The organism is Vibrio paucivorans (assembly GCF_054053395.1).
Genome location: NZ_CM133231.1, coordinates 1,151,922 through 1,209,592, shown reverse-complemented (window position 1 = coordinate 1,209,592; position 57,671 = coordinate 1,151,922). Strand labels below are relative to the sequence as shown.

Below are 57,671 nucleotides of genomic sequence, written 5' to 3'. Positions count from 1 at the left end.
TCGCTCGACGAACCTGTTATCGGACTTCGTGATTTGATGGCGCAAAGCGAGCAGCGAATTCGCTCGGGAATGCAAGCCTATGGGTTACTGGAAGAGCTTCGTTCAGGAAACGATAGTGCCGATAACATCGCAAAATTCGATTCAGTGAAGCAAGATCTTGGTTACGGCTTGCTACTCAAGAAGTACACCGACAAGGTGACGGATGCGAGCGAAAGCCAAATCAAGCAAGCTGCCCAAGATACCATTCCTCAAGTGGCGCCTTTGTTCTGGAGTTTCCGCATTATGGTGGCCTGTGGGGTATTGATGTTCACAATCATCGGCCTGTCATTCGTTCAGGTTTGTCGCAGAAAGCTGGGTTCAAATCGTTGGTTGCTGAAAGCATCGCTGTGGGCGATTCCATTACCATTCATTGCCTGTGAAGCGGGTTGGTTTGTGGCTGAATACGGGCGTCAGCCGTGGGCAATCGGTGAAGTTCTGCCAGTGAACATGGCGGCTTCTAACCTAGCGCCAAGTGAGATTTGGTTGTCACTCGCGTTTGTATATCTGTTCTATACCGCATTTTTAATCGTTGAAATGTATTTGATGGTGAAGTTTGCCAAGCGTGGCCCGAGCGTACTCAAAACTGGCCGTTATCACTACGAAAATACGCCTAGTGATGACAAAAGAAATGACTCACTTGCGCTGATCGACCAGCACTAAGGAAAGACTATGTTTGACTATGAAACCTTACGTCTGTTTACCTGGGCGGTCATCGGGGTACTGCTTATTGGTTTTACCATAACCGATGGCTTTGATATGGGTGTCGCCGCGTTATTACCTGTGATGGGCAAAGACAACCTAGATCGCCGCGTGATGCTCAATTCGATTGCACCTCACTGGGATGGCAACCAAGTTTGGCTGATAACGGCTGGCGGAGCCATCTTCGCTATTTGGCCACTGGTGTATGCGGCTGCATTTTCTAGCTTTTATATTGCGATGCTTCTGGTACTTGCCTCATTGTGGCTGCGCCCAATCGGCATGGATTATCGCGCCAAAATTGATAACCCTAAATGGCGCAAAGCGTGTGATGTTGCTCTGTTTGTCAGTGGTATCGTACCTCCAATAATCTTTGGTGTCGGCTTTGGTAACCTGCTGGTGGGAGTACCGTTTGAACTCAACAACTTACTGATGCTCGATTATCAAGGTGGGTTCTTTGACTTACTGACTCCGTTCCCAATTCTTTGTGGGTTAGTGAGCTTAGCAATGGTGATGACACAAGGTGCCACCTTCCTACAAATGAAGACCAAGGATGAACTGCGTAGCCGAGCTCAAACCATGACGCTGTATGGCGCAAGTGCGACCATGTTGCTGTTTATGTTTGGTGGATTGTTTGCAGCCGCTCATGCGGGTTACCTGATTGATGGCTCTATCGCGGCGGATGCGGTGTCGAATCCACTCAATAAGCAGGTAGTGGCCGTGGCTGGGAACCTGCTGCATAACTTTAGCGATGTGCCATCACTCTGGCTGGTTCCATTCACTGCGGTGTTCAGTTTATTGCTTTGTTTGTGGGCGACCGTTAGCCGCCGTGCTGGCTTAGCCTTTACCATGTCGAGCGTAGCGATTGCATGCATCATATTAACGGCAGGTGTGGCGCTGTTCCCAATGATCATGCCATCCAGCATTAACCCGTCGCACAGCCTGACCATTTGGGATGCGACGTCGAGTGAGAAAACGCTCGGTATCATTTCTATCGTCGCGATTATCGTGGTGCCGATGATTCTGGGTTACACCGCTTGGTGTTATTACAAAATGTTCGGTCGGTTAGATAACGACTATATCCGCGACAACAGTTCGTCACTCTATTAAGGAGATTGGTATGTGGTATTTGTGCTGGGTTCTTGGCATTCTTCTCGCTTGCTCATTTGGTATCATCAATGGCTTATGGAATGAACATACGGGTCGATTCGATGGTGAAGAGTTCTAACAGGCCGATAAGCTAAAGATAAACGCCCTCAAAATTAGAGGGCGTTTTAGTGTTTGATTCGATGGTTTAAAAGAGGAGGCTCTTTCCTGCTTACTTAGCGAAGTCGACAGGATCGAGCTCAGTGCCTTTCGCCTTTTTTGCAGAGGGTTTGTTTGCCTGTTTTAGCTCAACCAGTGCCGCGTCGGACTTGTTGGTATGAATGGCTTGGCTTCGGCCATTATTCTTAGCTTGGTAAAGTGCAGTGTCAGCCGCTTTGATTAGCTCGGTAGTGGATGCATTGAGATCAGGGTAGGTGGTAACACCAATAGATACACCAAGTTGACCAAGCGATAACCCTTTCATGTCTAGATGCAGCTCTCGCACCTCTCTGACTATTTCGTCTGCAAGGGCAAGGGATTCATCTATGGTGCAATTTGGGCTGATGACAGCCAGTTCTTCTCCACCTAGGCGGCACGCCACATGCTCTTCTCCAATGACTCTTTTAAGCAGATTAGAAACTTCTTTTAGCACGTAATCACCTGCATCGTGACCGAAGTTGTCGTTAAATCGCTTGAAGTGGTCGAGATCAAGCATTAACAGTGACAGAGGCGTTTGGTCTGCACTCGATTTAGACCACTCGTTGTCGAACACTTCTTCAAAGTAACGACGGTTGAATAGACCCGTAAGTGGATCGCTGAGTGCTTGAGAGCGGAGTTTCTCTTGCAGGCTTAAGTTCGCCAGTGCTAAGCCTAAGTGCTCGGCAATGGTAAATGCGAGCTGCTTAGTTTCTTCGGAGACGGTTTTCACTTCCTGACCAAAATAAAGGTGGTACATACCTACGGTATTACCGTGTGCAGTTAAAGGGATACAAAGGGTGAGGCCTTGGTCTTCGCATTGGCTCATGTGGCTACAAGGCAGGTGATGATGTTCATCCGCTGATAAATGGTATTTACCCTTGCGAAGTGCCCAACAATCATGGGGAGCGTAGATCTTATTGGCTGGCCAATCGCCACCCCAATCGAGCTTCACTTCCAATTGGTTACGCGATTCACGCATGATGGATACACAGCCATTAATGTCACCTAAGATGCGAGGGATGATATCGGCTACAACGGTTTGTGCTTCTTTGATGTTGTTACATGCAGCTAGCATGTTGGCTAGGCGATGGAGTAGCTCGATTTCTTGGGTGCTGCGGCGAATCCGTTCTTCTTGTTGGTCGCGCTCATTATTGATCAGAAACAGCAGGCGGCGGTTAGAAACCCAAGATGAGAACACCAGGATCACTAGTGAGCCAGCTAAAAGCGCAAAAACGATCAGCTGTAACTCTTTCGCCATCGAAGTCAGTGTGGTCATCGGCATGGCTAATCTGAGCACGTAGGTTGAGTCGTGACCATGCTCATCCGGTGGCAGTTCTAGCTTCTTGGCGACATATAACATTTCTTGGTTAACGGTAGAGCTGTAATGTTTAGCTATCCCATGAACGCCAGCCAATGCTGCGATCACCTCTGGGCGTGAACTGTGGTCGTCAGTATTGGCAATTTCGCGCCCGTTGAGCTGTGAATCCCCTAATACTTTGCCACTGCTGTGAATGATGGTGAATCTACGCCCGACACCAGCTTGAGAAAGGGTATCCAAGAATTGGTCAATTTCTGTGGTGCTCATGTCGTACAAGTCGAGGTTTTTTTCCTGCACTTGATGGGAAACATCATCGACTAAATTGAGCATATAACCGCTAACTATTTGGGTTAACCAATCGTCTAACGTTTTATTATAAAAGTAGCCCCCAGCCAGCATAGAAAGTGCAAGGGTGATGATCGGAAAATATTGAAATTTAGCGAACGATTTTTTTTTCATAACAGCCCCGCAGATCACCTAGCATTTGCTTGTTTATTTTCACCTTACTTATGGTATGGTTTTTCTTTATAAACAAGCCTTTATATAAACATTTAATTCTTTAGTTTAGACGGAATATTTGGGTTTGCATTATCGAGTTGATATAAAACTCATTTATTATGGTGCAAGGTCAAAAATTGGAGGCGCAGACCCTAATTTTTTACAGCTTGAATCACGTTTCAAGGTTATTAGAGGCTGTTGAACTTTCGAGCTGATTTTTGCAGCACTTACTCTTTTTCTTATTCATATTTTGCTTTATAACGAATACACCAACACTGAGTATTTTGAGGGCGTGTAGAGCAACACGCTCTAACCAAGGAGAGCCTCGATGGGCGTAGAAATCGTCAAAATATCACCACAACACGACAGTGATGTCTGCCAAATCATCAAACAAGTTGGCCGAGAGTATGGTGCTGTCGGTGACGGCTTTGGGCCATCGGATGCAGAAGTGGAGTGCATGAGTCAGTACTATACCGAAGAGCATCGCAGCTTATATTTAGTCGCGTTGGTAAACGGTGAAGTAGTCGGGGGCTGTGGAGTGGCCCCATTTGGCGATGTAGAGGCGACCTGTGAGTTGAAAAAGCTCTTCTTGCTCGAGCAAAGCAGAGGCTTGGGCTTAGGTAAAAAGCTCACATTGGCGTGTTTAGAATATGCCAAACAGCAAGGTTTTGAACGTTGCTACTTAGATACTTTGTCTAACATGGATTCGGCCATTCGACTCTACGAACACCTTGGCTTTGAACATCTAGAACAGCCTTTGGAAGGCACGCTTCATAACGGTTGTGATGTGTGGATGATTAAATCGCTGTAACGAGTACCACTGTGATTTCCATCAATGAACAAGCTCCGCAACTAGTGCGGGGCTTGTTCTTTAAGTGGCTATATTACAAATCATTAAAGCTGATGCATTGAATCTTCTCGACTTCCAACCAGTGCTTTAGTTCTGGTGAAGTGAGTATTTGCAACTCTTCTAGCCTTTTATCTGTATAGCCTGTGAGTGAGCATAGCTCTTCGGTTACTTGATTTGCTGGGTGACACATAAGCTCCACGCTACCGCTCGGTATTTGCGATTTGTAAGCCGATAGAATGGCTTTCAGGTGCTCCATGGTTGCGCCATTGTTGAAGAATCCGAGCTCAAACACGTCAGGTGTTTTTACGTTGAGAGGATCTTGCCCTGCCACAATGGAATCAACGCGTCTTACCGGAATTTGTACGGTGTTTGCAAACTGAATGAACGCCTGTTTGAGTGCTGGGTAGATACCACCAAAGTGATGAGTGTCAATATGAGTCAGCTTAAAGCCTGCTTTCAATGCAGCATCGTATTGGGCTTGGAGCTCATTGTAGACTTCTTTAGGGCATACATCGGTTTTTTTCAGCAAGACGGACTTGGCTAAGAAGTCACCATTTTCATCAACCAAGCTTGCGACTTGCTCTGCTGGCAGTAACGGTTTCCCTGCCGTGACGGTAAAGTGCAACCCGACGTTGGTGACTTTACCTGCTCGGTATAGCTCGGCAGCATGCTGCGTGCCGGGCTGGTTCATCATTACTGTGGTCGACTGAACAATGCCAGCTTTGAAGCAATCAACAATGGCATTATTAACACTTTCCGTTAAACCGAAGTCATCGGCGTTCATTATCAGTTTCATGGAGACTCCTCGGCTTATTGCTCCAATATATGTGCGAATGCTGGCATAAATTCGATGTTCTCTCGAACGGTTTCTCTCAGCGCATCGTCGATGTGTGTACCAGCGTCGACAATTGGGTTAAGAATCAATGCTCGTTTGGCTGCATTAATGTCGCCAGTCATCGCCGCCTGAACCGTTAAGGTCTCGAACTCTTTCATCAATTGAATCAGCCTTAGAGTATCTGTAGGGAACGGTTCAACGTTGAGCGGCAGAATTTCACTGCTGGTAATAACCGCGCTGACTTCAACCGCACAATCGTCTGGTAGACCTTGGATTGCGCCGTTGTTGCGAGTGTTGACGTGCATGATAGTACGTTTGTTGTTGTAAATACTGCTCATTAGCTCACAGGCTGCTTCAGAGTAGTAAGCACCGCCACGCTCTTCTAAGATTTTTGGTTTAGTGTCTAAGTTTGGATCGCGGTAGATTTCCAGCAGTTGTGCTTCGACTTTCGCAACCAAATCAGCGTGGTTTGATTTCGACTCTGAGGCTTCAAACTCTTTATTAATGATGTCGCGTGATTGGTAGTAATAACGCAGGTACGCACAAGGCACCATGCCCATGTCGCGTAGCAAGTCAGCATCCCAATTGAATGGAGGGATGTTTTTCGGCGTCATTTGATCATTGCCTTGCAGCAGCTCTTCAAGAACTTGCTCAAGTTTATCTTCACCTTTATGCAACACTTTTCTTGCCCAAACCAAATGGTTTAATCCAGCGATTTGCATGGTGATGTCTTTTCGTTCGACATCGAGCATCTTCGCTGCGCCACGTTCCATATTGACGGGCACATTACACAAACCGACTGTTTTGATGTTTGAGTAGCGAGTGAGTGCTTCGGTCACCATGCCTGATGGATTGGTGAAGTTCAGTAACCATGCGTTCGGGCACAATTCTTCCATTTCTTTGGCAATTTCAAGTGCGATTGGAATGGTACGGCAGGCATTCGAAAAGCCGCCTAGGCCATTGGTTTCTTGGCCAATCATTTTGTATTTTAGCGCGATTCGCTCATCACGAAGGCGGGCTTCCATACGCCCTGCACGAAACTGAGAACAAACAAAATCCGCATCTTCGAGCGCGGCTTTTCTATCGGTCGTAAGGTGAACGCGGATCTGGCAACCTGCTTTGGCAATCATACGTTCAGTTAGGCTGGCGATGATGGCTGCCTTTTCCATTCCTTCTTCGATATCGACTAACCAAAGATCCGAAATTGGTAGTTCATGAGAACGAGTCAGCAAGCCTTCAACTAATTCTGGTGTATAGCTAGAGCCACCACCGATAACGACAACTTTTAAGTTTTTTTGTTTTGCCATGCTATTCACCTTATTGATATTGGATTACATGGCTTAATTTATATCGGTGTTATACTAGTCGACAAACGAGTTATCCCTTTTATAAATTAGCTGAGTTAATGCATGAGTATTCTTTCCAATCGACAGCAACTTTTGTCATTGCTGCATACTTTTAGTGTTGCCGCGAAGCACTTGAGCTTTACCCTTGCAGCCAATGAGCTGTTTTTGACTCAAGGGGGCGTGAGCCACCGAATCAAAAAACTCGAGCAGCAACTGAAGTTCCACTTGTTTGTGCGCAAAACTCGTCGTTTGGAACTGACTCCTGAAGGGGAGCGCGTACTGGCGATGCTAAACACGTCGTTCGAGCTGATTTTTTCAGAGTTGGAAGATATTCAAAGCGGTGAGTTAAGTGGTGAACTTTATATCGGTACGTCTGGCTATTTTGCCTCTGCTTGGTTGCTGCCGAGGTTAAGCTCCTTTCGTAAGCTATACCCAAACTTGAGCCTGAAATTGCAGACTAAACAGAACCGTTCGGATTTTCAGTTTGATCCCTACGATGTGGCCATTTTCTATAGCGAAGGCCGTTATCCCAACCATCACAGCGAGCGCCTGTTTGCTGGCATTCGTACGCCCGTTTGTTCGCCTCAGTATGCGAAAGACCACGGTCTGTTAGACAGTATCGACAATCTGCGTAATGCGAATTTTATTCATAGTGGATCGCGTAATGCGTGGCCACATTGGTTGCAAGAAGTTGGGCTCGATATCGACAGTGTGTCGGGAAGCGATCTGTACAGCTTTAACGAGCAGGCCATTGATGCGGCTCGCTACTCCATGGGGGTCGCACTTGGCAGAATGGAGTTTGTGCAACCGATGCTCGATAGCGGGCAGCTGGTTGCGCCATTTGACTCAATTGATTCAGGCAAAGGCTACGATCTAGTGTGCCCACAAGGAATGCAGCACCGAACCAAATTTCAGGTATTTTCTAAATGGATTCATCAGCAAGTTGCATGTGATACGCTGCCTGACTAACCGCTTGTCGTATTCAGATAACCAGCGTTTGGGGCGTTAATCTACCCATTGCAATACAAGCTTTTAATTGTATCTCTGAGCCACTGAATCTTGGGGTTTTGATTATTGCGTTTGTGCCAAATCATCGTAAACGGAATATTGAGTTTGTGCTGCTGCTCTTCATTAATCGGAATAGGCAGAGCGACGAGGTTTGGGTGCAGTTGTTTACAATACCGTTGGCAGTACTTTGGTGCGGTAGTGATCATATTGTGCCCCGGCTTTTCTGCGACAAACAGTGCTTGCTCAAAACTCGCCATGGTGAGGTTCACGTTACGGTGCTGGCCAAGCTCTATCAAAATATCATCCAATGCCCAGCTTTCGCTTTTTTCCCACGTTACGTTGATATGCGGATAGCTCAGAAAGGTTTCCAAGCTCCATTCTTGCTGTAATACAGGGTGGTCGTTTCGTACGTAAACCAAAGGTAAGTCGGTAAAGAGCACCTCAAAATCAATGAAGTAGGGCAGTAAATCGAGTGACTCTTTAGAGCGCGGGTGGCTTTCTCGGCCAGTGAAGCCGATATCGACTTCGCCTCGAGTGATGGCATCGAGTGAGTCGTAGTCCCAGTTGTGGAATTTCACTTTAGAGTCAGGGTAGGTGTGGTGAATTCGCGATGTGAGTTCATCAACCATGATCAGCGAGAGGGGCGACTCTACCCCTAAGTTAAAGCGCACTCCGCTTGGTGCTTCGTCGCCTCGGCGTGACACTATCTCGCTGCCGATTTGTAGCCAATCAGATAGGCTGGCTTCCATGCTGCTGGCCAGTGGTGTTGGACGCAGCCCCTGCGGGGTATTCACAAACAGTGGGTCATCAAACCAATCACGCAGTTTCGCCAAAGACTTACTCACCGTAGAAGGCGTCACACTGAGCTTTTTAGCGGCTTTGGTGACACTCTGCTCTTGCAACAGCAATTGCAGAGTGAACAACAGGTTTAGGTCAAGGCGTGCAAGAGATCGTTTCATGGCCATCGCTACGTGGTTGATTTGACACTAATACTATTAGAGTCAAGCCGATAGCGCCACCGGCAGCCAGTGCAATCACTAACATCGCAATAGCCGACACGCCTAACATGCCCATCAACCATATATACACAGCTGAAAAACACACCTGAGAGATGCCTAATGTAGAGCTCGCCAAACCAGCGCGCTGGGCAAATGGGCTTAGCGCTTGGCTCATTGCAACGCCAAAGCCAATCGAGAACCCCATGCAGAGGATCGCAAATCCAGCTAAATAGAGGGTCGAGCTATCGCCATTCAAGTGAGCCGCAAGAATGACGATAGCCGACGCGATAACTAGGCTCTGCGACACAAGCAGAATGGAGCGTTGCTTGAAGTACGACAATGCGAACGGCGCTGAGAATGATGTCAGCATGCTGACAAGTGCAGTGAGTGCCATCGTGGCGGAGTATTCACCGCGTGAAAAACCAAGTATTTCCATCAAAATCATCGGTGAGGTGTTCACGTAAGTCAGAATCGCGGTAACGCCAAGTGAGGTAACAAGTACGCGAGACATGAACATAGGATCCGTAAGAGATTCATTGCTCTTCGAATCTAGCTTTGTTGCCAAGCCGTTTTCCTCGGCTGCTTGCAAAGACGGTTTGCGGGCTTTACTTGGCAACGTTTCTTTGAGAACGAACGTCGCAATGAGGCCAACCAGAACCCCCATCGACGCCATGGCAGTAAACAACACTGGCCAAGGGAATTTAAGCATAATCAGGTGGCCAATCACTGGTGCAATCACAGGGATCACACAGGTAATGCCGTTGAGCATCGACAGCACCTTAGCGCGCTTTTGATCGTCTAGCGTGTCGCGCAATATGGCGAACGCTACGACATAACAGCAGCCCGCTCCCACACCTTGGAAGAAGCGCATCATTAGGAAGCTTTCGCTCGACGTAGTAGCCCCTCCAAACCAAGATGCAACCGCAAATACCAATGCACCAAACATGGCAACCGGCTTACGTCCAAACCGGTCAGCGATGCGTCCAACAACTAACATGGTTGCTGCCATTCCCGCTAAATAAATTGAGAAAGCAATATGCAGTTGCGACTCTGTGGCCGATAGGTCGGCCGCAATTTGTGGCAAACCCACTAAATAGAGGTCGATGGCCGTTGGATAAAGCAATACAAGTGCAAAGCTGCACAAAAGAAATCGGGACATACCCACCTCACTGAAATCAATTGAATGTGAGGATAATAGGTGAAATCACGGCAATAGGCGTGTTGCCATTATGACAACAGGTATTTCCATTTACGACATGGCCGAGCCGAACGCTAATCCTGTATTTTTGTGTCAGTTACAATCAATTGTGATACAGTCCGCGGCTATATTTACAAGTTCTCCTGCCTCCACGCTAAGGGCCAACTCCATGTCATTTTCCACTCTCTCATTGAGTTCTGATGTTATTCACGCTCTACCAAAAGAGTTCAAATCACCGACAGACATTCAGTGTTTGGCGATTCCAGAGCTAATGAGCGGGGCAGACGTCTTGGCGCTGGCCAATACTGGTAGTGGAAAAACTTTAGCGTATGGATTGCCTTTACTAGAAAAGCTTAAGGTAAACGCCGAGCAGCAAGGGTTGGTATTGGTGCCGACGCGTGAACTCGCCACTCAAGTGACAGAAGCGATTAACCAAGTTGGTAAATCGCTTAAACTCAATGCGGTGTCTTTGTGTGGCGGCGTCGACAAAGCGCTGCAACAACAAGCGCTTGCTGAAAAACCGAGTATTTTGGTTGCAACCATGGGGCGCTTGGTGGATTTGGCAAACAGTGGCCTGAGTCTGAGTCAGGTGCAGTACCTTATTTTAGATGAAGCCGACCGTTTGCTCGATATGGGCTTTTGGCCAGAGGTACAAAGCATCGCGCTGCAAACCTCTACAAAACGTCAAACTGCGATGTTCTCGGCCACGTTTTCTGATGAGTTAAAGCAAAAAGCGAAGCAATTGATGCATGCGCCAAAGCAACTCGCTGCCCACCAAGAATACAGCACCAATCAGGATATTGCCGAGACACTGTATCTTGTCAACAAAGGCAGTAAAACCAAGGCGCTGATTGAGCTCATCAAGCAAAATGAATGGGCTCAGGTGTTGGTATTTATTGGTGCCAAAGAGAATGCTGATGGCTTGGCCAAGAAACTTAATAAGGCCGGAATAGCGGCCAATGCGCTGCACGGTAATAAGAGCCAAACAGAGCGAGAGGAAGCGTTGCTTCAGTTTAAATCTGGAAAGACACAGGTATTGATTGCAACCGACCTTCTCGCTCGTGGTATTCATATTGAGCAGTTGCCCGTAGTGGTGAACTTTGAGCTGCCAATGCATGCAGAAACATACGTTCACCGCGTGGGGCGTACTGCCCGAGCAGGCCAACTGGGCGTTGCGATGTCGTTGGTATGTCATGGTGAAATGGAGGCATTAACAGCGATTCAAAGCCTCACTCAACGTGAACTGCGTCTGCAAGCGTTGGACGGTTTTCCTGTGACCGACAAACCGTCGACGGGCGAGAGTAAGCGTGCCCCGCGCGATAAAAAAGCCAACCGCCGAACCAACAGCAAAAAAAGCATCAAGCAGTTTCAAGGTAAGTCCAAGCGTTTGGCACCAAAGAAGTCTTAATAGAATCGCTTAAATTTACATTGTAAAGCGAGCCGTATGACACCCGATTTGGTATCTTGCAGGTAGGGAAGATGAGGCCATCAAGTGGGCTAATTGAGCAAAAACACTTGATGAAACCCTCTAGATTAGCTTTGCACAATATCTGTTACTGCTCTGCGCGGCGATGATGGTGTGTTCCCGAGAAATTTGGCTCACCGACTACCGAGCTTGCAACTAACTGCTGCATAATTTTGATCACCGGTAGTTGCTCTAACTCTTTAAGATGAATCAAATACGACTTCGACATGGTTTCTAGGTCGGAAATTTTTACCATGGCAATGTTCGGGTGAGGCTGAAACTCATGCAACCCGACATAGCTAATACCTAGCCCATAAATACTGGCTTCTCTTACCCCTTCTCGGCTGTCGATTTCGAGTTCACTGTGGGTGACAATGCTTTTTCGCACCAACTCATCTTCTATGATCTTGCGGGTGGTAGAGCCGGACTCTCGATGAATAAGTTTTACTCCCTCTAGCTCGGCCAGTGTTATTGAATCACGCTCAGCCAATTTGTGAGTGTTCGGAACAACCAACACGACAGGCTGCTCTGCCACTTTGGTTGAAACAAGCTTGGGGTTAGGGTCGCGATACGCCAGCATGCCGATTTCTAGCTCCCCGCTTAACACGCCATTACGAATTTGATACGAGCCTCCGGTGCGAATCTTTACGTCGATATCGGGGTAATAACGTTTGAATCGTTCAATCAGTGGCAGTACCGCCGCTGGGCTCACTGCCCCAACATTAAATTGCCCCACTTTGAGTGAACCGCTGGCTTCCAGTAGCTTTTTGGCGCGCTCTTGTAGTGAGAAGAGCAGCCGAGTCTGTTCATACAGCTCTTTGCCTGTGTCGGTGAGGCGGTTGTTGTTGCGTTGCCTGTGAAGCAGCACCACATTGTATTGCTCTTCAAGGTCACGAACTTGCGCGGTAATCGTAGGCTGAGAAATGTTGAGCGCCTCTGCCGCTTTAGCGAAGCTGCCCAGTTTCGCCACGGTGTGAAAAGAGCGTAATTGCGTGTGCTTCATTGCGTTTCCTAACTGACGTTGCTGTCCATATTTCGGTATTTAGCGGCTTATCGCCATGCCATATACCGTTAAAAACGAGCTTCGATTTTTTCTATGTTAGGAGTGATTAAATAGTATTTTCATTAAACATTAGTGTCATTTTCATAAATTAAAGTTTGCACATCGAAACGAACAAGACACGAGAAACACAACGATGTGGCAATTTCACAACCCAGTCAGTATTAGCTTTGGACAAGACGCGCTACCTGCTTTGGAAGCGGCGTTACATGGGCGTAAGTACGCAATCGTCACTTACGATCATCCTTATTTTGATGAGTTAGCGGGGAAGATTCTAAGCTCTGTCGCGGGTGGCCAATCCGTATTCAATCAAGTCTCTGAAAATCCAGATATCGCCGACTTACCTGTGATCTGCGACGCCTTTTCAGCGCACCAATCCGACGTGGAAGTGTTAGTCGCCATTGGTGGCGGCTCGGTGATTGATACCACTAAGGCATTGGCGGTCGCTAAGTCGAACGCAGGGGTAATTCGTAACGTTCTGGTGGAAGGTGAAGTTGTTGCCAACCCGTTACCTATGATCGTATTGCCGACAACCACGGGTACTGGTAGCGAAGTAACCTGCTGGGCAACTATTTGGGATAAGGCGTCAAACAAGAAGTTTTCTCTGAGTGACCCAAGCTTGTATCCAGAAGCGGCGATTTGCGACCCGAAATTAACTCTAGAACTGCCTGTTTCGCTAACGGTGCAAACTGGGTTAGATGCCCTTTCCCATGCAATGGAGAGTATCTGGAATCGTAATTGTAACCCTGTGTCACTGATGTTTGCACAGCAAGCGATCACTACGATTCTTTCAACGCTCCCTGAGCTGGTTAAGGCACCAAGCAACCTGCAATTACGTAGCCTGATGATGCAAGGCTCACTCAATGCTGGTTTAGCGTTCTCGAATACCAAAACATCCATATCTCACAACCTTTCTTATGCGGTCACACTAAGCAAAGGGCTACCTCATGGCATTGCATGCTCATTTACTTTGCCTGCGGTTCTGGCTTCGTTCTCTCATTCAGATTGTGAAACTTCGGTGCACCTGCGCACGGTGTTTGGCGCAGATCTGAACGCGGCGGCGCAAGAGCTCGAAACATGGATTCACGCATTAAACGTACAAACTCAACCAGAAGATTATGGTTTTACCCGCTCTGAGTGGAAGCAAGTGGTTGAAGACGCCCTGCAAGGTGAGCGCGGTAAAAACTTTTCTGGTTGTTCCAACCAACTGATGAATATTTTCTTTTAAAGGTAACGGATTATGAACACGAAAAAATCACTGCTGAAATGGTCTATTGCGGCCAGTGCTGTACTCGCTTCTTTGTCGGTACAGGCATTAGATGATCTCAAAATCGCGCTGATTCCTTCAGAGGATTCACGCGCGATGATCAAACAAAGTGAAGTGCTGATTAATGGCTTGAGCGAGCAATTGGGCGTTGAAGTGGAAGGCTTTGTCGCAACCGACTACAACGGTGTGATTGAAGCATTGCGAGCTGGCCACGTCGACATTGCTTACCTTGGTCCATTTTCGTATGTGAAAGCCGCGGAAGTTGCCGATGTTGAAGCGTTTGTGGTGGCAGAAACCGCCAAAGCGGGTGATGTGGCGTACCACAGCCAAATCATTGCACCTGCGAACGCCGACGACATCAACCAGCTGTCGGATCTAAAAGGTAAGAACTTTGCGTTTGTTTCACCGACTTCGACTTCTGGCTACGTGTTCCCTTATGTTGGGCTACGTAGTGAAGGGATTGAGCCTCGCCAGTTCTTCGCCAACGTGGTGTACACCGGCGCACACGATGCCAACATTCTTGCTGTGAAACATGGCCGAGTGGACGCCGCTACCGTTGCCGACCGTATTCTTAACTCTGCGGTAGAGAAGGGCATTATTGGCAAAGATGAGTACAAAGTGATTTGGCGTTCTGAATCGATTCCAGAGTCGCCAATGGTGTGGCGTAACGATATTCCAGAAGCCGATAAAGCGCGTATTAAACAGGCGTTCTTATCAATGAAATCAGTGCAATTTGGTGACCAAGGCATTGTGAATCGTTATGTCGAAACTAATGATGCAGCGTACGATCCAGTGCGCGAAGCGGCCAAATTTAAGTAGCTGCGGAGCTAAGGAATCATCATGTTAAAGATAAATAACTTACACAAGTCCTACGGCGACAATCAGGTACTACGAGGCATCGACCTAACGATCAACGAAGGCGAATTTGTGGTGATTTTGGGCCCATCGGGCGCGGGTAAATCCACACTGCTACGTTGCATTAACCGACTCACCGAAGCGACAGACGGCGAAATTGAACTGAACGGCCACAATATCGCTCATGTAAAAGGCAAAGAGCTGATCAAAATTCGCCAGTCAGTCGGAATGATTTTCCAGCACCACAACCTCACTAAGCGATTGTCGGTACTGAAAAATGTGTTAGTTGGCCGTATGTCTAACTTACCGTTTTGGAGCTGCGCATTGCAGCTGTTTCCTAAACAAGACATCGACATTGCCAAAGAGTGTTTAGACCAAGTTGGCCTTGCCGATAAGCAAAACGCTCGTGCCGATAGCCTAAGTGGCGGCCAGCAGCAGCGCGTCGGTATCGCGCGAGCACTGGCGCAAAATCCAGAGCTAATGTTAGCCGATGAGCCAGTCGCGAGCCTCGACCCTAAATCATCACGCAAGGTGCTGACTTACATCCAAAACAGCTGTAAGCAGCGCAACATCGCTGTGCTGTGTAACTTGCACCAAATCGATTATGCGATGGAGTTTGGCGAGCGCATTGTGGGCCTATCGGAAGGCAAAGTCATTTTTGATGGGCTGCCAGAAGACCTAACGCCAGACATCGTGAGCCAAATTTACTCCGGTTTAGAAGACGACAGCATCAGCCAGCTTGTATTGCGCATGGCTGAAAAGCGCCGTCAGCAACGTATCCAAGCAGAAAAGGTGGCTTGAAATGAAATCTAGCAACTTACAGTTTATTGCCAACCCACCTAAGAAAGGCTGGTGGATTCTGATCCCAATCGTTGTAGCTACTTATGCGCTGCTGCATTGGTCGGCCATCGGTGCCCGCATGGATGTCTCTTCGTTGGTGAAAGGCTTGCCTTGGATTTGGGATTTCCTATCTCGCATGTTGCCACCAAACCTAGGTTACATCAGCGAAAGCCTAATTGGCCCTGCGATTCAAACTCTGCAAATCGCTTTGTGGGGAACGGTACTTGCGGTTGTGCTGGCGCTGCCAGCTAGCTTTCTTGCGGCCAAAAACGTCACACCTAATATGGCGGTATACCATTTCTCGCGCCAAGTTCTGAATGTTCTGCGTGGTATTAACGAGCTGATTTTGGCACTTATCTTTGTGGCTGCGGTAGGGCTAGGGCCTTTTGCTGGTGTGCTAGCGCTATCTCTGCACGGCGCGGGCATGGTGGGTAAATTCTTTGCGGAAGCAATCGAAGAAATGGACCAAGGCCCAATTGAAGCCATGAAAGCATCGGGCTGTTCTAAGCTGCAAATTATTTTATTTGCTGTGCTGCCACAAGTGTTTCCGAACTGGATCAGCGTCATCTTGTATCGCCTTGAAGCCAACATCCGAATTTCGGCGGTACTGGGCATGATTGGCGCAGGCGGAATAGGCTTTGAGCTGATGACCTCAATGAAGATGTTCGAATACGGCGATACAGCGGCTTGTGTACTGGTGATTCTGGCGTTGGTGTTCTCGACTGACATTATGTCGGCAAAGTTACGCCAAATGATTCGATAAGCCCTAAAAACTGAAATAACAAAGACATTAAGAGTAAAGACAATGAACAAACAGATTGAAGCGGTTATCTTTGATTGGGCAGGAACAGTTGTAGACTTTGGTTCTTTCGCACCCACGCAAATTTTTGTTGATGCATTCCAATTGGCCTACGATTTTGAAATCTCGCTGGCAGAGGCTCGCGGCCCAATGGGGATGGGAAAAATCGACCATATTCGTACGCTGCTAAACGATGAGATCATTAGCGAACGTTGGGTTGCTCAATTTGGTGAACGCCCAACCGAGCTGCATGCTCAAGATATCTACCACACCTTTATGCCACTGCAGATAAAGCAAGTAGTGAAGTTTGCCGAGCCGATTGACGGCGCACTAGAGTCGGTGGCTTTCTTGCGTGAGAAGTCGATCAAAATCGGCTCATGTTCTGGTTACCCTAAGCCAGTAATGGATGCGTTAGTTCCGGCAGCCCGCGAGCACGGCTACGCGCCAGATTGTGTGGTTGCGAGCGATGAGATTGCCGCAGGCTCTCGCCCAGGCCCATGGATGGCACTCAAGAACGTTATTGATTTGGGTGTAACACGCGTAAGCAATTGTGTGAAGGTAGATGATGCCGTAGCGGGTATTCACGAAGGCTTGAATGCAGGTATGTGGACGATTGGCCTATCAGTATCGGGTAATGAATTTGGTGCAACGCCAGAAGCGTTCCAAGCAATGACGGCCAGTGACATTGAACTAAGAAAACAAGCAGCAGAAAAAGTGCTGTACGCCGCTGGCGCGCACTACGTAATCGAAACCATTGCTGAGCTACCTAAGGTCATCGAGCACATAGAAGCGCGAATCAAAGCAGGGGAAACTCCATTGATGTAAGCGCTAGATCGACTTGTTATTAGCGAATACAAACAAACCCAGCTTAAGGCTGGGTTTGTTGTTATGGAGGTGGGCTAGCAACTAAGTTTCTTTCGTCAGGTATAGTTTGGGTGATACGATGTTTTCCGATAAACGGACTTCGATGTAATAGTTTGATAGTAGGCGATATTTCATGTTGAAACACAGCATCAAAGATTACCCAAATGGGCAGGGTTTTGGTCTCCATAAGCATCAAGTCGATCAGCTAGTTTATGTTCATCACGGCTGTGGAGTCGTTCACTCACCTGACGCTGCTTTAGCTATCGTGAGTGGCCAATTGCTCTGGATACCTTCTCAGTGCTTACATGAACTACGAATCGTCCGTAAGAGCAAGATGAGCATAATGCATTGTGATGCGAATCTGCTTCCCACCTATTCGGACTCAATATCTCTATTGTCAGTCACGCCTCTGTGGGTCCAACTGATGGACAACTTCTCTCATCGCGAAAAAATGGTGGAAGACTCGGTTGCCAACGCATACTCCGGCGTGTTTTTTGATCAGTTAGCCCAACAGGTAGCGGTGAACCAAGGCAAATCTCAATCTGGTTCTATCGTTAAACGCTTGTTACCTATCATTGAGCACGTAAGTACCGAGCCGAATATAAAGGCATCACTTTCACACTACAGCGTGCGATGTGGAGCATCTGAGCGAACGTTAAACAGGCTCTTCAATACCACATTTGGAATGCCTTTTAGTGCGTGGCGCCGAAGTGTTGTGATGGAAAAAGCTCTACAACAATATAGGCAAGGCCAAAAAATGACAGATATCGCGTTTGACCTTGGCTATAGCAGCGTATCCGCTTTTTCAGCTGCATTTAACCAGTACAAGTGTGAAGTGGCTAAATAGTACATCCTTTTCACTAATATCGTGATCCCATGTCTTTATCCTCGGAGTTCCCTTCAATGATGTAAGTGAGCTCATCGACTTTAGCGACTTTGCTTCCTCTAAGGTAAAAGAATGCAATAACCTTTGCTTTGACAGCTGAGCCATCTTTCTTTATCGCATCTATGATGTGGATGTCTGCGATGGTATTTCCCGATGCAATCACGCTTTCAAGCGTCGCGCTAATAGATTCAACCGAATCCAACAGTGCCTCTAAGTGTTGTTTAAACTGGCTCTTATTCAGTGTTTTACCATCGACCAATTGTACGTAGTCTTCGGTCATGTACTCATCGACTACTATGGAAAGTTCATCTTGAGGGTTAAATAAATCGGTAAATAACTTCTGTAGAAAATGGGCTGCTTTCTCATCAGAAAAAGTGTTTAACTGGTTCATAATTGATGCTTCCTTGTGGCTTGGGTTGGCTAAGCGAATAACCATGTTGATTCGCTGTCGGCATCAGAATACGGCTTGTAGATAAGTTGAGTTAGCGAGTTTGCGCCACGAAGTTGCGTAAGTTGGACAAGTTTAGCTCGCGAGGTTGTCTCACGATTTACTAATACGAATATGCTCAGTTTAAGGGGGCGGTTGTCGTTTTATATAGGAACTTAGAATCACTTCTTTCTTGAAGTGATGTTAGACAGAAACTTTCCGCATTTTGTCGATGGACTACGCGGATTTTTCAATAAGCCCTTGTTCTAATGAAGGAAAATAGGAACTATAAAGTACGGTTAGATACTAGACAGAAAAATTCTATATTTAAATGCAGAATTTTTCTGTCTAATAACTGTTAGGCAAATAATAAATTATGAGAACAATGGACAGTATATTCAGTTTTATCCTTAAGTTAATCGAAGCTTTGAAGCCAAAATTTTACAACAAGATCACTTGGCTCATTGTGGTTTCTGGGCTTTCTTTAATGAGCACTCCTTTGTGGATTACAGTTGTAAATGCCGTATTCGAACGAGCCTTTGAACTATCCTTAACTAACGGTTCAGATGCGGCTTGGGGCTTTGCTCTGTGTTGCTTGGGTCTCATTTATCATCTTGTAAATTCAGGGCTCTACGAAATGGCTTTGTCCGTGGATACGAAGGCTAAAGTTGAAAAACGAGATAAGCATGATCTTGAGGTGTTCAAAGGGCTGAATGAGGCTCTGAGTGAAGACTATTTAAACAACCTTATTTCTTGGGTTAGAACAGGTGACTCTCTTCATTGGGACGACTATGGGAAATTAAAAGGCTTTATAGACCAAGCATCTTCGTCTACAAATTCATTTCTCAACTCAGAGCTTAGTGGTACTACTCTTCAACTCAGTCAGTCTTTATCAAACTTCACCTCATTCGTAGATGAGCATTTTGATGAGTATCCATATGGTCAAACAGTCACTAACTTTAAAATGTGTCTTGCTCCTCAGCTTAATTGTGATCGTGCAGGGAGTTGGGAAGACTCGGCAGCATATGGTGAATTAGCTCGCGAGATGGTTGATATCACAGAGGCTATTGTTCAATCCTATCGTGGTTGGCGAAAGTCTATAAAGAAGAATCTGTACATTTAAATCAACATTTGCCTAACAAAGCATTTAAGAGTGATTCGCAACGCTTGGCAGTTTCGCTTCGCTCAAGTATAGCCAAGCGCCGCTCACACCTTAATGCGGCTTTAAATTCTAGAGGTTAGTATGTTTGAAGTTGCAAATAGTTCCCCCTTTTTTGAAGTGATGAATAGTGAAAACCCTTTACTTGTGCAAAACATTGAAGTTGTAAACGACAACAAAATAAGCATGGATGCAAGCTACCATAATCCAAAGAAGTTTATACTAGAGCTAAACAACCTACTTAAAAGTACTATATTTTTCGTTGAAACCGCTACTAAGAACAGCCCTGAGTGGCTACGAGAATCTGTAAAAAAGTTTCGAGAATCGAACACTAAACAGTTTGAAATATTAAAACACCTCAGAAATACGAGTGCTCATCAATCTTTGGTTTTTCCCAAAGAATCTCTATCTATGGGTTTATATCGAATTCAGTCAGATATTGCGTATAAACAAAAGATTGGAATAGGTGACCATCAAAAACCTGGAGAATACTCTTGGGACTTAGCTTTCAAAAATACCAGTGACTTGTTCCACGATGTTTTGGTATTTCAAAGTATCGCATTTATGGATTTGGAGCATAGTGCTTTATATGAATGTTTGGGTATTACGAGGCGATGGTTTTTCCATGTAAAGTTTAAAAATAGGGACACTAAATTTAATGAAGTAATAGATGTTTACAAACTTGCGTGTGAGTTTTCAACCAAGCTACTTGATCACGTTTGCAATGACTATGCAAAAGTTAAAGGGGTTAGTTTTTCGCAGAAATTCCACTCAGAATTGTCCGAATGTAATTTTGTTAATACTTTGTTAGAAGTTGACCTATATCCTTCACTATTTCGTAAGTGGTGGGATATGGATATTGAGCCATTAAATTTTGGCGTGTTAGTCGCCTTAAACGATTATCGCCAGTATACTTGGTCAGACTCATTTCACACTAGCGTTTATGAAAACTTGACATCAAGCCCTGAGGAGTACGTGTCACGCTTGACCGAGATATTGGACTTAGAGCCAGATGATATTTATACGGAAGCGAATGCTTTTAAAGTATTCTCTTTTATCAAAGTTAACCATTGGCATGTGAAGTCAGCCTTCAATGCCACGCTAATGGATACTCCAGTAGACATAGGTGACATCATGAACATTCAGCGCCTGGGAAAAATTTTCATGGATGAATACGCTAAGAAAAAGCCATGTACTATTACTTCTAGTTTTGAAGGTTTCACGAATCATCTTCGTACCGTGCATAAGAATTTAACAAACGCTTAAAGACGGATTCGCAATGCGTGGCATTTTTACTATGCGTTGATTCTAGTGATTAAAGTGGCGTGCGGAAACATCGTATTGCGCTGCTCACCACTTAAGCGGGCGTTAGTAGTAGGAAAGTGATATGGAAATTATCGTATCTATTTTTGCAGCAGTAGTAGCGGTTTTGAGTTTATTTGTATCACTTTATGTGGTGTGGAAGGACAATGGGCGTTTAAAGATTGGTATTTGTTCGAGGAAACATTATGAATCCGATGAATATTCTTACGTACATGTCGAAGTTGTGAACTGTGGGCAAAGAAGCCTAAGCTTAAAATTTATTGTTGGGGAGTACTTGGATGGTTCTACCACTAAGTTCTATCTAAACCCTGCTTGTGAAATAGTGACTTTAGCGGAGAGCGAAAGCTATGAGTATAAGCTGGGGAAGTTTGACGGTCCGATGGCAAAGTTTAGGGATGAAGATAACGACAATGATAGTGAGCTTAAATCTCTAGCATTAGAAGATACTAAAGGAAAAACTTGGAAGGTTAAAGGCTCTGAAAGCGCCATAGCTAAAGTACGGGCAAGTAAACATCCATTTGGTGTCAGAACTCACTACTAACAATCTGTTTAAGAGTGATTCGCAACGCTTGGCATTTTTGCTATGCGTTGCGTTTAGTGTTTAAGGTGGGTGGTATGCGGCGGCTTCGGCATTGCGTTGCTCACACCTTAGCAGGGCGTTAGGTGTTCGTCATTATGTCAGCGTATTCAGAATTGCATCGAATAATTCCATCATGCCCCGTGACCTCTCCCAAATAATGAAATGAGATGACGCAGTTATATTCCTTGGACTTTAGAATGCGTTCTAATTGCACAGATAGTTCATCTTTAAATGTAATTCCTAAAATCCTTTCATTGCAAGAATCTACTGTTAGCGAAAGTGCATTTCGTCCATTGTCTACATCGATGATTTGTAACCAACCGTCGACATCTATGCCGTTGCTTTTTGATATAGACTTAAATTGTACTCCTCCAATAATAAGCGGTTCGCTCCCTAAGTTTTTTATCGAGAATGTTCTCGCCCATTTAATATCACGCGGCCCTTTTTGTCGCACTGGCATAGGCTCGGTGAGTTCGGTTATTTGGGCTATTGCCGGAGAAAATGGAACATAGCCGCAAGATGGCATTAGTTTTATGAACTGTATTAATGTAAGAGTAGCGGCTACAAATGCTGCGATTTTGTAGTAACGTCTGAAAAAGAGGAACATATTAGGCTCTAACTATTTATGGTGCCAATAGTATAGAACACCTAACAAACTGTTTAAGAGTGATTCACAACACGTGGCACTTTCACTATGCGTTGGTTTTAGTGTTTAATGTGGTAGGGTTACGTGACAGGCTGCCTCACATTTTAATTAGACGTTAACCGCAATCAAGGATGGTGGATTATCAAACTAGATATATATGATGTGTTTGTTGGAGAAGCGGCATCCGGTAATCCTTGTGGTGTATTAGAGCTTGATAGTTGGCTTTCTGATCAAGAGTTACAGAGAATTACCTGTGAAGCGGGGCTGCCAGTTACCTCTTTTGTCATTAAAGTGAATGGACAATTCCACATTCGCTGGTTTGCAAAAGATGGAGAAATTAACCTGTGCGGGCATGGTAGCTTAGGCGCTGGTGCTGCCATTATCTCTAAGTACAAACTCGAAAATGTACTTTTTAGTAGCAAATACGGTGACGTCTCGATAGCTAAAAGTAATGGTGTATATACTCTTGCGTTGCCTAGTTGGAAAGGTAAACCATGTGTCCTTCCAACCGAAATATCGGACTTGGCGGTTGACGCTATTGAGGCGTTTTCAACTCGAGACTTGGTTTTAGTCCTACCTTCTGTCGACTCTGTTATGAGTTTCCAACCTGATGATGCGCGATTCAAACAGCTCAGCAATTACCATGCTGTGATTGTGACAGCGGCTAATGGTGATAATGGGTATGTATTAAGATACTTTGCACCCAAAATTGGGATATCTGAAGATCTGGCGACAGGCTCTGCTCCGATTCACTTCAGGTACATCAGCTTTCGTCGTCAGGTGGCTATTTTGGCGTAAAGCGTATTTCAGATGATTCAATTGTGCTGCTAGCAAATGCAAAGCTACGAGAAGTGGCTGCTGAATAAAATGTTTAAGAGAGATAGCTAACCTTTGTCGTTTCCGGTTTGGTTAGCTGCACCTTAGTGAGGTGATAGGTGATAAGGAGGTCACATTGAATATTGAGTACAAAGTTAATCGGCAGATTTCAGCTGACGAGTTCATTGATTTACTTAAGCGTTCTACTTTGGGAGAGCGGAGGCCGATAGAAAATATCAAATGTATCAACGGTATGTTGAACAACAGCAATCTGATAGTCACAGCCTGGGACGGTACTAAGCTTGTGGGTATTGCTCGTTCAGTTACCGATTTCCACTATTGTTGTTATCTGTCCGACCTAGCGGTTGATGAAGAATACCAAAGGTTAGGTATAGGCAAGCAGTTACAAGTTCAGACTCAAGCTCAAATAGAGCCTACTTGTAAACTATTTCTAATCGCAGCCCCATCTGCTAATGACTATTATGGTCAAATTGGTTATACCAAAAATGAGCGTTGCTGGGTGCTGGAACGAGGCCGTGAGATTATCACATAAAAGTCTGATTAAGAGTGGTTTGCAACGCTCGGTATGTTCGGTTTGAACCTACTCTAGTGTTTACGTTTTATGTTGTGTTGTCAGCCACTTGGTAAGGCGTTAGTTTCCCTGTAGACATAATCAGTCCGCTGGGAATTTTTGTTTTTGGTGCAGTACACGCATGATGCGAATGATATCGCCTTCAGCCCAGTAGGAAACTATTATCGAAATCTCCGGAATAATCAGCAACCGCCCTCTAATTCCGTCTCGTTGGACTCCCATATGAGGTTGATCCAGGAGGTTCTCAACTTTTTCTTCAATAATTTCGTCGGTTTTGTCAGCTGCTTCGGGGTTGAAGTCGTAAAGAAACTCAAAGATCTTTTCGCGATCATTAAGTGACTCCTCTTCCCATAAAATCATTGCTTACCTCGATTACGGATTCTGGCTTTGCGATCTTCCATTTGAGATTTAGCAGTTTGGTGCTCAACGAAAACGGATTCTCCTGAGTCAAACTGCTCGAATGCAAGGTTTACTTGTTCAGTTAGCCACGCATCGTGAGATAATGTTTTTCTTTGTTGTTCCGCGAGTTGCTCAGTAAGCTCACGGCATGCGTCACTAAGAGTGCGACCTTGGCTCTCAGCCATTTGTTGAGCTAGGCGTTTTGTTTCTTCATCAACACGAAATTGAATTCTAGTGTCCATGATGTGCTCCATACATTGTGTGTGTACAAATGTTAGCACTAGGTTTGTGGTTGGGCAACTTACAATCAATTTATCGGGTGAAGGTCACTAACAAACGCTTGGAACTTTATAGCCAAGTGCACATCACCTTAATGCAAATATTTGAACTGAACCCATCATAAATTGGTGGGTTATGTACTTTTAGTTAAAGCGGTATTTAACGCCTAGGCTAACGCTATCTTCTTCCAAGTTTATTTCGCCAGATTTCATCCCAAATAAATGGTTGTAGTTACTCTGTACTTGAAACTGTTCATTGATGTTGTATCCAATGGACATGCCCACCTCGGGGCCGAAATCTGCTTTGTGATATGAGTTATCAGAGTAATCCGCGTAAGTCATTCCAGCTTCAGGGGACACGTAGAAATTAGACGCTTGGATTGGTATTGGCTTTTCTATAGCTAGGGTGTAGTAGCGATAGTCGATCGAGTTATCTGACAACGTTGCAGCAGCACCTTTGATATTTCCCCAAGGTAATTCGGAAGAAGCTTGAAACCGTGGTCCATTAACGTGCGCGGTAGTGTTACCAACCTTTACATTACTGAATTCGTAACTTAGCCCAACGGTGCTTGATACCGGTTGAGCATAAGATAGAGTCGGTAGCAGACAGGTTATCGCAAGTGAAAGTAGAGTAAGTTTTTTCATATTTGTGGCCCCTTTACAATGGATTTAGCCTATAAAAAAACACTGTTCATATTAAGTTGTATTTTTACAACTTTAGTTGTCAGAATTGTCTGATGGTTTAGGTAAAGTGGTTGCGTCACTCAATATTTAACAGAGCTTAGGCTCCAAGGAGTAAATAATGATTAGTCATATCGATCACCTTGTTCTTACAGTCTCCGACATAGAAAAATCAGTGGATTTTTATAAAAGGGTGCTGTGTATGGAAGAGGTCACTTTTGCAAATGGCCGTAAGGCGGTGAGGTTCGGAAATCAAAAGATTAACTTCCAGCTTCTGGGGCAAGAGCCGCGAAATATTGCCAATGTTGGCTCGGGTGATGTTTGCCTAATCTCTAACTGGCCGCTGGAATCTGTAATAGAGCATTTGAGCAAAGAGAATGTTCAAATCATTGAGGGGCCAGTAGAAAAGTCGGGGGCTATTGGCCCGATTCAATCGGTTTACTTTTTGGATCTCGATAAAAATTTAATCGAAGTCAGCGTATATCAATGAGCTTTACGCTCTAATACTGTTCAAGATTGAAGCCCAACGCTTGGTATGGTTCATTCCATCGTTGGGTTTCGAGTTTATGGTGGTATGGTTTAGATTAAATGGTAGTGTAGCCTCTCCCTTTTAGTGCTGTGTTAACTTTTGTTGGAGTGATTTATGAATCAATGGTTTAGTTGGGTTAAAAGGCTTCAGGCTATCAGTCAAACGGGTCAAGCATATTCGAAAGATAAGTTCGACCTAGAGCGGTTTGATGAACTGGCGAGTATATCTCATCAAATGTTAGCGGCATTAGCCGATGCTCCGGTGTCTAAAGTCGAGAATTTGTTCATTCCTGAATCTGGCTACCCAACGCCAAAAGTGGACTTGCGAGCGGGTGTAATTAAAGACAACAAAATCTTGCTCGTTCGTGAGCGAGAAGACAATTGTTGGACGCTGCCTGGTGGCTGGGCAGATGTGTGCGAAACGCCTTCTCAAGGTATTATTCGAGAGGTGTATGAGGAATCTGGCTTTAACGTAAGTAATCCGAAATTAGTTGCGATTAAAGATCGGGATTCTCACCCCTATGTTCCTAAGTATCCTCAGCATATCTATAAGATGTTTTTCCTTTGTACTTTCGAGTCCGGCGTTCCTACTAGCAACATTGAAATCTCCGATATAGATTTTTTCGATCTCGATAACCTACCTGAGCTTTCGAAAAGTCGTGTTTTACGTGATGACATTGAGTTAATGTTTAAACACTTTAACAACCCATCCAGTGATGTGTTGGTAGATTAATAGGACAGATTGTTTAACCAATACTGGAGACGGGCATCACTATTTCTACGGGATAGGTAATGATTATTTGGCCATGCATTTTTAAATTGGACGGTGATTCTGAGCTTATGTTTTTAGGTTCAGAACGTCAGCTCAGCATCGAATTGGACGACTTGATTTGGGATGGCTCAGATCGACTTATCGACAGCGATGGACACTGTTACAGGGTGAGTGAAGAAGGAGGCAGCTACGTGTTTGAACCTGCGGGTGTGCAGCTATCTTTGCAAGCTGTTACTCAGCTGATTCAAGAGCATGAATTCGCAAAAGCGGAAATGTGTCTGACCAAAATACAGTTCTCATCCATACAAGAAGCTATACAGTCGATATCGTAAAACTTAAGCATCTAGCGGCTTACTTGAAACGCCTTTTTAAACCTAACTATTAAAGAACCCTTTACCCTAATGCTGCCCGAGTCGTTAGGGGGGGAAATCTGTTAACTGGAGACTATCAACTTGGTTCAAACATACGGTTCTGAAAAGACAAAGGCGTTCTGCTGTAATTGCAAGCAGGTGACGCTGCACAAGTATGAAAGCTTCTCTAAACCTAAAGAATCCAATGAGACTGAAGTTAAGGGCTTCTTTTCTGGTTTGTTGGCCGGAATAGCAAGTGCGTTAATGGAAGGCGAGCCTACGGGTGATTACAAATGTACCGTTTGTGGAACGAACCTGCATACACCAGATTATCTTGATTAAGGCCAGAACGGATTCGAGAGGCGTGTGCGGTTACTTTCGTCTAGGCAGGGAATTGACAACAACTTCGATTTATATGAAAGTGGCTGTATGAAATTTAATCTATCGCAACTAAACAACCGAATTATCATCATTCCATAGGAATGGTGGGATTTTTTGTATGCGCTAGATAAATCGAACCCACCCTAAAAGGTGGGTTTTCTGTTTCTACCTTTTAGGATTTTATCTCTAGGAGGGATTTAAATGAAAAAGGTAGCCGTTTTTGGAAAGCCGGGCAGTGGAAAATCGACGGTAAGCAAAGCATTAGCGCAAGCAAGTGGCTTGCCGCTGCATCAACTCGATTCCATCGTTTATAAGCCCAATGGTGAGTTTGTCTCACGGGAAGAATTTGATGCTGCGCACAAGGGGATTCTTCAATCCGAGTCATGGATCGTTGATGGTTTTGGTGGCCCTATCAGCTCCTTTAACGAGCGTTTAGAAGCTGCCGATACGCTTGTTTATATCGATTTGCCTTACTCAGTGAGTTACTGGTTTGTCACTAAACGCTTTCTGAAGGGGCTGTTTGTGAAACCAGAAGGCTGGCCAGACGGAAGCTCAATCTTGAAAGGCACACTGAACAGTTATAAGACGCTCAAATTGTGTCCTAAATTCTGGAATGATGACTTTTCATCTCGATTGCGGGAATACTCGAGTAGTAAACAAGTCCACATAATCAAAACTGTGTCGGAGTTGAATGATTTCGCCTTGTCTCAAACTCAATAAGGCAGAACAGATATCAGGAGGATCAATCATGAAACTGAATACATTAAGGATCCCGTGTGCAGACTTAAAGGAGTCTGAAGTTTTTTATACAGAGAAGCTTGGGCTGACAAAGGCTTTTGGGGCTGTCGCTGATGGGTTTATTGGCTATCAGCTTGAAAATGTACAAGTGATTATAGAGCCAGAGGAAAGTGGCGAGTTCGAGAGCGGTCGTTACCTTGGTTTCAGTATTGAGGTAGAAAACCTAGCGGACTTTTATGCTCGGTTAAGTGAGTGTGGTGTTGAATTTACTGGTGAACCAGAGCCTCAGTTTTGGGGCGGTTTAATGACACATGTTATCGACCCAAGTAAGAACACATTTTCAGTTGTGCAAATGACACCTGATGACTGACAAACCATTTGTTGAACTAGGAACCTGATCTGACGTACAAATTTTGCATATGCGTTTGATGCTGCTGAGGTTTTTAGTAAGTATGTCAGTAATCTTAATTCCTTTTTTCTGGGGGCTGAAATGAGTACAAGGTTTTGCGAAAGGTGCGAAAAAGAAACCGAGCATCGCGAGGCTATGAAGCAAAAGCCATCAAAATACGGAAAGAGTAAGAAGGAACAGTTTAAAGCTTTTCTAGACGGTTTTTTTAGTGGGCCTGCCGCTGCTTTGCCCGGAGGTGCTTCTTTAGAAGTCACAGACCGATATGTAATTTGCTCAGTCTGTGGCAAAGAAACCTTAGAGAATCATGGAGAAGAATTTCAATAACCAGCTCAGCATATTGCTGGCGCAGTACTCGTTGAGGCATAGCGCTCAGCGATAAGTGTAATCAAAGATTGGAATGGGAAATGGAAAACCTAAACACGGTAGAAATAAAGTCATTCGTGCCTGCTAAGAACTTTGAAGTGTCTAAGCGTTTTTATCAGTTCATCGGTTTTGAAATGGCCTCTGAATTTGAGGGCGTAGCGTACTTTAAATCTGGCTCTTGCTCATTTTTACTTCAAGACTTTTACGAACCCGTGCACAGTAACAACTTCATGATGCATCTGTTAGTTGAAGATGCTCAAAGTTGGTACACGCATATTTGTAAGCTTAAGTTAGCTGAAGAGTTTAGTGTGCAAGTGACTGAGCTCGTCGAGCAGCCATGGGGCATGCTTGAGTTCTGTATCACCGACCCAAGCGGGGTGTTATGGCGCATTGGTGAAAATAAATAGCGGTGTAACGTTTCGTTCGCCAATAATTCTTTCTCCAACAGCTATTTGCCCTACATAAAAGGCCTGAATCGCTCAGGCCTTTTCTCTATTTATTGAAGTGGAACTACTGCCTATTGAAGCGGAATTACTGCAATTGCTCGCGAGTGGATTCAGCAGCGTCGTTACTTAGGTCGGACAGAGTTTGCTGCTCTAAATCGATAAGGAATCGGTCGCTCGGTTCACCAGTAGAGAACTTCTTCATGATATTGCATAAAGCACTAAAGCGAGTTTTGAACAGCTCTGATACTTTGATGTCATTGAGCTGATCATCTTGCGCACTGACTACCACCTCAATTTGAGACAGCTGCTCGGTAAGCACCGCGTAGGATTCTAACCGCACCTCATCGATATCGCGTAGTGCTAGGCCATCGGCATTGCGTAAGCGGAAGAAATCTACAGCCAGTTCTTCAGCAGTCCAGCTCGCGAAATCATCGAGGGTTAGCCCTGCCTCTTGTGCTACTAGCTCAGCTTGCGCCTTGGCTGCTTCCCAATCTTCTTCAAATGTCGATGAGTAATTAGCTGGGTTACATTGCCCTAGTGGGTAACCCAAGTAGTCCGCCAGTTCACACAAGGTTGTGTCGGTTTGCAGCTGAGATAAGATCAACATGTCGTCACCCGTCATCATTTTGATCATCAGCTGCATGTCGAGCGGCCACTCATTGGGTACAAAGTTCAAACGAGTTAGCTCTTTAAGGTGCCAATCGGTGAACTCGTGGTAGTTTGCTGAAGAAAGCACATCAATGTTCCAGATACTGTCGCGCTCTTCTGGTGTGCTTGCATTGTCAGTCAGATATTGGTGTTCCATGGTGTAGTAATCGAATAACTCATCGAAGCGAGGTACCTCATCAACGACCACAGTTTCGACTTCAATCTGACTTTGCGGTGAAATGGTTAAGATCTTGTAGGCTGGGATGTACGCCCCAAGCGACGGTGCTTGAATATTGAATAAGGTGTATTGTTGGCCATCAATTTGGTAGCTCTTTTTGCCAGTGTCGTTAAAGTGCATGTGACCGCCAACGTGCACTGCCACACCAGTTTCGGCGAGAGCTCGGCTTACGTCATCTTCGGGCACGCGTGCTAATTGGTTAGACCCTTCACCGAACAAATCTTCCAAATCCTCTGATGCACCTTCATAAAAATCGGTCATCGGGAAATGGCTAAACGAGATAAGGATTTTGCCTTCTTCTTTGGCTCGCGTTGCAACGCTGGTCATCCAGTCAATGATGCGCTTTTTATGCGTGACCATTTTGTTGTAGCCAGCACTGCTCGCCGATCCAAAGGTCATTTGGCCATCTTGCTCACCTTCAGGAATATAAACGTTGGCATCTATCGCCAATACCCATATTCCCTTAATTGGTTCAACTAAGTATGACGTGTCGGCAATGTCGGTACAGTTGGTATAAGAAGATTCTTTATAAATACCACCACTGCCTTCACTGCAAATCTCGATTTGCCTGTTGTTGAATCTCGATTCAATCAATGCGCGATCATAAGAGTAATCAGTGCGGCTTTCCTGTGAGGAAAAAGGGGTTTCGTAATATAAGTAATCCGGTTGCGGGTAGAAGCCATCGTCTGCAAGTGCTTCCATGATCCCTTCATAACCGTAGCCGCGAATGTCATCGGTACACACTGTTGGTAGCCCGTCGGGTTGATCAACGTAACGAGGTTGGTCTTTGCTTCCATCGCTTTGGGCACATTCGTCTTTTGCTAAGCTTTTGATTTGTTGCTCTTGCCCATTTTCGCCTAGGTAGACGTCTCCAGCTGCTTCTTCGATTGGGTTAATTGGGTCGTGGTTGCCCGGCGCGGCATAAAACCTAAGACCGTGCTTTTCTTTATAGTGATTGATGATCTCTACAAAGCCGCGCATATGTACAGGTTGACCATCGTCGCTGAAGTCACCAGGTAGAGCCACGTGTTTGATACCACGCTCTACAACATCGTCTAGCGCGGCGATCAAAGCAAAGTAGTTTTCATTAAAGAGTCGAGTGGATCCTAGCTGTTCGGCCATTGAACGAATGTAAGCTGGACGTTCGGTACTGCCCGTTAGGCCAGGGTGCTCTGGGAAATCTTCAAAATCACCGTAGACGTCATGGAAGTGAATGTCTGGCATAAATGCAATTTGCACATCGCTTTCTAAGCTTGGATTTTCTGTGTCGTCGTCACAGCCCATTAATGTCAAAGCAATGCTTGCAGTAAGCAACAATTTTTTCACTGGTTTTCTCTTCCCTAAAATATGGATTAACGAAGCAGAGTATTAGAGGCTCGTAATATTTCAGAATGAAGAAGGATTTATTAACTTGTAAGTTTAAGTAACTGAAAGTAAAGAGTTAATTATCATGGTGAATGTTTTTATCGGTGGAAAGCATTGCAGGCTATATACAATAGATAACAATGATAAATCTACCTTGATTCATGCTTTGCTTTGGTTCTGTCGGACTATTCATGGAAAAGCGACGTGAAGGCTCGTACATAAATTGTTTTCTGCGCTGAGATACCGCATGTGACCCTGTTCAAACTTCTATCAATTGGTTCATTTCTATCTGACTTGTTACCATTCCTTATTGTGAGTTTGTTTTGTTTTAATATATGTAACACTTATTGTAACAGCGTGATTTTGTTTCTGACTTACATTTGTAATTTTAATGTGTTTGGCTTTGATATTGATAATTTGGTGTGACTACACACATGGGGTTGTTAGCTATCTTATTGATATTTAGTGCTTGTTGCACATTTCGTGGTCTGATTAGTCATTTCTTATATTGTTCTTCTATATGTTTTAGTTTGATTGATATTGTAATTATTATGTCTGTAAACGTTTACAGTGGCGTGAGTTGGATCACGGCCTGATAGAGCGCTAATCGTTAAGATCCTTTCCAGACGATTAAATGTTAGGTCATACCATGTACACAACGAATACCCGTATCTGGGAAACACCAGAAATCACTTCTTTTAATAGGCTAAATGCCCACACGCCTTTATCTAGTTGGCGTGACGAAGCAAGCGCACTTGCAGACCAGCCGAGTTCTTCAGTCAAGAGCTTAGATGGAGAGTGGGATTTTTCTTTATTTGCATCGCCTGAAGCGGTACCGGAAAACTGGGTAGTGGATGGGTTGTCGGATGCGAAGCCAATTACGGTACCGGGCAACTGGCAGTTACAGGGTTTTGATTACCCAATCTACACCAACGTAAAGTACCCATTCCCATGCAACCCTCCGTTTGTGCCACAAGACAACCCAACCGGTTGCTACCAAACCACATTTGAGCTGCCAGAGCAGTGGCAAACCGAATCTCAAACCCGCATTGTGTTCGATGGCGTGAATAGTGCGTTTTACGTGTGGTGTAATGGCGCATTAGTTGGTTACTCACAAGATAGCCGTTTGGCCGCGGAGTTCGACCTTTCCCCGTACCTGAAAGCGGGTGAAAACACTTTATCGGTGAAAGTGCTGCGCTGGTGTGATGGTAGCTACATGGAAGGCCAAGACATGTGGTGGATGAGCGGTATTTTCCGTTCAGTTCAATTGCTGAATAAGCCTGTTCAACACATTAAAGATGTAAGAGTTACCCCAGAACTGGACGCTGATTACCGTAACGGTGAGCTGCGCATCGATGTTGATACCGCAAACGGTGAAGGGCTAAAGATCAAAACGGCTTTATTTGAAGGCGACAGGCTAGTCGCTAGCCAGACACAAGCAGTTGGTACTGCTCCTGTTGATGAAAAAGGTGGCTACAGTGAGCGCTGCTTTACCACGCTTGAGGTATCGAACCCGAGCAAGTGGAGCGCTGAAGCGCCGAATTTGTACCGCCTAGTGGTCACTCTAATGACAGAAGCGGATGAAGCTCTTGAAAGCGAAGCGTATGACGTAGGCTTTAGAAAGATTGAAGTGCTTAAAGGCCAGTTATGCATTAACGGCAAAGCGTTGATGATCCGTGGTGTGAATAAGCATGAACACGATCCAACAACAGGCCATGCAGAGAGCTTAGCGCGCGTTGAGCAAGATCTTAAGCTGATGAAGCAGCACAACTTCAATGCAGTCCGCTGCTCGCATTACCCTAACCAACCAGGTTTTTACAAACTGTGTGACCGCTTAGGGTTATATGTAGTGGATGAAGCAAACATCGAAACGCACGGTATGACGCCAATGGGGCGTATCGCTGATGACCCACAGTGGGGTAGTGCATTTCTAGAGCGCATGACTCGAATGGTTTCTCGCGATTTTAACCACCCAAGTATCATTATTTGGTCGCTAGGTAATGAATCGGGCTATGGCAGCAACCACGATGCAATGTATCAGTGGACTAAGCGTGTCGACCCATCTCGTGTAGTGCAGTATGAAGGTGGCGGCTCAGATACTGCCGCAACCGACATCATCTGCCCAATGTATGCTCGTACTGATGCAGACCAAGAGCAGGGCCACACTGATGAGCCTAAACTTGCGCTGAAAAAGTGGGTAGGTAAAGGCGACGAAAATCGTCCAATCATTCTATGTGAATACGCTCATGCCATGGGTAACAGCCTAGGAGGCTTTGCTGAATACTGGGATGCATTCCGCGCTCACCCTCGCTTACAAGGCGGCTTTATTTGGGATTGGGTAGACCAAGGGTTAGATAAATACTCAGACGACGGCGTTCACTACTGGGCGTACGGCGGTGACTTCGGTGATGAAATCAATGACCGTCAGTTCTGTATTAACGGATTGGTATTCCCAGATAGAACACCGCATCCAACGCTCTTTGAAGCGAAACGTGCACAGCAGCCATTCGGCATCGAACTGATTTCTTCAACGCCGCTGACAATTAAAGTCACCAGTGAGCACCTGTTTACGGACACACAAGGTCACAGCCTAGATTGGACCGTTATCGATGACCAAGGTCTAGCGCTCACAACCGGTGAACTTAACCTCAACCTGCAACCATCTCAGAGCGCAGTGATTGAGTTAGATGGCGAGTTCGAACTGGCTAACGTCGACAGCTTCCTGAACATAGAAATTCGTCTGCAGCAACAAACAGCTTGGTCCGATGCGGGGCATGTTGTCGCGCAGCAACAGATGACACTAGGCAAGCGACTGGCATTGAGTGATATCTCGAACCAAACATTTGTTCCAGCGACATTTGAGCAAGTTGATAGCGGGCTCGTTGTGCGTGGCGGAGATAACCAATGGTTTATCAATGCGACCACTGGTGAAATCGAAAGCTGGAAGAAAGCCAACCAAGAACTGCTGCTTTCACCGATTCGTGACAACTTCTTCCGAGCGCCACTCGACAATGATATCGGTGTGAGTGAAGTCGACCGTCAAGATCCAAATGCTTGGATGGTTCGTTGGCAAAATGCAGGACTGTTCGATTTACAGCACCGTTGTAAAGGCGTTGAAGTGAATGCGGCGATAGGCGAAGTCAGCGTGAAGCACGCGTATTTCTCTCAAGATAAGTTAGTGCTCACTTTTATCTGGAATTACCGTTTTAACAATAACGGTGAAGCAAGCGTCTCCGTTCAAGTTGATGTTGATGATGCAATGCCACCAATGCCAAGAATTGGCGCGATGCTGCAGTTAGTGGATTGCCCAGATAGTGTTGCTTGGCTTGGCCGTGGTCCACACGAAAACTACCCAGATCGTAAGCTGAGTGCTGATTTTGGTCGCTGGGCTCAAACGATATCGGCCATGCACACGCCGTACATTTTCCCATCGGATAATGGTTTGCGTTGCGATACTCAACAGCTTCAAGTCGGAGAAGTGGAGCTTGAAGGTCACTTCTACTTCAGCGTGAGTCAGTACGGTCAACAGCAGCTTGCTGCGGCGAAACATACTCATGAACTGACGCTTCAAGATGGCTTGTTCGTCTACTTCGATGGCTTCCATATGGGAGTGGGCGGCGACGATTCATGGACGCCAAGCGTACGACCTGAATACCGTTTGGTGCGCAATCAGTACCAATGGAATTTCAAACTTAAATAACAAAATGAGCTCACCTCCAATGAGGGGTGAGCCACTTTCTGTATCCCAATTTCGTTGAACACTAAAGGCTAAGGAGCCTTATATGTCTGAAGGTAGTATATCGATAAAAACGAAGTTTTCTTATGGCCTAGGCGCTTTAGGTAAAGACTTTGCGTGCTCCATTATTTACATCTTTCTCATGTTCTATTACACCGACGTAGTGGGTATTTCGGCCGCTTTCGTAGGTACTTTGTTCCTTGTTGCTCGCTTTGTGGGTGCGGTGACTGACCCAATCATGGGTATGGTGGTGGATAACACTCGCAGCCGCTTTGGTAAGTTCCGCCCATGGATTGTGATTGGTACGCTGATTAACTCTGTGTTCCTGCTGCTTGTTTTCAATACGCACAACATTGAAGGCAATATGGTGTATGTCTATGCGACGGTAACGTACATCCTGTGGGGCGTGACGTACACCATCATGGATATCCCATACTGGTCGATGATTCCATCGATGTCTTCTAAGCGTGTTGAGCGTGAAAAGCTGGTGGTTTGGCCACGACTATTCGCTAGCTGTGCGTGGACCATCATGGGGACATACGGCTTGTATTTAGTTGGCTTCTTCGGTGGTGAAGATAAAGGTTCGGGCTTTATCTACCTGAGTTTAGCGATCATCGTTGCCTTTATTGCTAGTGCGTTAATTACGTTCTTCAACGTGAAAGAGCGCATCAAAAACAAACGCGTGTCTACCGAGAAATTCTCGCTGAAAGACGTCATGGAAATCATCGGCAAGAACGACCAGCTTAAATCTCTGATTGGTGTGGTATTAACGTTCAATATTGCTATTCAGTTAGTCGGTGGCTTTGCGATTTACTACTTCAGCTACGCCATTGGCCGCGAAGACCTATTCCCAATGTTCGCATTGGTGTCGGGTATGGCGGAAATTGCCGGCGTATTCCTATTCCCGAAACTGTGTAACTTAATCAACCGCAAATTCATGTGGCTGGTGGCGTGTGCATTCCCACTACTGTGTAGCTTGATCTTGGCACTAACGGGCATCTTTGCGCCAGAAAACGGCATTTTGGTGGGTATTGCAGGGGCGGCATTGAAGTTTGGCGGTGGTTTATCGAATGGTCTATCGACCGTTATGTTGGCGGATGTTGTGGATTACGGCGAATACAAAACGGGTCATCGCAGTGAAAGCATCATCTTCTCTATTCAAACCATGCTGGTGAAATTTGCTGGCGCATTGTCTGGCTTCTTTGTGGGTATCGGATTGACCGCAGTGGGCTACGTGCCAAATATCGAGCAAAGCGAAGAAACCATATTAGGCCTGCGAGCGCTAATGATCGGTATTCCAACATTATTAGTTCTACTCAGTGCATATATCTATAAGAAAACGTATCGCCTAAACGGTGAATACCAAAATATGGTTTTAAAAGAAATTTCTTCTACATAATTACATCCAATAATAAAGGTCTAAAATGAAATTAAATAATAAGGCATCCTATTTGGCATGTGCAGCGTTAGCATTCTCGTCATCTACCCTTGCGGGATATATCGATTTACGCAACAAAGCCCCTTTGTACCTTTCCAGATTTATTTCAGAATCGGCCTGTGTTGGTAGTTCGTTTCCAAGCATCAAGTGGATTGTAGGGACATCCACACCATGACGTTTAAGCCTTACCGCAAACGTGCGCCTACCGCTTAGAATACTAGGCTGCTCGATACCAGAATCAGCTAACAGACGTTTTATGTGATTATTTAGAGCATTACAGTGATAGGTCGTGTTGCCTTTTTCTGTGACTCTATGTTTGATTTTAAAGTGGTCGCCATTCCTACGTTTAAAGAATGGTTCATCAGCATCAAAAGCATTGTATTGGTCAGGGTGATCACCATCTTTTGGCCGCTTTTCGATATAGCTCTTAATTAGGTTTTGTAGCTTAATGTTGGACAGATAGAAATCTCGCACCACATCACCTTTAACGGCAAAGCTCTTTGTTAACTGTCCGTTCTTCTTAACAATGTCTCGAACTTGGATACGGCTTATCTCTAGTGTTGTCATTCCACTGCCCAAGAAGAATCCAATTAGACAAGCATTAAGTTCTGGTTCTGCTGTCTGTGTAATGACTTTAAAGAGCCAAGATTTTTCCTTGTCCTCGATGAGCGTTGGTAGTGCCATGTATGTAATTTCCTGTTTTACATAAATAAACATACACGCTAACAGTCAAAAAATGACAGTTTTAATCCCTCTTAATATTTTGTTACAACGCAACTAAACCTTCTTTCTTTGAAACTAATACAAGCATTAGACGTTAATAAGAGGCTAATTTTTGGTCAAAAAACATTCAAATTTGAATGGCCTCTCAATTATTTATCTTTATATGCATTTGGATATGCACTCCTATGCTTAAAAAATAAATAAGGAAGCTATCATGACCATTAACGTCACCGTATTCGAAACCTACTTTGTTCATAATTCTGGCAGTATTTCTGACTGGCTGTACGCAAATGAGCGCCACCAAATCCAAGTGGGCGTGAACATTACTAAACAAGTTCAAGTGGATGGGTTTTTCGAAGACGTCCCTCTAACCGATGAGGAAATTGCTTCCATTACTATTGTGGATAAAAACACATTAGAAGTGCCGGAAGGATGGCATTCAGATAGTGAAAAAAATGAGTACTCGATTGGAGTACGCGGGGCAGCGCTTGATATTCCAGCCTCTCGACTCGAAACACATTATCGTTATGTACGTACTAATGAGCCATTGACTAAGGAATTAGTGGCGCGAGTAACGCTATCCGACCCTGACGGCGGGGACATCACCTATCAAACGGGCGACATTCAATTCAATAGCATTCTAACGCTGACACCTCGAGAGCCCTACGTTATCGACAGTAATGAGATGCCTCTAGACGTTCAACAAGTATACAACGAAGTCCCCAATGGCGACGACCCGATTACAGTCGACATTTACCGATGGACATTGCCTGATAATCTCGAAATGTTCGAGGTATCGGTTGAATGTGACAATGTGTGTACCACCGACCACGGTATTGTCTATGGGGTGGATTTATCGGCTGAAGACCAAGACCCACTCAGACAAGTTGGCGCGCTTGAGCCTGGAGATACAAATTTTATTCTCAGTGATTTTTTTCGTTGTGACCCAAACATCCCTAATGATGACGATGTTATTGAAGTACTGAATAATACTTATTCTATCCGAGCATCAGTGGGTGTCATTAACGGCACATGGTGGACTGATTCGCCTTCGCTTGACCAGTGCTTTGTAATGCTGACAGATAATTTTGGCTGTGATTCACGATTCCAAATTGTTGGGCAGGAGAATGCGTCAGTGGCAGAGATCATTAATGCTAATACCAAAGCCAAAGGTCAATTTTGCCGAAACAACACATGCACCCAAACCCACTCTTGCACGCTAGAAACGGTTTAATGTACTCCTCACACAGGCCTTTCTAGGCCTGTATCGTCTCCCCTCTGCTCCATAAGGTATCGCCCATGTATTCTAATGCGTTTAATTTTGCCTCTTTTCTTCAGACCGGTGTCGATCTTAGAACTGGCCAATATTCGGCCTCTTTTCCCTTAGTGTCGCTTCGCTCTTTTCATGAGCAAGGGAGTGAACATACCTTAACTCTGGGGTTTTCGATGATGAACCCTCTTGATGTTGGGTTTGGAATTGGGTGGGGACTGAGTGGGTTAAGCTCCTATACTGACAGCGACATTGCCACTCAACCGACCTTATCCTTATCAACAGGAGAGACCTACCTTGTTGAGCCTTTACCGTCTGAGTCAGGCGAAGTGACACTACGCGATAAAAAACTCAATGATGTGTACGTGTATAAGCAAGATGCAAATACCTTGTTGGTGGCGTACAAAGACGGGACTTTGGAAACCTTAAGCCGATTAGCTTCTGGGGTGCCTTTTCAGCAAACGGTACGGCAGCTTCCTAGTGGTGAACGTTTTACATTTGAGTACGCTCCGCCTATTGGGCAAGTGATGCGACTCGCGAGTATCTTAGACTCTGAAGGGGTTGAGCGTTTGCGACTTGACAGCAGTAATGGGGTGCAGGTCGACACCATTTATACGCGTCAATCAGCGACCACAGAATCGCAGCTTCGTTTGCAGTACATCAATGGCGCACTGACTGAAAGTCGCCGAGTCAGCAGCGAAGACGACAGCATCGTCAATTATACTTATATTGAGCTAGGAGAACAACTGGCACTGGCTTCTGTGACTCACCCTTTAGGTGGTCAAGAGCAACTGGTTTATCAGATAGAAGGGCATCAAGTCGGCTCTTTATCTCAAACTTCCTTCTTGCCTTATGTCATCGAATGGAAGCGTATCCCTGGCGGCACTCAACCGCTCACCACACTGCGCTATACCTATTCAGCTGACACTAACTTTACAGGCTTTCCTTTTAATGGCTCTCCATCTCTAGAGTACGATAATTTGTATGACCAGCCAGGGGAGTACGACTACTAGGCACAGGAAACGCTGTATGACGAAATGGATACGGCGCTGCGGAGCCATCAAGTGGTGTATAACCGCTTTCACTTGATAAGCGAATCCCATCAGACAGAGCAGCAATGCACAATCTCTCAATTGACGACATACAATGAAGTCGAGGGGACAGATTTTTGGGGCCAACCCGCCAATTTACAAGTGCCTAATACATTGGAGACCCGCTACAGCAACGCAGAAGGACTCAGTCGCAGTGAATTAAGGGTACAAAGCAGTGATAACTACGGCAACATTCTTGAAACCACTGAGTCGTCTGGCATCATCACCCGTAATGAATATTACCCTGTCGAAGGAGAAGAAGGGCGTTGTCCACCTGAGCCGTGTGGGGTGTTTGTGTCGTACTTGAAACGCACCACGATAGAGTCCAGCGATGAGACGTCAGAAGAGAGCCTATCAACCGATTATGAATATGCGGCTCTACCGACAGAGCACGATGCTCCCTTCCATAATCAAACGCTGGTTCAGCCGAGTCGACTGCAAAGCAGTGCGGGCCTAGAGCTTCAGATACAGTATCACTCGACGCCAGAGACGGTCCCTCTACATGGCCTCCCTGAATACATGACACGAAGTCAACCGGCCAACGAAGGGGAACGTAAAGAGACGTCTTTACGTTGGGCGTACACGTTAACCGATGAAACCTTAGCGCGCACCGCGACATTGACCGGGTTCGATGGGCTGACACGTCAACAGACCGAAACATTAGCGCGATACAGCCAACAAGTTATGAGCCAGGTGGATGGGCAAGGCGTGAGTCGCCGTTATCAAAGAGATGACCTTGGCCGATTAATTGAAGTCATTGACGCCGCTGACAGCGCGTATGAGCGTCGACTGACGGTAGGGTACGTGACCACTCAAATGCCGGCCATGAAAGTGGTCACAGATGCATGGGGAGTACAAACTCAGATTCATTATGATGGATTCCAGAGAGAGGTGGCCGTACAACGACAAGACGTGGATGAGGAACTCTATGAAGTACAGTCAACTCATTATGACGAACAAGGTCGCCCAAGTGTGGAGGTCCTGTCAGACTATTTAGAAGGGACATTGCTCATCAACCAAACGCAATCGTATCGATATGACGGTTGGGGAGAAGTGTGTGAACGGCACACCGAAGGGCTTGGAACTGAATTTACTGAACACGATAAAGTGAACCGAACAGTGACTCAAGGAAGAAGGGACGAAGCCGGTGAAACCATTGACGTGACCCGGACTGTAATGAACGAATTTGAGGCCCCTGAGCGTATTGAAACATTGAATGATGGTGAGGTGTATCAATCGGTCAGCATTGCCTACACTCCGATGGGGAAAGCGTCATCGGTGACGTCTCCAGAAGGCGAACAACTCCGTATTGCGTCGCGAGACACGTTTGATCGTCCGCAGGAGATACAACATTTTGATGGCAGTGTGTACACGTTCACTCATTCAGACTTGAACGTATCGTCAGACAGTCTTTGGCAGCTGGCCATTGATGGCCTTAGCATGGGACTTCGCACGGTAGATGGGTTAGAGCGGGTGATAGAGGTGAGTCAGTTTGGGAGTACTCATCAACGAGAGTATGACACCACATCGGGGCCTATTCCATCGGCTATCCAAAATGGTTGTGGGCAACGCATTCAAATCAACAGCATTCCAGAGTTGCAGGCCATTGAGCAGCTGTTCTCTGAACACCACAGTGCGCCAATCCTCACCCGAGACTACGCAGATACCAATGCCACCGAAGCGCCAGGGACCTTGATGCATTCGTCTGGCACAGGAGGAGAAACGTACTACGCGTATTACCCAGATGGGCACCTCGCCACAGAGACTCACATCGTCGATGAGGATGAGCGAGACGGCCAACTCTTTACCACCTTAAATGGCTTGGTGCATGAGCATCATTGGGCATCAAGAGTGGCCACTTGGCAGTACAATGCCCTCGGTCAAATCTCTGCAATGGAAGATGGGGGGCACCGCTGTGTTTATCACTACGATGCGTTCGGTCGAGTCATTCAAATCAGCATTGATGAGAGTGGCGAGGCCGTGAGTGAGACGTATATTGAGTACGACGCGCACTCTCGAGAAGTGATGAGGCGTATTGAAACGAAGGAGGGGGAGTGGCGTCAAAGTGGCCAGTATGATGTGATGAATCGGCTGATTGAGCGGACGACCCTCTTACCGGCTTCGCAAGGGCAGCTGGATGAGCAGTTTGAGTACGATGCCATGGGGCGACTGGTTGCTTACCACGTACTGCCGAGCTCCTCTTCTTCACTGTGGCCTGTGAATGAATACCATCGAGCCTTTGTGGGTCAATACTACACGTACAGTGCCCAGTACAATCTGTTAAGTCTTCGTACTCAGTTTGATAATGGCGACGAAGATGTGGCGACTTGGGAGTACGACCCCCAAACTCAGAAAGCGGTACGTATTACTCACAGCCTGACGGAAGGGGAAAATGCTTACCCTGCCGTGATTACGCTGGGGTATGACGAGGACGGCAATCTAACCTTGGTCGAAGAAGAGGGAGTGGCCGTGATGAATGCCACCTACACTGAGCTGAATCAGCTGGCCAGTCTCAATGGCGTGGACTATCGCTACGATGGACAGCATCAAGCGGTGAAGGTAGGAGAGGCCACTCGATACTATCGCCAAGGACAATGGATTGAAGAGAGTACCCCAGACAGTGAGACGCATTTTATGGCAGGATTGGATGGGGTGACGGCGGTTGAAAAAGCGGGAGAGAGTACGCGTCTGATGAAAGATGCGAGAGGGTCTGCGGTGATGGCGCAGTCGGATGAAGACGAGACGCGCTACTTTAATTATGCCCCGTTCGGTACTGCAGATCACGGCAATGTGCGAGTCGGGTTTAATGGCGAAGTGTCTGAGCACCATTGGGATGGGTATTTATTGGGACAGGGAGTGCGTTTATACACGCCGGCTTTCCCTCGGTTTGGGGTCAGGGATCCGCTGGCTCTATTTGGAGGGGGCGGGATCAATGCGTATGCGTACTGCAGTGGTGATCCAATTAACTTTGCCGACCCAAGTGGTTACATGGACATCGGTGCGATTTTTGGGAATGTCGTGGGTATTATTGGGGCGGCTGTGGGGATAGCATTGGCCATCCCGACAGGAGGCGCTTCTTTAACTGTGGCCGCAGCGGCTGCGATTGCGTTGGGAACGGCGGAAATCTCTGCCAGCGCGGTGAGTATCGGCTTAGAGATAGCGGGGAATGAAGAGGGGGCTGATATCGCGGGGTATGTCGCCGGAGGTCTGGGTATTGCGTCGGGTTTGGCGGGGGGGGGGGGTTCTAACGTTGCGAGGAAAGCCGATGGGTTGGGGGGCAATTGGATGATTAGTCATAGAGGCCAACCTAGCGAAGACTTTGGCCTATCACCATCAGTTAAAAGTGATAAAAAAATACTCAGCAAATTGCCAGCTGATGTAAAAAACCACGGAGGAAGTATTTATAAAGTCAAAAATGTTGGTTTTGACTATTTTATTGATTATCCTAAAAACATAAAAGGCAAGCGACTCAATATAATAGGACATTCAACCAATTACAGTAATAATATCTTCTGGATGGCGGATGAGGCAGACTCTGTTGACAACCTCTTCGAACTTATTAAACAGTCGTCAATAAAATTTGATTCAATTAGGTATATTGCGTGTTTTACTGGAATGAATGGAATAGCAGAGAGAACTGTAAAAGCCTTCAACGTCCCTGTAAAAGCTCATATGGATGAGATAATTACATTCGACAAACCATTAGGCTCTAGTTGGCTAACAAGACATAGTCATAACGATACTCAAAAGCTGTCTCTAATCTCTATAAGTAAAGATCAAAAAAGTTTTTGGAAATGGTTTGGAATATAATTTATTGACCTAGAGCTGTGAGATTTCATGGATGAGAAAATCAAGTGTACAGTAGGGTAGTTCAATCTCTACTATCACAATGGTTAAATGGTGGTTATCGCTCCCTCGATTGTCCAAAATGACTACTCTTTCCTGAGATTAATTTGATTTCATCACAATCATAATAAATGGTCTACCTCATAGGCTTGGCTTTGTTGCTTAATTAAGAGAGAATGTATGACTGCCCCCATGTTGATTAATACTTAAAACAATACACTGAGTTTCAGGCATACCTAACCCTGTAAGCTTATTCAGTGTTTTGATCATAGCGTACGTCTCACCAACTTGAGCATTGTAATTTCTTAGGCTTAATTTCCCACCTAGCAACTGTTTCACTCGATACATGGCTGTCTCTGATAGCGAGCGCTTGTGATAACCATACCGCTTTTTCCAATTCTTGTTGGAGCCGTAGAGCTTCTGACATCCTACAGCTAGATTACGAGGGTGTCCTCGCTCCCAAAAGGCAGCTCCTTCTCGTGGCGGGATAAGCGGAATCGCTCGTTTGAACCGTATGACATCATGGCAATTCCGTGTGTCATAAGCGCCATCACCTGATATCTCAATGATTTTACGGTGTGTCTGCATGAGTAAATTGGGAAGCACTTCGGCATCGGTTACGTTAGATAAGCTCAGCTCTGCTGCAACTATTTCGTGGGTGCTGGTATCTACTGCGATATGCAGCTTACGCCATACTCTGCGTTTCCCATCAGTACCATGTTTCTTGACCTTCCATTCACCTTCACCGTAAACCTTGAGGCCAGTGGCATCAATGGCGAGGTGTTGTATCGTACCTCTGGTTTTGGTTTTAAATGAAACCCCAACTTCCTTGGCTCGGCGGCTTATACAGGTGTAGTGCGGACAAACTAGCGGGATGTTAGCAAGCTTAAATACTGAGTCTAGAAAACCTTGCAGCGCTCTCAATGGCATAGAGAAAACGCGTTTCACCATCAGTGCAGTAGTAATGGCTAAGTCGCTAAATCGGCGAGGTCTACCACGCTTACCTTGTTTGTTTTGCTTCCACTCGGCAATCGCTTCCTCATCAATCCAAAAGGTCAGAGAACCACGGTTGTTCAAGGCTTTATTGTACTGCTTCCAGTTAGTTGTTTTGTAACGAGGTTTAGGCATGAGACTACAGAGTTGAATGAATGTAGTCGATCAGATCGTAAGCTTTGAATTTAGTTGCATCGATTTACGCAACAAAGCCAATTTGAGACGCAAGATACGTAGATCGAAATATCCGGATCGATCATGGCGGTAGGATATCGCCGTCTAGAGGTAGGAATCCCCCCTGCTTTAGCGGGGGGAAGATGTCAAACCAAGCTCTTCATTACTCACTCGAAGGGAGGAGCAATGATCAATGGTTTATTCCATATGACAAACAAGTAGACCCTCAACAGCAGGATAGCCCGTGAGACCAGTAGATAAATCACCGACATAAAGCTCTTCTTGATAAAGAGATAATTTTTTCCCAAACTCCCCAGTTATAGGACCTGGCGGAATAGATTGAAAAGGCCAACCATGATTATTCACATTATCTCCAGCTTCAGAGAGTGAGGCATAAGCGATATTCCCTCTATATTGAGTAAGCAATACCCCTGCCCAATAGTTACAATACTTCGTTGCTTCTAATATATCTGAATGGGCATACGCTATTCCTGTATCCTCATCGGTAATAAATGTAAACTTCTCCAAATCAAGCTCTGCGCCACCTGCAATAGCCTCATAAATTTCTTGTTCTGTTGCTGGTATTGAAATTTTGTAGGGCTGCATTCCTGGAACTCTAGGAGTAATATCAATGTATGTTGGCTCTTTTGGAGCTTCGATAGTTTCAGATGCATTGATAGACAGTGATGTCATTAATGAAATTGAGAGAACAGATAATGATTTTTTTAACATAATAATACTTTTTCCTTTTAAAATACTAAGCTTGTTATCTTACCTACTGATAAGATAAGTCACCTCATTACTGAAAAAACCAATTACTTACCAAAACAAAATCCAAATAAACCATATCGATATCGAGCAGGTTGAAAATTAGATTTTATTTAATTTCAAAATCAAACCCTTATAATAATCATCAGGCATTTTATGATTAATAAGCCCAAAAACAAATACGTCTTTTACATTATTTTCCAAAGTCCCTTCCATTAAGACAGTAAAAGTATCAGGTTCTTCAAGCATGTCATCAAAGTCTATTTTTTGTATTAAATCAAAGCTATTTAATTCATATATACACAACTGAGGAGCACCTTCATTCCCCATAAGTAGATAATTATCATGTATTACTGACATACACGTTGTTTTGTGTAAGCTTGTAGTTTCGGTTGCTACTCTCTCTACTTTTAAAGTATCTCGATTAATCAATATAGGGTATGAAGAATCAAATCCAGAATCTGCTAGTACAACGTAATAATTGTTCCAAAATGATATATGGGTAAACATTGTAGGTTTATCGTTACTGAGTATGTAAGACTCCTCTTGTATAACGTTCATATCTAAATCCAATTTAGATAAATACCCTTTATTATTTTTAGTTCCGATTAAAACGATCTCATCATTATCTAATATTAAGTCTGAAAACTCATATTCTAAACCCAATGCTTTTTCTTCGTATTCCGATAAATTTAATGTATTGATTTTTAACAATGAATGTCTACTAGTCAAAGCATAAAAGAATCCATTAAATTCGATTACCTTAAAGTTAAAAAAACCAATATCTCCAACATCTACATAATGAAAGTTATCAACTATATTATAATCTTTATCATATACTAAAATGGCAGGTATTGTGTGTGAACTTTGAACACCTCCAAATAAATAATAAAGGTTATTGTATTCTATCATTTCTAAAGAAAACCCTAACTCAGTGTTAATAGAGTTAATTTCATTCATTATGTTTAAATTAGAATCTAATGCTAATATTTTAGCTTTAGGCGCTCCTAAATCCGAAGAAACATCTGCAGAAGTGCCTGTTGTCAATATTTCATTTTCAGATATCAATAACCCTGCTGCATTGTGGTAGTAAATATTACTAGAATTTGGTTGATACGCTATTTTTTCTATCTTGAACATAATTTACCCATCATCTTATGATATGTGTATTAATAATAACAAGACTCACTTTATTTGAACTTGGTTCTAGGTTGTGTCAATTAAATGACAAACTTATGTCTTGGATTTATTTTTTAGCGTATACTCAAGAAAAAAATAATTTAAACTTGACTATCTCCTCCTCCTCAATTACAAGGGGAAAGGTCAGGGCCAACCTAAATAAAGAACGGTGCTTTAGTCATAACAGCGAACATTACGTTCATTGCGATTTAAATAAAGAGTACTACTGAGCTTATTGAAACGTCAGTAATCTACAAGTTTTGCGAGGGTTTAAAGGTAAGGAAACTCAAAGTTTCTTTACCTTTGAAAGAGCGAGCTAAATCGAAGGTAATTCAATCAGTTGTGATTGGTTTGTGGTACTTATGTGTCTAAGTGGGGTGGGTGGTGTTGCGGGAATGTTGTCATGGTCAAGTTTGCTCAAATTTCAGATAAACTTATCCACAGGAAGGAGCTAAGCTGACCTCAATTGGCCTTCCAAAACCGTCTGTCTTATCAATTCTTCGCGGCTTTCTCCCGCTCTAAAACTGACAAACTCTAACCTGTCTCTGCAGAATAGGCATTCGTACGGATCAACCTTAGCGTATTTCTTTAGCATGCTGGCATAGCAAGGCAACGCTGGCGCGTCCTTGCTTTCCATCTCTAACGCATCGTAGACTTTTGGCAGCATTTCACCACGGCGACGATTCGACAGAAAACCGTAGTAGCGGAGCATCTTAAAGTGCTTATCGGGGATATGTTCGATGAGCCGGCAAATCAAATCCTCAGCGGCTAAAGTCAGCATTTCCTTTTCCCCAGTACGATGGTTAAGGTATTCAAACGTCAGCTGACCGCCTTTGCTGTAGTGGTGCAAGCGAGAGCCTGAAATTGGAGGCCGCTTCAAATAACGACCTAGGTAATTGACCGTCTTATGCTGTTGGTCCGTTTTCTTACCAAAATGCAGTTTCCAACGACGATGATATTGGCTACGTAGAAAGGCGATCCAATCCTTTTCATGACGTATAAACGGGCAATCAGCTGCACTTAAATCAAGCTCTGAGTAATGCGCGCTTAAGAGCTGCGTGATCGCAGCTCGCCAACATGCTTCGGTCACTTTGGCTTTGAAATAGATGGGCTTCCACAGTCCTGTTCGTTGACAAGTTCCTCCCCGTGTCGCTGAAGCGTGAACATGGCAATTCCAATTGAGCTTACGGCCGTAGGTATGAAGCGCACAAAAAACGCCTATTTCTAAGCCTTGCCGTTTCGCCCAAGTCGTTAAAATGTCGGCTGCGAATTTGAATAATCGATTAAGCAACCAGCGATTATGACGAAAGATAGGCCAGAGAGTACTCGGCATGGTGAAGGTGATGTGTTGCCACTCGCAGTCAGGCAGCACATGCTGTTGTTGGCGTATCCACCTTTCGGTGGATTTGACGCCACAACTGCTGCAAGCACGAGACTTACAGGTTTGATTGAGGTTTTTGGTGTAGGTACAGCCAGAATTTTTGCACTTATAGAGCCGTGACCCCATGCTCGATGAGCCACAAGCCATCATTCGGGTGACGTTATCGACAACGACCTCTCTGATTTCAGAGATGTGTTTACTGAGATAGATGGCCCAGGTGCCATTTCGAGAGAAAAGTTGTCTGAGTGATCGCAAGCGCATGACCACTAGGGTTGTGAAGGTTAAGTCTCTTTGCTTTCGAGCGGAGCTCGCTCAGGCGGCTATGCCGCCGCTTGTTAAACTTATTTTCTTCTCTTGCTATGGTGTTCATGAACCAATATCGGAATATTAAAGTGCTGATTTTAGGATCTCGTAAGCCGCCTGAATTCGTTCGTTATTCGGATAATACTTGTTAGCAAGGATCACAATACCTAATTTCTTTGAAGGAACATAAGCAATGTACCCACCGAATCCGTTTGTCGAACCCGTCTTATTCACCCAAGCATCGTTCATTACCTTGTTTTCAAAGTCGCTTCTTGAGATAGGTTTAGAATTTACGATGATCTCGGTAGAGTTACCTTCAAGCAGTGTATCGAGCGTGAATGGGGAAGGGTACATTTCCCATCCAAGACCTTGAGTCAATGAACCTACACGGTAATAACCTTTTCGGGTCTCATCGAGCGCTTTTTGCATAATAGGATCAATGTCTGCCAAGCCCATATTGGCCAGAATAAACTGAGCAAGATCTGCGGCTGTTGATTTCACGCCATAAGCTTCAGAGTCCAGCATGCCTGGATTGACGTGAATGGCTTCGTTTTTGACGTTATACCCATAGGCATAATCAGCCATTTTATCCTTCGGCACATCAATATAAGAGTGGGTCATATGAAGAGAAGGGAAGATTTTTTCTTCTGCTAATTTTGAATATTGACCGTTTAAGCTCATCGCTGCGATATATCCTGATAACCCAATACTGACGTTTGAATAGAGTCGATGGCTCTTAGATGAAAATTCAGGCTTCCAATTCTTATAGTAACGGATCATTTCTTCATAGTGAGTGACATCACTTGGAAACTGAAGAGGTAGTCCTCCGGCTGCGTAAGTCGCTATTGTCTCAATGTCAGTCTGACCAATGGCGGAGCCTTGCAGCTCTGGTATGTATTTCTCAATTTTATCATTAAGAGAAAGTGCATCAGTTTGTATCGCGTAGCTCAACATGGTTGATGAGAGAGTTTTACTGATTGACCCTATTTCAAAAAGAGTGCTTTGAGTGACAGGCGATTTCTTCTCGATATTGGCATACCCATAGTGATAGAGCTGGGCTTTTCCATCAATAATAACAGCAAACGATATGCCGGGAATGTTGTATTTCTCCATGAGTGTATGGGCTTGCTTATCCACTTTACCCTTTAACGTTTCCTTCGCGTAACCGTTAATAGATAAAGTCGCAAAAGAAAGAAGAGCAACAGACTTGAGAGAGTATTTCATAGCAGTCCTTTTGTGTGGTTGTTCGACCGACCATTCTTAGAATTTGAGCTGTATCAGGGCTTTGTTGCGTAAATCGATGCAACTAAATTCAAAGCTTACGATCTGATCGACTACATTCATTCAACTCTGTAGTCTCATGCCTAAACCTCGTTACAAAACAACTAACTGGAAGCAGTACAATAAAGCCTTGAACAACCGTGGTTCTCTGACCTTTTGGATTGATGAGGAAGCGATTGCCGAGTGGAAGCAAAACAAACAAGGTAAGCGTGGTAGACCTCGCCGATTTAGCGACTTAGCCATTACTACTGCACTGATGGTGAAACGCGTTTTCTCTATGCCATTGAGAGCGCTGCAAGGTTTTCTAGACTCAGTATTTAAGCTTGCTAACATCCCGCTAGTTTGTCCGCACTACACCTGTATAAGCCGCCGAGCCAAGGAAGTTGAGGTTTCATTTAAAACCAAAACCAGAGGTACGATACAACACCTCGCCATTGATGCCACTGGCCTCAAGGTTTACGGTGAAGGTGAATGGAAGGTCAAGAAACATGGTACTGATGGGAAACGCAGAGTATGGCGTAAGCTGCATATCGCAGTAGATACCAGCACCCACGAAATAGTTGCAGCAGAGCTGAGTTTATCTAACGTAACCGATGCCGAAGTGCTTCCCAATTTACTCATGCAGACACACCGTAAAATCATTGAGATATCAGGTGATGGCGCTTATGACACACGGAATTGCCATGATGTCATACGGTTCAAACGAGCGATTCCGCTTATCCCGCCACGAGAAGGAGCTGCCTTTTGGGAGCGAGGACACCCTCGTAATCTAGCTGTAGGATGTCAGAAGCTCTACGGCTCCAACAAGAATTGGAAAAAGCGGTATGGTTATCACAAGCGCTCGCTATCAGAGACAGCCATGTATCGAGTGAAACAGTTGCTAGGTGGGAAATTAAGCCTAAGAAATTACAATGCTCAAGTTGGTGAGACGTACGCTATGATCAAAACACTGAATAAGCTTACAGGGTTAGGTATACCTGAAACTCAGTGTATTGTTTAAGTATTAATCAACATGGGGGCAGTCATACATTCTCTCTTAATTAAGCAACAAAGCCTTTGTGCGTTACACCTTCTACCGCAACGCAGACAGTGTGGGTTACGGTGAAAAAGATGAGTTACGAATCCGTGCTGGTTTATGGGGCGATTATAAATTAGATGATAAGTCTAAAATTGTATTCGAAACGTATTATCAAACCGAAGATAAAGAAAACTTTGAGCAAGACTGGAACCAGCAAACTTGGACCGATGATTATTTCTTCGTCAAGCTTGGCTACCGCCTATCGTTCTAATTTTATTTAAATACAGTTCGAGTTCTTTTCGATAATTCAACTATTAGTATCGAGATACAAAATGAAAAAAATATTATTATCTATGGCAGTAGCCTCTGTGCTGTCAGCCCCAAGTTTTGCCCAAACATTAGATGTTGAAATTAATAATACCAAGCAAACTATTCATAGTTTTGGTGCGTCTGATGCGTGGTCGATTAACCCAACGATTAATAAATGGCAAAAAGAGGGCGACCAACAAGCGATTGAAAATCTGGCCGACTTATTGTTTTCCACTGACAACGGCATTGGTTTAACGGCTTGGCGTTTTAACATTGGTGCAGGTAGTACTGAACAAGGGGATGGCAGTTTCATCCGCGATCCGTTGCGCCGTGCTGAACTGCTTGTCCCAGAACGTGGCGGTGACATCGACCCAACGAAGCAACAGGGCCAAATTCGTTTTATGCAGGAAGCGCATCAGCGTGGTGTAGAAAACTTTGTCGCGTTTTCTAATAGTCCTCCGCACTACTTAACTAAAAATGGTTTAACGCATCCAACCGCTGCCGACGATTTAGGGTCAACCAACTTAAACCCTGATAATGTTGATGCATTCTCGGAGTTCCTAGTCAAAGTGCTTGCGTACCTACGTAGTGACGAAGTGGGTGTGCCAGTGAATTACATCAGTCCAATTAACGAACCAACATGGGAATGGGAAGGCCAGACTCAAGAAGGCAACCGCTACAACATGCAGGAAGTGAAAGCGGTTTATCGCAGCTTGGACAAGAAGTTGACCGAAGCGGGCATGCGTGAAGACATTCATATTGATGGCGGTGAAGTGGTTGAGTTTACGGCCGCTCTACGCGATTCGTATAAGCGTAATTTCGATGGCTCATCTCAAACCAACGGCATGAACTCTCGTGGGGTTGGGCTTTACCGTAATTACATTGATGAGCTTCTCGGTGACCCTGAAATGCGCGATATCATCGGCAACCAAATCTCGGTGCACGGCTACTTCTCTGATGCGTGGCCAGATCGCTTAGGTAAGCTGCGAGATATGACTTGGGGCAACCTGCAGTCGGTCTCTCCGGGTGCTGAAATCTGGATGAGTGAGATGAGTATCCTTGGTGGTGCGGGCTATTCTCGTGACTTTGATGGCCATGGGTTTGACGTTAACGATATGGATTATGCACTGCATGTTGGCCGTATTATGCACCGCGATCTAACGCGCCTGAATGCATCGGCATGGCACTGGTGGTTAGGTCTAACACCATACGACTACAAGGATGGCATGATTAAGATCGCACCATCGCTAGACGCAGACACAGTTCAAGATTCGAAGATGATGTGGACAGTCGGTAACTACAGCCGCTTTATTCGCCCTGGTTACCAGCGTGTTGAGCTTGATGGCGTAGACAACCTAGATGGCTTGATGGCATCGGCGTATGTTAGCCCAGAACAAGACAAAGTCGTGATTGTTGCGGTGAATACTGGCGATGAGGTCGAGAATGTCGAAATCAATCTAGAAGGTGCGAACGCAGCGGAATACACCGCGCACATCACTAATGCAGAGCACAATCTTGAAGTGATTGAGCTTGAGCGCGATGAGCAAGATTATCTGATTCCACCACGCTCTACGGTGACGTTTGTTGGTTCACTGTAACGAGTAAACTCACTAAAGAGCAAAGCAAAAGCCCCATGCCATCAGGTATGGGGCTTTTTTTATTTGTTTGGGGAGCGTTAGTCTTGCGGGTTCGGCGCTTTCACTGAGTCGCGCGCGACTAGAGTAGGCAAGTACAAATTACCACTGTGCTCGTAAGGGGAGGCTTCGGCTAAGTGAATGGCTAAACGCGCCGCTTGGCTTGCCATAATCTGTATTGGATAGCGCACGGTGGTGAGTGTTGGGTGTAAATAGCTAGCAATAGCCGCATCATCAAAGCCGATGATGGAAACGTCTTCTGGGACTCGGATATTGTTCTCTTTTAGAACCGAAATAGCGCCTGCAGCCATTAAGTCGTTGTAGGTGGCTACAGCGGTAAATGGCACGTTTTTCGCCAGCAAATTTCGCATCGCTTCCGCGCCACCAAGTTCGTTAGGCTCTCCAGACACCACAAGGTTTTCTGAGTAGCTTAACTGGTGCTTCTCAAGCTCTGCACGGTAGCCGAGTTTGCGGTCAATTGAGTCATCGATGTTGTGGGAAGACGCAAGGTAGCCAATCTTCTGGTGGCCAAAGCGCAGTAAATGGTTCAGCGCAATGCTGCTGCCGCGCGTGTTATCGAGAGCGATACAGCGCTCTGCGATGTCAGGAATAAAACGGTTTATAACCACTAGGCCGGGGATCTCTTTGGAAAACTTGATCAGCTCCTGATCGGTTAGGCCTTTACTGTGAATGACTAGCGCTTCACAGCGGTTATTGATCAGCAATTCAATCGCTTCCCGCTCGAACACCTCGTTGTGGTAGCCGTGGGTGATCAAAATATGCTTTTTATACTCACGTGCCACCTCATCAATCGCTTGAACCATGGCACCGTAAAACGGGTTGGATACATCGGCGACCAACACTCCGATGGATGGAGACGATTTATTCACCAAAGCACGCGCGTTGGCATTTGGGCGATAATTCAGTTTCTCCATGGCGGCGTGAACGGCTTCGATAGCGGCGTCACTGGTATGAGGTAACTTATTGATTACACGTGATACTGTTGCAACGGATACATTGGCTTCTTTAGCGACGTCTCGGATGTTGGCCATGGTTATCTTTATCGTGAGTGGCTGACGGTGCCTGCCTTACAAAGGACGTGTTCATCAGCGTAGTAATTGGAGTCAATGAATATGACAGTAAACTAAACGCAAAGTTTAGCTTACTGTCGATTTGATTGGAACGTTACTTAGTACCCCATCAGCTGCAGAAGGTTTTCTGCGGTGCGGATGGCCTCTTTTCGGTTGGCAATATTGAGTTTTTGGTACAAGTTGCGGATGTGCGTTTTGATGGTAGTACCTGCGACATCCAGTTCTTGTGCGATTTGCTCGTTACTAAAGCCAGAATAGATAAGGCCAAGCACTTGCCACTCACGTTGCGTAAGCGGGCTGGTACGAACCAACTCTGGGATATTTGGGTGATTCACTAGCTTTTCTACGAACTCTTCGTCGAAGTGTACAGAGCGGCTGCGCTGAGTCGTTGAAATGTCCTTCATCAGCTGTTGCGCACGGTGGCGCTCTAAGTCACCAAGTTCAGACTTGTTAGTTAACTTCTCTAATAAATGACCAATCTTGCCGCCATCTACCAAGAAGTTCCCTAAAATGCCTGTTTGGTTGGTCATTTCAAGAGCCTGCTTGAGTAGTGTACGTGCTGACTCTTCATCGCCTTTGCTTACTGCCAATACTGCCTGTACGATCAAATTACGATTTTGGTCGGTGATCAGGTTATTGGTATTTGCCTCGGACTGCATAAAGTCGAGCGTTTCCGTCGCTTTATCGAACTCACCCAAATTAATGTAGGCACGAGCAATGTTACGCCACTGAAGCTGAGTAAAGTGGTTACACGCCTTTTCTGGGCGGGTAGTGGTTTCAAGCCACTGCTGAATCGACTCCATGTCGCCACGCGCTTGCCAGAATAGGATCAGAGAAAGCGAGGCATTTGCAGTCCAATCTACGTGGTAGCTTGACTGCTTCATCAAATGGACGATTTGGTCGATAAACTTAGACGCTTTATCCAGTTCGCCACGGCCAATGGTAATACGAGCCAGCATCGAGTAGCTGTGAAGGTGCATGCTTGAATAGTCTTTACCCAACACATCAAGGCCTTTGTAAGCACACTCTTCCGCTTCATCTAGGCGGTTCCAGCACCATAGGATCTGTGCGCGGATGCGCAGTAGGAACTCGTGCATTGGCACTTGGTGTAGCTGCTGCTCTTCAATTAGTTTGAATGCGTTGTCTTGTACTTCAAAGGCGGCTTGCACGTAGCCTTGAGCGATAAGGATTTCGCTTTGTTGCAGCATTGCCCACAGTGCTTGATGGTAGACTTGATACTGGCGAGCCAGCTTCTCAGTTTGCTGCATCATTGGTAGTGCACGGCTCAGGTGGCCAAGTACGTGATTGACTTCACCGACTACCGAGGTTGCAACAATTCGGCTGCGGTACACAGTGTGGTCGAGCTGGCTCAGTGCCAATTCTGCAAGTTCCAGTGCTTTTTCAGGTTCGTTCTGGTTAATCGCTACCTGAGCTCTTAACGCATTAAACTCACCTTGTTCGCGGCTGGTCGGCTTGATATTGAGCAATTTCATTTGCTCATCGGCGGTCGCCAATAGATCGCCGACATCGTCATACCTGTGTTGGCTTTGCGCTAGCCATGCCTGCAGCATACAAAGTTTTGGCTCGCTATAGAGTTGTTTTGGCTCTAGCTTATGGATCGCCGTTTCTAGGCTGTCGAGTTCGCCGTGATTAAACATCTTCCAGCCAAACTCAGTAAGAATGTTCGCGATCAGCTGAGTATCATTAGCAAGCTGAGCGTGTCTCAAAGCCTGATGCGGGGTATTCAAATCCAACCAAGCAAGCGCCGCTGAATAATGCAGTTCTTGCTCTTTTTGTGGGATACGCGCCATACGTTCATGAGCAAGGAACTCAGCAAACAGGTTGTGGAAGCGATACCAGTTTTGCTCGCCCTCTAGCGGGTAAATAAACAAGCCAAAGCGATTGAGTGATTCAATCATACTGAGCGCGTCATCACGCTTGGTCAGAGTGGCAACCAGCGAGTCGTTGAAATGATCGAGAATCGAACATTGCAGCAGGAACTGGCGTGTCTCTTGATCGAGCAGATCAAAGACCTCTTCGACCAGATAATCCCACAAGTGAGCGTGATTAAACTGAGATACCGATTCGGCTGATTGCGCCAAAGTCCGTTTTTGATGCTGGGCTTGCAGCGCGATCAATTGCAGCGCAGACGGCCAGCCTTCAACGTAAGTTCGTAGGCTGTTAGCTGTATCGTCATCAATGCCATCAGCGACCCGTTGATTAAAGAATCGAGTGGTCTCTTCCGTATCAAACGCGAGTAATTCGTTACCGATTTCAATCATCAAATCGCGCACGCGTAAATTGGCGGTTCCAAGAGGAGGTGCAGCGCGGCTAGTGACCACGAGAGTGAGATTATCGGGCATGTGCTTGAGGAAAAAACGCATTGCCTCGTGGATTTCGTCATCCGAGATTAAGTGGTAATCATCCAGAACCAAGTAGCATTCTTGGTGAAAGCTCGACATCTCGGCAAACACTTCACTAAACAAAGAATGCAGTGACGAGAACTGGCGTTTTTCAGCCAATTTCTGCGAATTTGGGCAAGTATTATGCGTGGCTTTGTTGAGTGCTTGCAGCAAGTAGTTCATGAAGCGAAACGGATCATTGTCGCTTTCATCTATGCTGTACCAACCAACATTGGGTTTGTCTGACAGCCATTGCGCGGCCATGGTGGTTTTACCGTAACCGGCAGGTGAGCGAAATAGCACTAACTTGTAGCAAGGTGCTTGTTGTAAGAGATCTAAAACTCTTGGACGTACGATTGCGTTATGCAAACGACCCGGACGAGTTAATTTCGAAGGAATCCACATCTTAGTAACCTGTTCCCCGTTTGTACATTTATTGGCCAAATGACCTTATGTCGCAGATGTTACTTTAAGAGCGGATATGCAGTTATTGATCAACCGCCAGTTTTTCGCTTGTTTCACATTTTGGCAGTATCTACGCCCTGTAATTGTGATTCTTGTCACCTTATGGTGCACTTAAAACTTTGCTATCAATGCTTTTTACACCAAATGTACTGAAATATATGCAACAAGTTAAATTCTTGTGTGATCTGACGTGCATATTCATCATTTGTTAATTCGCGCTTCCACATAAGTTTCATACAACAGAATTAGCGTGTAGAGGTGGGTGGTGTGATCTGACTCACGAGGGAAATGCCCGATGGGATGAGATATGAGAGTTTGATCACTGAGTGTCCTGTCGCTACTCCTCTACGCCCTCACTCCTCCTCCTAATAAGCCCCTTAAGTAGGAGGATGTTTTGCAAACCCTGTGCATGCACGATATGTCACAGATGGATTAAAACCAATAAGTGAGATTTCTCTAATGAAACCTACGCAACAGAAACAGTTTGATAAAGCTTCATTCCAAGAAAGCGTTAAAAAGCATTTGTCGGCGACTTACGCTACGACAGTAGAAAATGCAGATAGCCGAGCATGGTACCTAGCTATGGGGCGTGCACTGGCAGAAATTACGACTTTTGATCTGCTTGAAACAGAGCAAGATGAAAAGATCAAAAACGCGAAAAGCGTTAACTACCTATCTCTAGAATTTTTGATTGGCCGCCTAACAGGTAACAACCTGATCAGCCTTGGTTTGTACGAGCAAATCACCCAAGCGATGGAAGAACTAGGCCAAAACCTTACCGACCTTCTTGAAGAAGAGCGTGACCCATCACTAGGTAACGGTGGCTTAGGCCGACTAGCGGCATGTTTCATGGACTCATGTGCTGCGCAAGAATTCCCAACAGTAGGTTACGGCCTGCACTACGAATATGGCTTGTTCAAGCAGTCTTTCCAAGAAGGTCACCAGCAAGAAGCACCAGACGCATGGCGTGGTGTAGAAGGTTACCCTTGGGAAGTTGCGCGCCCTGAACTGGCGCAAGAAATTGGTTTCTATGGCCACGTTGAGGTGTACCACGAAGAAGGCAAAGAAAAACGCCGCTGGGTACCGGGCATGCAAGTAAAAGCAATGCCATGGGATTTACCAATCGTAGGTTATGAGAGCGACACTGTTTACCCACTTCGTTTGTGGGAGTGTCAAGCAATTGCACCGTTTTCGCTAGCAAGCTTTAACAACGGTGATTACTTTGAAGCGCAGCACGCGCTGATCGATGCGGGTAACATCACTAAGGTTCTATACCCGAACGACAACCACGAAAAAGGTAAGACTCTGCGCCTGATGCAGCAGT

At 45.3% G+C, this 57,671-nt stretch carries 53 protein-coding genes and 1 pseudogene (2 of these 54 cut by a window edge); 34 read left to right on the top strand and 20 right to left on the bottom strand.

Annotation, left to right across the window (positions count from 1 at the left end; all coding sequences use genetic code 11):
- The 3 genes in view from ACXABW_RS20845 to cydX are tightly spaced (at most 10 nt apart) and all read left to right on the top strand, a layout consistent with a single transcriptional unit that may run on beyond the window.
- Positions 1-699, top strand: the final stretch of a protein-coding gene (locus ACXABW_RS20845; RefSeq protein WP_252032519.1) for a cytochrome ubiquinol oxidase subunit I. It extends 897 nt beyond the left edge of the window; only the last 699 of its 1,596 coding nucleotides appear in the window; its start codon lies beyond the left edge, outside the window; the stop codon is at positions 697-699.
- 9 nt (positions 700-708) lie between these two features.
- Complete coding sequence (cydB, locus tag ACXABW_RS20840) at positions 709-1,845, top strand: cytochrome d ubiquinol oxidase subunit II (protein ID WP_457525389.1); 1,137 nt, start codon at positions 709-711, stop codon at positions 1,843-1,845.
- 10 nt (positions 1,846-1,855) lie between these two features.
- Positions 1,856-1,963, top strand: a complete 108-nt coding sequence (gene cydX / locus ACXABW_RS20835; RefSeq protein ID WP_457525388.1) for a cytochrome bd-I oxidase subunit CydX — start codon at positions 1,856-1,858, stop codon at positions 1,961-1,963.
- Between the two features lie 90 nt (positions 1,964-2,053).
- On the opposite strand, the gene ACXABW_RS20830 is transcribed toward cydX, so the two are convergent.
- Entirely contained in the window at positions 2,054-3,796 is a 1,743-nt protein-coding gene (locus ACXABW_RS20830) for a sensor domain-containing diguanylate cyclase (RefSeq protein ID WP_457525387.1), read from the bottom strand.
- Between the two features lie 367 nt (positions 3,797-4,163).
- On the opposite strand from ACXABW_RS20830, the gene ACXABW_RS20825 reads away from it, so the two are divergent.
- Positions 4,164-4,646 carry a GNAT family N-acetyltransferase gene (locus tag ACXABW_RS20825; protein WP_457525386.1) on the top strand — a complete coding sequence of 161 codons (483 nt, stop codon included), beginning with the start codon at positions 4,164-4,166 and terminating at the stop codon, positions 4,644-4,646.
- A 73-nt stretch (positions 4,647-4,719) separates the two neighbouring features.
- Here the strand turns inward: ACXABW_RS20825 and ACXABW_RS20820 are convergent, their stop codons facing one another.
- Positions 4,720-5,481: a carbohydrate deacetylase gene (locus ACXABW_RS20820; protein WP_457525385.1), complete on the bottom strand. Its 762-nt coding sequence runs from the start codon at positions 5,479-5,481 to the stop codon at positions 4,720-4,722.
- A gap of 14 nt (positions 5,482-5,495) precedes the next feature.
- The gene (locus ACXABW_RS20815) at positions 5,496-6,827 is read right to left on the bottom strand and encodes a 6-phospho-beta-glucosidase (RefSeq protein ID WP_457525384.1); all 1,332 of its coding nucleotides are present in this window, start codon (positions 6,825-6,827) and stop codon (positions 5,496-5,498) included.
- Positions 6,828-6,929: 102 nt separating this feature from the next.
- On the opposite strand from ACXABW_RS20815, the gene ACXABW_RS20810 reads away from it, so the two are divergent.
- Positions 6,930-7,835 carry a LysR substrate-binding domain-containing protein gene (locus ACXABW_RS20810; RefSeq protein ID WP_457525383.1) on the top strand — a complete coding sequence of 302 codons (906 nt, stop codon included), beginning with the start codon at positions 6,930-6,932 and terminating at the stop codon, positions 7,833-7,835.
- Between the two features lie 41 nt (positions 7,836-7,876).
- Here ACXABW_RS20810 and yidZ read toward each other — a convergent pair whose 3' ends face one another.
- Together yidZ and ACXABW_RS20800 are read right to left on the bottom strand one after the other, a co-directional pair.
- A complete protein-coding gene (gene yidZ, locus ACXABW_RS20805; protein ID WP_457525382.1) occupies positions 7,877-8,833 on the bottom strand; it encodes an HTH-type transcriptional regulator YidZ in 957 nt (318 codons plus the stop codon).
- Positions 8,808-10,031, bottom strand: coding sequence for an MdtL family multidrug efflux MFS transporter (locus tag ACXABW_RS20800; RefSeq protein ID WP_457525381.1), 1,224 nt, complete (start codon positions 10,029-10,031; stop codon positions 8,808-8,810). Before ACXABW_RS20800 ends, yidZ begins: the two co-directional genes overlap by 26 nt.
- Positions 10,032-10,239: 208 nt before the next feature.
- Between ACXABW_RS20800 and ACXABW_RS20795 the strand changes: the two genes are divergently transcribed.
- Entirely contained in the window at positions 10,240-11,478 is a 1,239-nt protein-coding gene (locus ACXABW_RS20795) for a DEAD/DEAH box helicase (protein WP_457525380.1), read from the top strand.
- A 145-nt stretch (positions 11,479-11,623) separates the two neighbouring features.
- On the opposite strand, the gene ACXABW_RS20790 is transcribed toward ACXABW_RS20795, so the two are convergent.
- Complete coding sequence (locus ACXABW_RS20790; protein WP_457525379.1) at positions 11,624-12,538, bottom strand: LysR substrate-binding domain-containing protein; 915 nt, start codon at positions 12,536-12,538, stop codon at positions 11,624-11,626.
- Positions 12,539-12,731: 193 nt separating this feature from the next.
- Here ACXABW_RS20790 and ACXABW_RS20785 point away from each other — a divergent pair, with 193 nt between their 5' ends.
- From ACXABW_RS20785 to ACXABW_RS20760, 6 genes are all read left to right on the top strand, one after another.
- Positions 12,732-13,823: a phosphonoacetaldehyde reductase gene (locus tag ACXABW_RS20785; RefSeq protein WP_457525378.1), complete on the top strand. Its 1,092-nt coding sequence runs from the start codon at positions 12,732-12,734 to the stop codon at positions 13,821-13,823.
- A 12-nt stretch (positions 13,824-13,835) separates the two neighbouring features.
- Complete coding sequence (locus tag ACXABW_RS20780; RefSeq protein ID WP_457525377.1) at positions 13,836-14,681, top strand: phosphate/phosphite/phosphonate ABC transporter substrate-binding protein; 846 nt, start codon at positions 13,836-13,838, stop codon at positions 14,679-14,681.
- Between the two features lie 21 nt (positions 14,682-14,702).
- On the top strand, positions 14,703-15,518 hold the full coding sequence (gene phnC, locus ACXABW_RS20775) for a phosphonate ABC transporter ATP-binding protein (protein WP_457525376.1): 816 nt from the start codon (positions 14,703-14,705) through the stop codon (positions 15,516-15,518).
- Position 15,519: 1 nt separating this feature from the next.
- Positions 15,520-16,320, top strand: a complete 801-nt coding sequence (phnE, locus tag ACXABW_RS20770; RefSeq protein ID WP_457525375.1) for a phosphonate ABC transporter, permease protein PhnE — start codon at positions 15,520-15,522, stop codon at positions 16,318-16,320.
- A gap of 42 nt (positions 16,321-16,362) precedes the next feature.
- On the top strand, positions 16,363-17,181 hold the full coding sequence (phnX, locus tag ACXABW_RS20765; RefSeq protein WP_457525374.1) for a phosphonoacetaldehyde hydrolase: 819 nt from the start codon (positions 16,363-16,365) through the stop codon (positions 17,179-17,181).
- Between the two features lie 172 nt (positions 17,182-17,353).
- Entirely contained in the window at positions 17,354-18,067 is a 714-nt protein-coding gene (locus tag ACXABW_RS20760; RefSeq protein WP_457525373.1) for a helix-turn-helix domain-containing protein, read from the top strand.
- A 13-nt stretch (positions 18,068-18,080) separates the two neighbouring features.
- Here ACXABW_RS20760 and ACXABW_RS20755 read toward each other — a convergent pair whose 3' ends face one another.
- Positions 18,081-18,497: a nuclear transport factor 2 family protein gene (locus ACXABW_RS20755; protein WP_457525372.1), complete on the bottom strand. Its 417-nt coding sequence runs from the start codon at positions 18,495-18,497 to the stop codon at positions 18,081-18,083.
- A 421-nt stretch (positions 18,498-18,918) separates the two neighbouring features.
- On the opposite strand from ACXABW_RS20755, the gene ACXABW_RS20750 reads away from it, so the two are divergent.
- The 3 genes from ACXABW_RS20750 (at position 18,919) to ACXABW_RS20740 (ending at position 21,556) form a co-directional block, all read left to right on the top strand.
- A complete protein-coding gene (locus ACXABW_RS20750) occupies positions 18,919-19,656 on the top strand; it encodes a hypothetical protein (protein WP_457525371.1) in 738 nt (245 codons plus the stop codon).
- A 120-nt stretch (positions 19,657-19,776) separates the two neighbouring features.
- Positions 19,777-20,958, top strand: coding sequence for a hypothetical protein (locus ACXABW_RS20745; RefSeq protein ID WP_457525370.1), 1,182 nt, complete (start codon positions 19,777-19,779; stop codon positions 20,956-20,958).
- Between the two features lie 121 nt (positions 20,959-21,079).
- A complete protein-coding gene (locus ACXABW_RS20740) occupies positions 21,080-21,556 on the top strand; it encodes a hypothetical protein (protein WP_457525369.1) in 477 nt (158 codons plus the stop codon).
- A gap of 118 nt (positions 21,557-21,674) precedes the next feature.
- Here the strand turns inward: ACXABW_RS20740 and ACXABW_RS20735 are convergent, their stop codons facing one another.
- Positions 21,675-22,202 carry a hypothetical protein gene (locus tag ACXABW_RS20735; RefSeq protein ID WP_457525368.1) on the bottom strand — a complete coding sequence of 176 codons (528 nt, stop codon included), beginning with the start codon at positions 22,200-22,202 and terminating at the stop codon, positions 21,675-21,677.
- Between the two features lie 201 nt (positions 22,203-22,403).
- On the opposite strand from ACXABW_RS20735, the pseudogene ACXABW_RS20730 reads away from it, so the two are divergent.
- Both ACXABW_RS20730 and ACXABW_RS20725 read left to right on the top strand, forming a co-directional pair.
- Positions 22,404-23,107, top strand: a pseudogene (locus tag ACXABW_RS20730) (PhzF family phenazine biosynthesis protein).
- An 86-nt stretch (positions 23,108-23,193) separates the two neighbouring features.
- The gene (locus ACXABW_RS20725; RefSeq protein ID WP_457525367.1) at positions 23,194-23,610 is read left to right on the top strand and encodes a GNAT family N-acetyltransferase; all 417 of its coding nucleotides are present in this window, start codon (positions 23,194-23,196) and stop codon (positions 23,608-23,610) included.
- Positions 23,611-23,730: 120 nt separating this feature from the next.
- Here the strand turns inward: ACXABW_RS20725 and ACXABW_RS20720 are convergent, their stop codons facing one another.
- The 3 genes from ACXABW_RS20720 to ACXABW_RS20710 form a co-directional block, all read right to left on the bottom strand.
- Positions 23,731-24,009, bottom strand: a complete 279-nt coding sequence (locus ACXABW_RS20720) for a type II toxin-antitoxin system RelE/ParE family toxin (RefSeq protein WP_457525366.1) — start codon at positions 24,007-24,009, stop codon at positions 23,731-23,733.
- Positions 24,006-24,290, bottom strand: a complete 285-nt coding sequence (locus ACXABW_RS20715) for a damage-inducible protein J (protein ID WP_457525365.1) — start codon at positions 24,288-24,290, stop codon at positions 24,006-24,008. The genes ACXABW_RS20720 and ACXABW_RS20715 overlap by 4 nt, the downstream gene beginning before the upstream one ends.
- Positions 24,291-24,470: 180 nt before the next feature.
- On the bottom strand, positions 24,471-24,971 hold the full coding sequence (locus ACXABW_RS20710) for an outer membrane beta-barrel protein (RefSeq protein WP_457525364.1): 501 nt from the start codon (positions 24,969-24,971) through the stop codon (positions 24,471-24,473).
- 157 nt (positions 24,972-25,128) lie between these two features.
- Between ACXABW_RS20710 and ACXABW_RS20705 the strand changes: the two genes are divergently transcribed.
- From ACXABW_RS20705 to ACXABW_RS20670, 8 genes are all read left to right on the top strand, one after another.
- Entirely contained in the window at positions 25,129-25,497 is a 369-nt protein-coding gene (locus tag ACXABW_RS20705) for a VOC family protein (protein ID WP_252032400.1), read from the top strand.
- 153 nt (positions 25,498-25,650) lie between these two features.
- Positions 25,651-26,268 carry an NUDIX hydrolase gene (locus ACXABW_RS20700; protein ID WP_457525363.1) on the top strand — a complete coding sequence of 206 codons (618 nt, stop codon included), beginning with the start codon at positions 25,651-25,653 and terminating at the stop codon, positions 26,266-26,268.
- 59 nt (positions 26,269-26,327) lie between these two features.
- Positions 26,328-26,639, top strand: coding sequence for a DUF4144 family protein (locus ACXABW_RS20695; RefSeq protein WP_457525362.1), 312 nt, complete (start codon positions 26,328-26,330; stop codon positions 26,637-26,639).
- A 120-nt stretch (positions 26,640-26,759) separates the two neighbouring features.
- Positions 26,760-26,999, top strand: coding sequence for a hypothetical protein (locus ACXABW_RS20690; protein WP_252032388.1), 240 nt, complete (start codon positions 26,760-26,762; stop codon positions 26,997-26,999).
- 240 nt (positions 27,000-27,239) lie between these two features.
- Positions 27,240-27,758, top strand: coding sequence for an adenylate kinase (locus ACXABW_RS20685; RefSeq protein WP_457525361.1), 519 nt, complete (start codon positions 27,240-27,242; stop codon positions 27,756-27,758).
- 28 nt (positions 27,759-27,786) lie between these two features.
- Entirely contained in the window at positions 27,787-28,146 is a 360-nt protein-coding gene (locus ACXABW_RS20680; protein ID WP_457525360.1) for a VOC family protein, read from the top strand.
- A 120-nt stretch (positions 28,147-28,266) separates the two neighbouring features.
- Positions 28,267-28,509 carry a hypothetical protein gene (locus tag ACXABW_RS20675; RefSeq protein ID WP_252032380.1) on the top strand — a complete coding sequence of 81 codons (243 nt, stop codon included), beginning with the start codon at positions 28,267-28,269 and terminating at the stop codon, positions 28,507-28,509.
- An 80-nt stretch (positions 28,510-28,589) separates the two neighbouring features.
- Positions 28,590-28,955, top strand: coding sequence for a VOC family protein (locus ACXABW_RS20670; RefSeq protein WP_457525359.1), 366 nt, complete (start codon positions 28,590-28,592; stop codon positions 28,953-28,955).
- Between the two features lie 124 nt (positions 28,956-29,079).
- Here ACXABW_RS20670 and ACXABW_RS20665 read toward each other — a convergent pair whose 3' ends face one another.
- On the bottom strand, positions 29,080-31,206 hold the full coding sequence (locus tag ACXABW_RS20665) for a metallophosphoesterase (RefSeq protein ID WP_457525358.1): 2,127 nt from the start codon (positions 31,204-31,206) through the stop codon (positions 29,080-29,082).
- Between the two features lie 688 nt (positions 31,207-31,894).
- Between ACXABW_RS20665 and ACXABW_RS20660 the strand changes: the two genes are divergently transcribed.
- Both ACXABW_RS20660 and melB read left to right on the top strand, forming a co-directional pair.
- A complete protein-coding gene (locus ACXABW_RS20660) occupies positions 31,895-34,945 on the top strand; it encodes a beta-galactosidase (RefSeq protein ID WP_457525357.1) in 3,051 nt (1,016 codons plus the stop codon).
- Positions 34,946-35,027: 82 nt separating this feature from the next.
- The gene (gene melB, locus ACXABW_RS20655) at positions 35,028-36,380 is read left to right on the top strand and encodes a melibiose:sodium transporter MelB (protein ID WP_457525356.1); all 1,353 of its coding nucleotides are present in this window, start codon (positions 35,028-35,030) and stop codon (positions 36,378-36,380) included.
- A gap of 48 nt (positions 36,381-36,428) precedes the next feature.
- Here melB and ACXABW_RS20650 read toward each other — a convergent pair whose 3' ends face one another.
- Positions 36,429-37,103, bottom strand: a complete 675-nt coding sequence (locus ACXABW_RS20650; protein WP_457525355.1) for a tyrosine-type recombinase/integrase — start codon at positions 37,101-37,103, stop codon at positions 36,429-36,431.
- A 253-nt stretch (positions 37,104-37,356) separates the two neighbouring features.
- Between ACXABW_RS20650 and ACXABW_RS20645 the strand changes: the two genes are divergently transcribed.
- From ACXABW_RS20645 to ACXABW_RS20635, 3 genes are all read left to right on the top strand, one after another.
- Positions 37,357-38,376 carry a hypothetical protein gene (locus ACXABW_RS20645; RefSeq protein ID WP_457525354.1) on the top strand — a complete coding sequence of 340 codons (1,020 nt, stop codon included), beginning with the start codon at positions 37,357-37,359 and terminating at the stop codon, positions 38,374-38,376.
- 65 nt (positions 38,377-38,441) lie between these two features.
- A complete protein-coding gene (locus ACXABW_RS20640) occupies positions 38,442-39,425 on the top strand; it encodes a hypothetical protein (RefSeq protein ID WP_457525353.1) in 984 nt (327 codons plus the stop codon).
- A gap of 24 nt (positions 39,426-39,449) precedes the next feature.
- A complete protein-coding gene (locus ACXABW_RS20635; protein ID WP_457525351.1) occupies positions 39,450-43,313 on the top strand; it encodes an RHS repeat domain-containing protein in 3,864 nt (1,287 codons plus the stop codon).
- Between the two features lie 198 nt (positions 43,314-43,511).
- Here ACXABW_RS20635 and ACXABW_RS20630 read toward each other — a convergent pair whose 3' ends face one another.
- The 5 genes from ACXABW_RS20630 to ampC form a co-directional block, all read right to left on the bottom strand.
- On the bottom strand, positions 43,512-44,477 hold the full coding sequence (locus ACXABW_RS20630; RefSeq protein WP_457525350.1) for an IS5 family transposase: 966 nt from the start codon (positions 44,475-44,477) through the stop codon (positions 43,512-43,514).
- 237 nt (positions 44,478-44,714) lie between these two features.
- Positions 44,715-45,248, bottom strand: a complete 534-nt coding sequence (locus ACXABW_RS20625; RefSeq protein ID WP_457525349.1) for a hypothetical protein — start codon at positions 45,246-45,248, stop codon at positions 44,715-44,717.
- Between the two features lie 138 nt (positions 45,249-45,386).
- Positions 45,387-46,424, bottom strand: a complete 1,038-nt coding sequence (locus ACXABW_RS20620; RefSeq protein ID WP_457525347.1) for a hypothetical protein — start codon at positions 46,422-46,424, stop codon at positions 45,387-45,389.
- A 490-nt stretch (positions 46,425-46,914) separates the two neighbouring features.
- Positions 46,915-48,105 (bottom strand): IS91 family transposase, encoded by a 1,191-nt coding sequence (locus ACXABW_RS20615; RefSeq protein ID WP_457525345.1) that lies wholly within the window; start codon positions 48,103-48,105, stop codon positions 46,915-46,917.
- A 126-nt stretch (positions 48,106-48,231) separates the two neighbouring features.
- Positions 48,232-49,371 (bottom strand): class C beta-lactamase, encoded by a 1,140-nt coding sequence (gene ampC / locus ACXABW_RS20610; RefSeq protein WP_457525344.1) that lies wholly within the window; start codon positions 49,369-49,371, stop codon positions 48,232-48,234.
- 136 nt (positions 49,372-49,507) lie between these two features.
- On the opposite strand from ampC, the gene ACXABW_RS20605 reads away from it, so the two are divergent.
- The 3 genes from ACXABW_RS20605 to ACXABW_RS20595 all read left to right on the top strand — a co-directional run bounded on the left by ACXABW_RS20605 (position 49,508) and on the right by ACXABW_RS20595 (position 52,353).
- Positions 49,508-50,428 carry an IS5 family transposase gene (locus tag ACXABW_RS20605; protein ID WP_457525343.1) on the top strand — a complete coding sequence of 307 codons (921 nt, stop codon included), beginning with the start codon at positions 49,508-49,510 and terminating at the stop codon, positions 50,426-50,428.
- Positions 50,429-50,486: 58 nt separating this feature from the next.
- Positions 50,487-50,717, top strand: a complete 231-nt coding sequence (locus ACXABW_RS20600) for a hypothetical protein (protein ID WP_457525341.1) — start codon at positions 50,487-50,489, stop codon at positions 50,715-50,717.
- 61 nt (positions 50,718-50,778) lie between these two features.
- The gene (locus ACXABW_RS20595; protein ID WP_457525340.1) at positions 50,779-52,353 is read left to right on the top strand and encodes a glycoside hydrolase; all 1,575 of its coding nucleotides are present in this window, start codon (positions 50,779-50,781) and stop codon (positions 52,351-52,353) included.
- Positions 52,354-52,430: 77 nt separating this feature from the next.
- On the opposite strand, the gene ACXABW_RS20590 is transcribed toward ACXABW_RS20595, so the two are convergent.
- Together ACXABW_RS20590 and malT are read right to left on the bottom strand one after the other, a co-directional pair.
- Positions 52,431-53,441, bottom strand: a complete 1,011-nt coding sequence (locus tag ACXABW_RS20590; protein WP_457525339.1) for a substrate-binding domain-containing protein — start codon at positions 53,439-53,441, stop codon at positions 52,431-52,433.
- Positions 53,442-53,578: 137 nt separating this feature from the next.
- Positions 53,579-56,287 carry an HTH-type transcriptional regulator MalT gene (gene malT / locus ACXABW_RS20585; protein ID WP_457525337.1) on the bottom strand — a complete coding sequence of 903 codons (2,709 nt, stop codon included), beginning with the start codon at positions 56,285-56,287 and terminating at the stop codon, positions 53,579-53,581.
- Between the two features lie 519 nt (positions 56,288-56,806).
- Between malT and ACXABW_RS20580 the strand changes: the two genes are divergently transcribed.
- Positions 56,807-57,671, top strand: the 5' end (the start) of a protein-coding gene (locus ACXABW_RS20580) for a glycogen/starch/alpha-glucan phosphorylase (protein WP_252032356.1). The gene runs 1,589 nt beyond the window's last position; the window shows 865 of its 2,454 coding nt (coding positions 1-865); its start codon is at positions 56,807-56,809; the stop codon falls past the right edge of the window.

What these genes read in the sequence shown, in the direction of transcription:
- ACXABW_RS20760 (WP_457525373.1), top strand. Translation starts at nt 17,354, where the DNA reads ATGTTGAAACACAGCATCAAAGATTACCCAAATGGGCAGGGTTTTGGT.
- cydB (WP_457525389.1), top strand. Translation starts at nt 709, where the DNA reads ATGTTTGACTATGAAACCTTACGTCTGTTTACCTGGGCGGTCATCGGG.
- ACXABW_RS20645 (WP_457525354.1), top strand. Translation starts at nt 37,357, where the DNA reads ATGACCATTAACGTCACCGTATTCGAAACCTACTTTGTTCATAATTCT.
- phnE (WP_457525375.1), top strand. Translation starts at nt 15,520, where the DNA reads ATGAAATCTAGCAACTTACAGTTTATTGCCAACCCACCTAAGAAAGGC.
- cydX (WP_457525388.1), top strand. Translation starts at nt 1,856, where the DNA reads ATGTGGTATTTGTGCTGGGTTCTTGGCATTCTTCTCGCTTGCTCATTT.
- ACXABW_RS20695 (WP_457525362.1), top strand. Translation starts at nt 26,328, where the DNA reads ATGATTATTTGGCCATGCATTTTTAAATTGGACGGTGATTCTGAGCTT.
- ACXABW_RS20785 (WP_457525378.1), top strand. Translation starts at nt 12,732, where the DNA reads ATGTGGCAATTTCACAACCCAGTCAGTATTAGCTTTGGACAAGACGCG.
- ACXABW_RS20640 (WP_457525353.1), top strand. Translation starts at nt 38,442, where the DNA reads ATGTATTCTAATGCGTTTAATTTTGCCTCTTTTCTTCAGACCGGTGTC.
- ACXABW_RS20590 (WP_457525339.1), bottom strand. Translation starts at nt 53,441, where the DNA reads ATGGCCAACATCCGAGACGTCGCTAAAGAAGCCAATGTATCCGTTGCA.
- ACXABW_RS20705 (WP_252032400.1), top strand. Translation starts at nt 25,129, where the DNA reads ATGATTAGTCATATCGATCACCTTGTTCTTACAGTCTCCGACATAGAA.
- ampC (WP_457525344.1), bottom strand. Translation starts at nt 49,371, where the DNA reads ATGAAATACTCTCTCAAGTCTGTTGCTCTTCTTTCTTTTGCGACTTTA.
- ACXABW_RS20710 (WP_457525364.1), bottom strand. Translation starts at nt 24,971, where the DNA reads ATGAAAAAACTTACTCTACTTTCACTTGCGATAACCTGTCTGCTACCG.
- ACXABW_RS20620 (WP_457525347.1), bottom strand. Translation starts at nt 46,424, where the DNA reads ATGTTCAAGATAGAAAAAATAGCGTATCAACCAAATTCTAGTAATATT.
- ACXABW_RS20630 (WP_457525350.1), bottom strand. Translation starts at nt 44,477, where the DNA reads ATGCCTAAACCTCGTTACAAAACAACTAACTGGAAGCAGTACAATAAA.
- ACXABW_RS20750 (WP_457525371.1), top strand. Translation starts at nt 18,919, where the DNA reads ATGGACAGTATATTCAGTTTTATCCTTAAGTTAATCGAAGCTTTGAAG.
- ACXABW_RS20595 (WP_457525340.1), top strand. Translation starts at nt 50,779, where the DNA reads ATGAAAAAAATATTATTATCTATGGCAGTAGCCTCTGTGCTGTCAGCC.
- ACXABW_RS20745 (WP_457525370.1), top strand. Translation starts at nt 19,777, where the DNA reads ATGTTTGAAGTTGCAAATAGTTCCCCCTTTTTTGAAGTGATGAATAGT.
- ACXABW_RS20810 (WP_457525383.1), top strand. Translation starts at nt 6,930, where the DNA reads ATGAGTATTCTTTCCAATCGACAGCAACTTTTGTCATTGCTGCATACT.
- ACXABW_RS20720 (WP_457525366.1), bottom strand. Translation starts at nt 24,009, where the DNA reads ATGATTTTATGGGAAGAGGAGTCACTTAATGATCGCGAAAAGATCTTT.
- yidZ (WP_457525382.1), bottom strand. Translation starts at nt 8,833, where the DNA reads ATGAAACGATCTCTTGCACGCCTTGACCTAAACCTGTTGTTCACTCTG.
- ACXABW_RS20615 (WP_457525345.1), bottom strand. Translation starts at nt 48,105, where the DNA reads ATGCGCTTGCGATCACTCAGACAACTTTTCTCTCGAAATGGCACCTGG.
- ACXABW_RS20670 (WP_457525359.1), top strand. Translation starts at nt 28,590, where the DNA reads ATGGAAAACCTAAACACGGTAGAAATAAAGTCATTCGTGCCTGCTAAG.
- ACXABW_RS20820 (WP_457525385.1), bottom strand. Translation starts at nt 5,481, where the DNA reads ATGAAACTGATAATGAACGCCGATGACTTCGGTTTAACGGAAAGTGTT.
- ACXABW_RS20740 (WP_457525369.1), top strand. Translation starts at nt 21,080, where the DNA reads ATGGAAATTATCGTATCTATTTTTGCAGCAGTAGTAGCGGTTTTGAGT.
- ACXABW_RS20735 (WP_457525368.1), bottom strand. Translation starts at nt 22,202, where the DNA reads ATGTTCCTCTTTTTCAGACGTTACTACAAAATCGCAGCATTTGTAGCC.
- ACXABW_RS20700 (WP_457525363.1), top strand. Translation starts at nt 25,651, where the DNA reads ATGAATCAATGGTTTAGTTGGGTTAAAAGGCTTCAGGCTATCAGTCAA.
- ACXABW_RS20755 (WP_457525372.1), bottom strand. Translation starts at nt 18,497, where the DNA reads ATGAACCAGTTAAACACTTTTTCTGATGAGAAAGCAGCCCATTTTCTA.
- ACXABW_RS20780 (WP_457525377.1), top strand. Translation starts at nt 13,836, where the DNA reads ATGAACACGAAAAAATCACTGCTGAAATGGTCTATTGCGGCCAGTGCT.
- ACXABW_RS20675 (WP_252032380.1), top strand. Translation starts at nt 28,267, where the DNA reads ATGAGTACAAGGTTTTGCGAAAGGTGCGAAAAAGAAACCGAGCATCGC.
- phnC (WP_457525376.1), top strand. Translation starts at nt 14,703, where the DNA reads ATGTTAAAGATAAATAACTTACACAAGTCCTACGGCGACAATCAGGTA.
- ACXABW_RS20825 (WP_457525386.1), top strand. Translation starts at nt 4,164, where the DNA reads ATGGGCGTAGAAATCGTCAAAATATCACCACAACACGACAGTGATGTC.
- ACXABW_RS20660 (WP_457525357.1), top strand. Translation starts at nt 31,895, where the DNA reads ATGTACACAACGAATACCCGTATCTGGGAAACACCAGAAATCACTTCT.
- ACXABW_RS20635 (WP_457525351.1), top strand. Translation starts at nt 39,450, where the DNA reads ATGGATACGGCGCTGCGGAGCCATCAAGTGGTGTATAACCGCTTTCAC.
- phnX (WP_457525374.1), top strand. Translation starts at nt 16,363, where the DNA reads ATGAACAAACAGATTGAAGCGGTTATCTTTGATTGGGCAGGAACAGTT.
- ACXABW_RS20605 (WP_457525343.1), top strand. Translation starts at nt 49,508, where the DNA reads ATGCCTAAACCTCGTTACAAAACAACTAACTGGAAGCAGTACAATAAA.
- ACXABW_RS20715 (WP_457525365.1), bottom strand. Translation starts at nt 24,290, where the DNA reads ATGGACACTAGAATTCAATTTCGTGTTGATGAAGAAACAAAACGCCTA.
- ACXABW_RS20685 (WP_457525361.1), top strand. Translation starts at nt 27,240, where the DNA reads ATGAAAAAGGTAGCCGTTTTTGGAAAGCCGGGCAGTGGAAAATCGACG.
- malT (WP_457525337.1), bottom strand. Translation starts at nt 56,287, where the DNA reads ATGTGGATTCCTTCGAAATTAACTCGTCCGGGTCGTTTGCATAACGCA.
- melB (WP_457525356.1), top strand. Translation starts at nt 35,028, where the DNA reads ATGTCTGAAGGTAGTATATCGATAAAAACGAAGTTTTCTTATGGCCTA.
- ACXABW_RS20815 (WP_457525384.1), bottom strand. Translation starts at nt 6,827, where the DNA reads ATGGCAAAACAAAAAAACTTAAAAGTTGTCGTTATCGGTGGTGGCTCT.
- ACXABW_RS20650 (WP_457525355.1), bottom strand. Translation starts at nt 37,103, where the DNA reads ATGGCACTACCAACGCTCATCGAGGACAAGGAAAAATCTTGGCTCTTT.
- ACXABW_RS20830 (WP_457525387.1), bottom strand. Translation starts at nt 3,796, where the DNA reads ATGAAAAAAAAATCGTTCGCTAAATTTCAATATTTTCCGATCATCACC.
- ACXABW_RS20680 (WP_457525360.1), top strand. Translation starts at nt 27,787, where the DNA reads ATGAAACTGAATACATTAAGGATCCCGTGTGCAGACTTAAAGGAGTCT.
- ACXABW_RS20625 (WP_457525349.1), bottom strand. Translation starts at nt 45,248, where the DNA reads ATGTTAAAAAAATCATTATCTGTTCTCTCAATTTCATTAATGACATCA.
- ACXABW_RS20800 (WP_457525381.1), bottom strand. Translation starts at nt 10,031, where the DNA reads ATGTCCCGATTTCTTTTGTGCAGCTTTGCACTTGTATTGCTTTATCCA.
- ACXABW_RS20790 (WP_457525379.1), bottom strand. Translation starts at nt 12,538, where the DNA reads ATGAAGCACACGCAATTACGCTCTTTTCACACCGTGGCGAAACTGGGC.
- ACXABW_RS20795 (WP_457525380.1), top strand. Translation starts at nt 10,240, where the DNA reads ATGTCATTTTCCACTCTCTCATTGAGTTCTGATGTTATTCACGCTCTA.